This window comes from Saccharopolyspora kobensis (assembly GCF_900108315.1).
Lineage (GTDB): Bacteria > Actinomycetota > Actinomycetes > Mycobacteriales > Pseudonocardiaceae > Saccharopolyspora > Saccharopolyspora kobensis.
The window spans coordinates 336,113-392,847 of record NZ_FNVB01000003.1; the positions used below are offsets into that span (position 1 = coordinate 336,113).

Annotated in this window: 52 protein-coding genes (2 of these 52 running past the window's edge); 26 read left to right on the forward strand and 26 right to left on the reverse strand. The window is 71.7% G+C overall.

Annotated features, from left to right (window positions below; genetic code table 11):
- The 3 genes from C4T78_RS10095 to C4T78_RS10105 form a co-directional block, all read left to right on the forward strand.
- Positions 1–828, forward strand: partial view of an FAD-binding and (Fe-S)-binding domain-containing protein gene (locus C4T78_RS10095; protein WP_093355505.1) — the final stretch only. 2,076 nt of this gene lie to the left of the window's left edge; the window shows 828 of its 2,904 coding nt (coding positions 2,077–2,904); the start codon falls outside the window, past its left edge; its stop codon occupies positions 826–828.
- Entirely contained in the window at positions 828–1,574 is a 747-nt protein-coding gene (locus C4T78_RS10100) for a fumarylacetoacetate hydrolase family protein (protein ID WP_093355508.1), read from the forward strand. The genes C4T78_RS10095 and C4T78_RS10100 overlap by 1 nt, the downstream gene beginning before the upstream one ends.
- 174 nt (positions 1,575–1,748) lie before the next feature.
- A complete protein-coding gene (locus tag C4T78_RS10105; RefSeq protein WP_093355510.1) occupies positions 1,749–3,035 on the forward strand; it encodes an SLC13 family permease in 1,287 nt (428 codons plus the stop codon).
- A 4-nt stretch (positions 3,036–3,039) separates the two neighbouring features.
- Here C4T78_RS10105 and C4T78_RS10110 read toward each other — a convergent pair whose 3' ends face one another.
- Complete coding sequence (locus tag C4T78_RS10110) at positions 3,040–3,984, reverse strand: GlxA family transcriptional regulator (RefSeq protein ID WP_093355512.1); 945 nt, start codon at positions 3,982–3,984, stop codon at positions 3,040–3,042.
- Between the two features lie 95 nt (positions 3,985–4,079).
- Between C4T78_RS10110 and C4T78_RS10115 the strand changes: the two genes are divergently transcribed.
- Together C4T78_RS10115 and C4T78_RS10120 are read left to right on the forward strand one after the other, a co-directional pair.
- Positions 4,080–4,718, forward strand: coding sequence for an HD domain-containing protein (locus C4T78_RS10115; protein ID WP_093355514.1), 639 nt, complete (start codon positions 4,080–4,082; stop codon positions 4,716–4,718).
- A gap of 219 nt (positions 4,719–4,937) precedes the next feature.
- Positions 4,938–5,135, forward strand: a complete 198-nt coding sequence (locus C4T78_RS10120) for a hypothetical protein (protein ID WP_093355517.1) — start codon at positions 4,938–4,940, stop codon at positions 5,133–5,135.
- 68 nt (positions 5,136–5,203) lie between these two features.
- Here the strand turns inward: C4T78_RS10120 and C4T78_RS10125 are convergent, their stop codons facing one another.
- Entirely contained in the window at positions 5,204–5,806 is a 603-nt protein-coding gene (locus C4T78_RS10125; RefSeq protein ID WP_093355519.1) for a bifunctional 4-hydroxy-2-oxoglutarate aldolase/2-dehydro-3-deoxy-phosphogluconate aldolase, read from the reverse strand.
- Positions 5,807–6,042: 236 nt separating this feature from the next.
- Between C4T78_RS10125 and C4T78_RS10130 the strand changes: the two genes are divergently transcribed.
- Together C4T78_RS10130 and C4T78_RS10135 are read left to right on the forward strand one after the other, a co-directional pair.
- Positions 6,043–8,325, forward strand: coding sequence for a molybdopterin cofactor-binding domain-containing protein (locus tag C4T78_RS10130; RefSeq protein ID WP_235863682.1), 2,283 nt, complete (start codon positions 6,043–6,045; stop codon positions 8,323–8,325).
- Between the two features lie 59 nt (positions 8,326–8,384).
- A complete protein-coding gene (locus C4T78_RS10135; protein ID WP_093355524.1) occupies positions 8,385–8,861 on the forward strand; it encodes a (2Fe-2S)-binding protein in 477 nt (158 codons plus the stop codon).
- A 54-nt stretch (positions 8,862–8,915) separates the two neighbouring features.
- On the opposite strand, the gene C4T78_RS10140 is transcribed toward C4T78_RS10135, so the two are convergent.
- Both C4T78_RS10140 and wrbA read right to left on the reverse strand, forming a co-directional pair.
- A complete protein-coding gene (locus C4T78_RS10140; protein WP_093355526.1) occupies positions 8,916–9,890 on the reverse strand; it encodes a ring-cleaving dioxygenase in 975 nt (324 codons plus the stop codon).
- An 88-nt stretch (positions 9,891–9,978) separates the two neighbouring features.
- Entirely contained in the window at positions 9,979–10,590 is a 612-nt protein-coding gene (gene wrbA / locus C4T78_RS10145; RefSeq protein ID WP_093355527.1) for an NAD(P)H:quinone oxidoreductase, read from the reverse strand.
- Between the two features lie 207 nt (positions 10,591–10,797).
- Between wrbA and C4T78_RS10150 the strand changes: the two genes are divergently transcribed.
- Both C4T78_RS10150 and C4T78_RS10155 read left to right on the forward strand, forming a co-directional pair.
- Entirely contained in the window at positions 10,798–11,274 is a 477-nt protein-coding gene (locus C4T78_RS10150) for a carboxymuconolactone decarboxylase family protein (protein ID WP_093355530.1), read from the forward strand.
- A gap of 251 nt (positions 11,275–11,525) precedes the next feature.
- Positions 11,526–12,443 (forward strand): RNA polymerase sigma-70 factor, encoded by a 918-nt coding sequence (locus C4T78_RS10155; RefSeq protein ID WP_093355532.1) that lies wholly within the window; start codon positions 11,526–11,528, stop codon positions 12,441–12,443.
- 52 nt (positions 12,444–12,495) lie between these two features.
- On the opposite strand, the gene C4T78_RS10160 is transcribed toward C4T78_RS10155, so the two are convergent.
- Positions 12,496–13,449, reverse strand: coding sequence for a hypothetical protein (locus tag C4T78_RS10160; RefSeq protein WP_093355534.1), 954 nt, complete (start codon positions 13,447–13,449; stop codon positions 12,496–12,498).
- A 190-nt stretch (positions 13,450–13,639) separates the two neighbouring features.
- Entirely contained in the window at positions 13,640–14,410 is a 771-nt protein-coding gene (locus tag C4T78_RS10165; RefSeq protein WP_093355537.1) for a hypothetical protein, read from the reverse strand.
- A gap of 149 nt (positions 14,411–14,559) precedes the next feature.
- Here C4T78_RS10165 and C4T78_RS10170 point away from each other — a divergent pair, with 149 nt between their 5' ends.
- The 4 genes from C4T78_RS10170 to C4T78_RS10180 are packed head-to-tail and all read left to right on the forward strand — an operon-like array spanning position 14,560 to position 19,785.
- A complete protein-coding gene (locus C4T78_RS10170; RefSeq protein WP_143185933.1) occupies positions 14,560–15,828 on the forward strand; it encodes a hypothetical protein in 1,269 nt (422 codons plus the stop codon).
- Positions 15,825–16,916, forward strand: a complete 1,092-nt coding sequence (locus C4T78_RS10175) for a hypothetical protein (protein ID WP_093355542.1) — start codon at positions 15,825–15,827, stop codon at positions 16,914–16,916. Before C4T78_RS10170 ends, C4T78_RS10175 begins: the two co-directional genes overlap by 4 nt.
- Positions 16,913–18,490, forward strand: a complete 1,578-nt coding sequence (locus C4T78_RS36350; protein ID WP_177247688.1) for a tetratricopeptide repeat protein — start codon at positions 16,913–16,915, stop codon at positions 18,488–18,490. The genes C4T78_RS10175 and C4T78_RS36350 overlap by 4 nt, the downstream gene beginning before the upstream one ends.
- A complete protein-coding gene (locus tag C4T78_RS10180; RefSeq protein WP_177247689.1) occupies positions 18,484–19,785 on the forward strand; it encodes a CHAT domain-containing protein in 1,302 nt (433 codons plus the stop codon). The genes C4T78_RS36350 and C4T78_RS10180 overlap by 7 nt, the downstream gene beginning before the upstream one ends.
- Before the next feature lie 61 nt (positions 19,786–19,846).
- Here the strand turns inward: C4T78_RS10180 and C4T78_RS10185 are convergent, their stop codons facing one another.
- Positions 19,847–20,044 (reverse strand): hypothetical protein, encoded by a 198-nt coding sequence (locus C4T78_RS10185; RefSeq protein WP_093355546.1) that lies wholly within the window; start codon positions 20,042–20,044, stop codon positions 19,847–19,849.
- A gap of 379 nt (positions 20,045–20,423) precedes the next feature.
- Between C4T78_RS10185 and C4T78_RS10190 the strand changes: the two genes are divergently transcribed.
- Positions 20,424–21,596: an MFS transporter gene (locus C4T78_RS10190; protein WP_093355549.1), complete on the forward strand. Its 1,173-nt coding sequence runs from the start codon at positions 20,424–20,426 to the stop codon at positions 21,594–21,596.
- Positions 21,597–21,722: 126 nt separating this feature from the next.
- On the opposite strand, the gene C4T78_RS10195 is transcribed toward C4T78_RS10190, so the two are convergent.
- A complete protein-coding gene (locus C4T78_RS10195; protein WP_093355550.1) occupies positions 21,723–22,505 on the reverse strand; it encodes a DUF8832 domain-containing protein in 783 nt (260 codons plus the stop codon).
- Between the two features lie 198 nt (positions 22,506–22,703).
- Here C4T78_RS10195 and C4T78_RS10200 point away from each other — a divergent pair, with 198 nt between their 5' ends.
- Positions 22,704–23,210, forward strand: a complete 507-nt coding sequence (locus C4T78_RS10200; RefSeq protein ID WP_093355553.1) for a carboxymuconolactone decarboxylase family protein — start codon at positions 22,704–22,706, stop codon at positions 23,208–23,210.
- A 201-nt stretch (positions 23,211–23,411) separates the two neighbouring features.
- Here the strand turns inward: C4T78_RS10200 and C4T78_RS10205 are convergent, their stop codons facing one another.
- On the reverse strand, positions 23,412–23,861 hold the full coding sequence (locus tag C4T78_RS10205; protein WP_093355847.1) for a winged helix-turn-helix transcriptional regulator: 450 nt from the start codon (positions 23,859–23,861) through the stop codon (positions 23,412–23,414).
- 145 nt (positions 23,862–24,006) lie between these two features.
- Here C4T78_RS10205 and C4T78_RS10210 point away from each other — a divergent pair, with 145 nt between their 5' ends.
- On the forward strand, positions 24,007–25,404 hold the full coding sequence (locus C4T78_RS10210; protein ID WP_235863683.1) for an FAD-dependent monooxygenase: 1,398 nt from the start codon (positions 24,007–24,009) through the stop codon (positions 25,402–25,404).
- A 117-nt stretch (positions 25,405–25,521) separates the two neighbouring features.
- Here the strand turns inward: C4T78_RS10210 and C4T78_RS10215 are convergent, their stop codons facing one another.
- From C4T78_RS10215 to C4T78_RS10235, 5 genes are all read right to left on the reverse strand, one after another.
- Entirely contained in the window at positions 25,522–25,815 is a 294-nt protein-coding gene (locus C4T78_RS10215) for a hypothetical protein (RefSeq protein WP_093355555.1), read from the reverse strand.
- Positions 25,816–26,068: 253 nt separating this feature from the next.
- Positions 26,069–26,629, reverse strand: coding sequence for an NADPH-dependent FMN reductase (locus C4T78_RS10220; protein ID WP_093355852.1), 561 nt, complete (start codon positions 26,627–26,629; stop codon positions 26,069–26,071).
- A gap of 47 nt (positions 26,630–26,676) precedes the next feature.
- Positions 26,677–27,456: a creatininase family protein gene (locus C4T78_RS10225; protein WP_235863684.1), complete on the reverse strand. Its 780-nt coding sequence runs from the start codon at positions 27,454–27,456 to the stop codon at positions 26,677–26,679.
- The gene (locus tag C4T78_RS10230; RefSeq protein WP_093355557.1) at positions 27,453–27,869 is read right to left on the reverse strand and encodes a RidA family protein; all 417 of its coding nucleotides are present in this window, start codon (positions 27,867–27,869) and stop codon (positions 27,453–27,455) included. Before C4T78_RS10230 ends, C4T78_RS10225 begins: the two co-directional genes overlap by 4 nt.
- Positions 27,866–29,236, reverse strand: coding sequence for a purine-cytosine permease family protein (locus C4T78_RS10235; RefSeq protein ID WP_093355559.1), 1,371 nt, complete (start codon positions 29,234–29,236; stop codon positions 27,866–27,868). Before C4T78_RS10235 ends, C4T78_RS10230 begins: the two co-directional genes overlap by 4 nt.
- A 197-nt stretch (positions 29,237–29,433) precedes the next feature.
- Here C4T78_RS10235 and C4T78_RS10240 point away from each other — a divergent pair, with 197 nt between their 5' ends.
- A complete protein-coding gene (locus C4T78_RS10240) occupies positions 29,434–30,600 on the forward strand; it encodes an LLM class flavin-dependent oxidoreductase (protein ID WP_218161649.1) in 1,167 nt (388 codons plus the stop codon).
- 7 nt (positions 30,601–30,607) lie between these two features.
- Here C4T78_RS10240 and C4T78_RS10245 read toward each other — a convergent pair whose 3' ends face one another.
- Positions 30,608–31,174 carry a helix-turn-helix domain-containing protein gene (locus C4T78_RS10245; protein ID WP_177247691.1) on the reverse strand — a complete coding sequence of 189 codons (567 nt, stop codon included), beginning with the start codon at positions 31,172–31,174 and terminating at the stop codon, positions 30,608–30,610.
- Positions 31,175–31,211: 37 nt separating this feature from the next.
- Between C4T78_RS10245 and C4T78_RS10250 the strand changes: the two genes are divergently transcribed.
- Together C4T78_RS10250 and C4T78_RS10255 are read left to right on the forward strand one after the other, a co-directional pair.
- Entirely contained in the window at positions 31,212–33,515 is a 2,304-nt protein-coding gene (locus tag C4T78_RS10250) for a thiamine pyrophosphate-binding protein (protein ID WP_093355564.1), read from the forward strand.
- Between the two features lie 236 nt (positions 33,516–33,751).
- Entirely contained in the window at positions 33,752–34,717 is a 966-nt protein-coding gene (locus C4T78_RS10255; RefSeq protein WP_093355567.1) for a DMT family transporter, read from the forward strand.
- Between the two features lie 15 nt (positions 34,718–34,732).
- On the opposite strand, the gene C4T78_RS10260 is transcribed toward C4T78_RS10255, so the two are convergent.
- Positions 34,733–35,176 carry an allene oxide cyclase barrel-like domain-containing protein gene (locus C4T78_RS10260; protein WP_235863685.1) on the reverse strand — a complete coding sequence of 148 codons (444 nt, stop codon included), beginning with the start codon at positions 35,174–35,176 and terminating at the stop codon, positions 34,733–34,735.
- A 201-nt stretch (positions 35,177–35,377) separates the two neighbouring features.
- Here C4T78_RS10260 and C4T78_RS10265 point away from each other — a divergent pair, with 201 nt between their 5' ends.
- The gene (locus C4T78_RS10265) at positions 35,378–36,238 is read left to right on the forward strand and encodes an alpha/beta hydrolase (protein ID WP_093355573.1); all 861 of its coding nucleotides are present in this window, start codon (positions 35,378–35,380) and stop codon (positions 36,236–36,238) included.
- Between the two features lie 118 nt (positions 36,239–36,356).
- Positions 36,357–37,328, forward strand: coding sequence for a cutinase family protein (locus C4T78_RS10270; protein ID WP_177247692.1), 972 nt, complete (start codon positions 36,357–36,359; stop codon positions 37,326–37,328).
- Positions 37,329–37,332: 4 nt separating this feature from the next.
- Here the strand turns inward: C4T78_RS10270 and C4T78_RS10275 are convergent, their stop codons facing one another.
- Entirely contained in the window at positions 37,333–38,178 is an 846-nt protein-coding gene (locus tag C4T78_RS10275; protein WP_093355578.1) for an NAD(P)H-binding protein, read from the reverse strand.
- An 80-nt stretch (positions 38,179–38,258) separates the two neighbouring features.
- Here C4T78_RS10275 and C4T78_RS10280 point away from each other — a divergent pair, with 80 nt between their 5' ends.
- Positions 38,259–39,194: an AraC family transcriptional regulator gene (locus C4T78_RS10280; RefSeq protein ID WP_093355581.1), complete on the forward strand. Its 936-nt coding sequence runs from the start codon at positions 38,259–38,261 to the stop codon at positions 39,192–39,194.
- An 82-nt stretch (positions 39,195–39,276) separates the two neighbouring features.
- On the opposite strand, the gene C4T78_RS10285 is transcribed toward C4T78_RS10280, so the two are convergent.
- On the reverse strand, positions 39,277–40,047 hold the full coding sequence (locus C4T78_RS10285; protein WP_093355585.1) for a GolD/DthD family dehydrogenase: 771 nt from the start codon (positions 40,045–40,047) through the stop codon (positions 39,277–39,279).
- A gap of 280 nt (positions 40,048–40,327) precedes the next feature.
- On the opposite strand from C4T78_RS10285, the gene C4T78_RS10290 reads away from it, so the two are divergent.
- Both C4T78_RS10290 and C4T78_RS10295 read left to right on the forward strand, forming a co-directional pair.
- A complete protein-coding gene (locus tag C4T78_RS10290) occupies positions 40,328–42,097 on the forward strand; it encodes an FUSC family protein (protein ID WP_093355588.1) in 1,770 nt (589 codons plus the stop codon).
- 77 nt (positions 42,098–42,174) lie between these two features.
- Positions 42,175–43,029, forward strand: a complete 855-nt coding sequence (locus tag C4T78_RS10295; RefSeq protein ID WP_093355861.1) for an LLM class F420-dependent oxidoreductase — start codon at positions 42,175–42,177, stop codon at positions 43,027–43,029.
- Between the two features lie 48 nt (positions 43,030–43,077).
- Here C4T78_RS10295 and C4T78_RS10300 read toward each other — a convergent pair whose 3' ends face one another.
- On the reverse strand, positions 43,078–44,208 hold the full coding sequence (locus tag C4T78_RS10300) for an aromatic ring-hydroxylating oxygenase subunit alpha (protein WP_093355590.1): 1,131 nt from the start codon (positions 44,206–44,208) through the stop codon (positions 43,078–43,080).
- Between the two features lie 698 nt (positions 44,209–44,906).
- Between C4T78_RS10300 and C4T78_RS10305 the strand changes: the two genes are divergently transcribed.
- On the forward strand, positions 44,907–46,679 hold the full coding sequence (locus tag C4T78_RS10305; protein ID WP_093355593.1) for a BCCT family transporter: 1,773 nt from the start codon (positions 44,907–44,909) through the stop codon (positions 46,677–46,679).
- Between the two features lie 95 nt (positions 46,680–46,774).
- On the opposite strand, the gene purU is transcribed toward C4T78_RS10305, so the two are convergent.
- Complete coding sequence (gene purU / locus C4T78_RS10310; RefSeq protein WP_093355596.1) at positions 46,775–47,623, reverse strand: formyltetrahydrofolate deformylase; 849 nt, start codon at positions 47,621–47,623, stop codon at positions 46,775–46,777.
- A 362-nt stretch (positions 47,624–47,985) separates the two neighbouring features.
- On the opposite strand from purU, the gene C4T78_RS10315 reads away from it, so the two are divergent.
- Positions 47,986–48,651 (forward strand): GntR family transcriptional regulator, encoded by a 666-nt coding sequence (locus tag C4T78_RS10315; RefSeq protein ID WP_093355598.1) that lies wholly within the window; start codon positions 47,986–47,988, stop codon positions 48,649–48,651.
- A gap of 20 nt (positions 48,652–48,671) precedes the next feature.
- Here the strand turns inward: C4T78_RS10315 and folP are convergent, their stop codons facing one another.
- The 6 genes from folP to C4T78_RS10345 form a co-directional block, all read right to left on the reverse strand.
- Complete coding sequence (folP, locus tag C4T78_RS10320; RefSeq protein WP_093355601.1) at positions 48,672–49,547, reverse strand: dihydropteroate synthase; 876 nt, start codon at positions 49,545–49,547, stop codon at positions 48,672–48,674.
- A complete protein-coding gene (locus C4T78_RS10325; protein ID WP_093355603.1) occupies positions 49,544–50,422 on the reverse strand; it encodes a bifunctional 5,10-methylenetetrahydrofolate dehydrogenase/5,10-methenyltetrahydrofolate cyclohydrolase in 879 nt (292 codons plus the stop codon). Before C4T78_RS10325 ends, folP begins: the two co-directional genes overlap by 4 nt.
- Positions 50,419–51,039 carry a cyclodeaminase/cyclohydrolase family protein gene (locus C4T78_RS10330; protein WP_093355606.1) on the reverse strand — a complete coding sequence of 207 codons (621 nt, stop codon included), beginning with the start codon at positions 51,037–51,039 and terminating at the stop codon, positions 50,419–50,421. Before C4T78_RS10330 ends, C4T78_RS10325 begins: the two co-directional genes overlap by 4 nt.
- A gap of 85 nt (positions 51,040–51,124) precedes the next feature.
- Entirely contained in the window at positions 51,125–53,599 is a 2,475-nt protein-coding gene (locus tag C4T78_RS10335) for a GcvT family protein (RefSeq protein ID WP_093355608.1), read from the reverse strand.
- Positions 53,600–53,686: 87 nt separating this feature from the next.
- Positions 53,687–54,271 carry a sarcosine oxidase subunit gamma gene (locus C4T78_RS10340; protein WP_093355611.1) on the reverse strand — a complete coding sequence of 195 codons (585 nt, stop codon included), beginning with the start codon at positions 54,269–54,271 and terminating at the stop codon, positions 53,687–53,689.
- Positions 54,264–56,735, reverse strand: the 3' portion of a protein-coding gene (locus C4T78_RS10345) for a sarcosine oxidase subunit delta (protein WP_093355614.1). Its footprint extends 735 nt past the window's final position; the window shows 2,472 of its 3,207 coding nt (coding positions 736–3,207); its start codon lies off the right edge, out of view; its stop codon occupies positions 54,264–54,266. Before C4T78_RS10345 ends, C4T78_RS10340 begins: the two co-directional genes overlap by 8 nt.

Consider the following 56,735-nt stretch of genomic DNA (forward strand, 5'->3'; position numbering starts at 1 on the left):
CGCGCACTCGGCATCACCGCAGCCCGGCCGCTGCCGGTGTTCCACCGGGACAACCTGCTGCGCTGGTTCCGGCGGAAGCCCGCTGCCGGTGGACCGCTCGGCGCGGTCACCTGGCTCGCGGACTCCTTCACCACCTACACCGAACCGCACATCGGCCGGGCGGGCATCGAGCTGCTGGAGCGGGCCGGGTGGCGGGTCGAGCTGGCGGGCGGCGGTTGCTGCGGCCGGTCGAGCATGTCCAAGGGAATGCTGGAGGACGCCGAGGAGAAGGCCGCCGCGCTGGTCTCCTCGCTGCACCGGGACACCACGCCGGATTCGCCGATCGTCGGCTGCGAGCCGTCGTGCGTGCTGATGCTGCGCGAGGAGCACACCGCGCTGCTGCCCGGTGCCGCATCGGTGGCCGACCGGGTCAAGCAGGTCGAGGAGCTGCTCGTCGAAGCGATCGACGCCGGGCGGCTGGTGCTGCGCGCGGATTCCCGGTTCGCCGGGCGGCGCATCGTCTTCCACGGCCACTGCCACCAGAAGGCGGAGGTCGGCACCGCGGCCACGATGGCGCTGCTGCGCCGGATCCCGGGGGCGCAGGTCGTGGAGATCGACGCGGGCTGCTGCGGGATGGCGGGCTCGTTCGGCTTCGAGTCGGAGCACTACGACACCTCCATGACCGTCGGCGGCGACCGGCTCTTCCCCGCGCTGGCAGCGGAATCCGAGGAGACGATCGTGGCCGCGACGGGGGTTTCGTGCCGCCAGCAGATCTTCCACGGCGCGGGCCGCACCGCCTGGCACCCGGTGGAACTCGTGCGCGAGGCGCTGGCCGGACCGGAGGCGTGATGCGATTGGTCCGCTACCGCCTCGGCGGGCAGACCCGCCGCGGTGCTGTCGTCGGGGAGCTGGTGCACGAGCTCTCCGACGGCGTCCCGGGACGAGTCGCCGGGACGCTGGGCGACGTTCAGCTGCTCGCGCCGTGCGAGCCGCGCGTGATCGTCTGCGCGGGCAGCAACTACGCCGACCAGATCGCCGAGAAGGGCAGGCCCTGGCCCGACCGGCCGTCGCTGTTCCTCAAGGCTCCCAACGCGATCGTCGGCCCGGGCGCCGAAATCCTCCGGCCGGTCGAGGTGCGGCGCCTGGAGTACGAGGGCGAGCTGGCCGTGGTCGTCGGCCGCACCGCTCGTGGTGTCCGAGCCGACCGGGCCGCGGACTTCGTGCTCGGCTACACCTGCGCGAACGACGTCACCGCGCACGACTGGCGGGCCGACGGGCAGTGGACCCGGGCCAAGAGCGCGGACACGTTCTGCCCGCTGGGCCCCTGGATCGAGACGGAGCCGCCCGATCCGCCGGCGATGCGGATCACCACCCGGCGGCGCGGGGAGGTCGTCCAGCGGGGATCGGTGGCGGACATGGTGTTCGGGATCGGTGAGCTGCTGGCGTTCGTCACCCGCTGGATCACCCTCGAACCCGGCGACGTGCTGCTCACCGGCAGTCCCGCCGGGGTGGGACCGATGGCGCCCGGAGACGACGTCGAGGTCGAGATCTCAGGTATCGGCACGTTGCGCAACGTGGTGGCCGAGCGGCCCTGACCGCCGGCAGCGAGCACGAGGAGGTGAGGCCCCCGGACGACTTCCCAGCGGGCCTGGTCACCCGCGCGAAGCGGTCGAAGTGCGCACCGGCAAGCGGCGCGATCCGCGCCGCCCCAACGAGATCCGCCAATCCAACACACCCCCTGCGAGCACCGTCAGCCTCGAGGAGTGTCGATGTCCCCACAGGTAATCTCGATCATCGGCCTGGTGCTGATCTTCGCCCTGGCCACCCTGCGCTCGGTGAACATGGGAGCGGTCGCGTTCCTGGGCGCCTTCCTGCTCGGCACGTTCGTCTTCGGCCAGTCCAGCGATGACCTGTTCGCCGGGTTCCCCGGCGATCTGTTCGTCACGCTGGTCGGCGTCACCCTGCTGTTCGCCATCGCCAAGGCCAACGGCACGGTCGACTGGCTCATCCACAGCGGAGTCCGGGCCGTGCGCGGGCGGATAGCGCTGATCCCGTGGGTGATGTTCGTGATCACCGGCCTGCTGACGATGGTCGGCGCGGTGGTCCCCGGCGCGGTGGCCATGATGGCGCCGATCGGGCTGAACTTCGCCACCCGCTACCGGATCAACCCGCTGCTGATGGGCCTGCTCATCATCAACGGCGCGAGCGCGGGCGGCTTCTCCCCGATCAGCATCTTCGGCAGCATCACCAACGGCGTCGTGGAGCGCAGCGGGCTGCCGGGCGATCCGGTGCTGCTGTGGATCAGCTCGATGCTGTTCAACCTGCTGCTCAGCGTCGCGGTGTTCTACCTGTTCGGCGGCAGGAAGCTGCTGGGCAGGCGGGTCGGCACCGAGCCCGGGCAGCCCGGCGAGACCGCCGGCGGCACGACCACTGCGACGACCACCCGCACGAGCACCACGTTGGACGGGCAGCGGATCACGACGCTGACCGGGCTCGGCGCGCTCGCGATCGGCGCGCTGGCGCTCGAGTTCGACGTGGGCCTGCTGTCGCTGAGCATCGCCACGGTCATCGTCCTGCTGTGGCCGGAGGTCACCAAGAAGTGCGTGGCCGAGGTCGCCTGGCCGACGGTGCTGCTGGTCTGCGGCGTGGTGACCTACGTGAGCCTGATGGAGAGCGTGGGGACGATCGAGTTCCTGGGCAACGGGGTCGTCGGCATCGGCGTTCCGCTGCTGGCCGCGTTCGTCATCTGCCTCATCGGCGGCGGCGTGTCCGCGTTCGCCTCGACCACCGGCATCCTCGGCGCGCTGATCCCGCTCGCGGTGCCGTTCCTGCAGACCGGTCAGGTCGGCGCGGTCGGGCTGATCATCGCGCTGGCGATCTCCTCGTCGGTGGTGGACTCCTCGCCGTTCTCCACCAGCGGCGCGCTGGTCGTCGCCAACGCCCCGGAGGAGCAGCGCGACGCCACGTTCAAGGGCCTGATGGCCTGGGGCATGAGCATGATCGCGGTGGCCCCGGTGCTGACCTGCGCGATCTTCGTCCTGCCGGGCTGGCTCTGACGGTTCACCGCGTGCTGGCGAACCGCCTGCGGTAGTGGGTCGGGGTGGTGCCGAGATGGCGGGCGAAGGCGCGGCGCAGGGATTCGTCGGTGCCCAGCCCGCTGCGGCTCGCCGCCGAGGTGACGCTGTGCCCGTCGAGGAGCAGCTGCTGGGCCCGGTCCAGGCGGACGCGCTCGACCCAGCGGGCGGGCGTGGTGCCGAGCTCGGCGTTGAACAGGCGGGTCAGGTGCCGGGTGCTCACGGCCGCGGCGGCGGCCATGGCCGGCAGGCTGTGATCGGCGGCCGGGTCGGCGACCACGGACGCGAGCACCTCGCGCAGCAGCTCGTTGCGCGCCCGCGGCGTGGAGATGGCCGTGGAGAACTGCGACTGCCCGCCGGGGCGTTGCATGAACACGACCATCTCCCGCGCCACGGCTCGCGCCACCTCCGGCCCGTGATCGTCCTCCACCAGCGACAGCGCCAGATCGATTCCCGCGCTGATGCCCGCGGAGGTGAGGTAGCGGCCATCGCGGATGTGGATGGCATCCGGTTCCACCCGCAGCCGCGGGTAGCGGCGTGCCAGCGCCGCGGCGTGCCGCCAGTGCGTGGTCGCCCGGCGTCCGTCGAGCAGCCCCAGCTCGGCGAGGACGAAGGCACCGGTGCAGACCGACGCGACGCGTCGTGCCCGCACGGCGAGCGCGCGCACCGCCTCCAGCAGGTCGTCGTCGGGCGGCTGCTCGACTAGCCGGTCCCCTCCGGCGACGACGACCGTGTCGACCGGTCCGGCATCGGCCGCCGCGATCGCCCCGGCCAGCACCGGCCCCGAGGAGGTGGCCACCTGCCCGCCGCGCGGTGACACCAGCAGCAGCTCGCAGGGGTGACCGAGGCGGCCTGCCTGGTGCAGCACCTCGGACGGACCGCTGACGTCGAGCGCGGTCACCCCGTCGAACACCACGACCGCGACCCTCATGTCCGGATCCGTGGTTTTCCTGGCTTGGAGGACATGGCATCAGGGTAACCGTCCGGGCGAAGCTGGATCCGTCGCCGGACGAGGAGGAGCGGAAGATGGCGGAAACGATCGCGGGCGTGGAGATCCCGGACAGCCGGCTGGCCCGGGAGGCCACCGAGCTGGTGCGCGAGGCCGCACCCGGGCTGCTGTTCGACCACTCCAGGCGGGTGTACGTCTGGGGCGCGCTGCGCGGGCGCGAGCAGGGACTGCGGTTCGATGCCGAGCTGCTCTACGTGGGCGCCATGTTCCACGACCTGGGCCTGACCGAGCGCTACCGCCGCACCGACCAGCGCTTCGAGATCGACGGCGCCGACGAGGCCCGCGAGTTCCTGCGCGCGCACGGCATCACCGGCGAGCCCGCCGAGCGGGTGTGGACGGCCATCGCCCTGCACACCACGCCGGAGATCCCGCTGCACATGGCACCGGAGATCGCGCTGGTGACCCGCGGTGTCGAACTGGACGTGCTGGGCATCGGCTACCACGCCGTCACCGAGGAGCAGCGCGCCGCCGTGGTCGCGGCGCATCCCCGGCCGGACTTCAAGAACCGGATCCTCGCCGCGTTCACCGAAGGCATCGCCGACCGCCCGGAGACGACCTTCGGCAACGTCAAGGCCGACGTCCTCGCCCACTGCGTCCCCGGCTTCGTGCGCGGCGACTTCGTCGAGGTGATCAAGAACTCCGCCTGGCCGGAGTGACCATCCGAAGTGGACGGCCAAGGTTCATCCGATCCGTTGACCCGAGGGCTCCGGAAGCCGCGTTCCAGCTGTTCAGAAGCCGATACGGAGCGTGATGCCGGCGGCGGGCCGAACCACGTGACGGCAGCGTGACGGGGTGGTGACGGGCGCTGTGGCGTACTCGGCGGCAGCGGTTCGTGCCGCTGTTTGCAATGACGTGAACGCGAACTAGGGGGAACCATGTTCGAACACCTCTCGGTGGAGCTGCTGCCGGAGCGCAAGGCACTGGGCGGCGGCTGGTGGAACGGCTTCGGCGACATCGACCAGAACATCGACCTGGATCAGGACGTCGACGTCGACGTCGACAACAGCTCCTGCTACGGCGATGTCGACGTGACCGCCTTCAACAACGCCAGCATCGACCAGAACGCTCGCTGACCGACGTCTGGACTCCTGGCCGCCCACCGCAGCTGCGCGCGGTGGGCGGCCAGTTCGCGCTCCGACGCCTACGAACCGGCCAGGACGGCCAGGGCGTCGAGCTGAGCGGGGTCTTCGAGGGCTGATCCGACCGCGACCACGCGGGCTCCCGCGGCGAGGAAGTCACCGGCGTTGGCGGCGTTGATCCCGCCGGTCGCGACGAACGCGACGTCCGGGAACGGGCCGTGCTGAGCCGTGATCCACGCCGGACCGAGCTGAGCCGCGGGGAACGCTTTGAGCCAGCGGTGACCGTTGCGCACGGCACTGGTGATCTCGCTCGCGGTCGCCACTCCGGGCAGGTGCGCGAGCCCGCGCCGCGCGGCGGCGTCGGCGATTTCCGGGTCGTAGCCGGGCGAAACGGTGAACGCGGCACCGGCCGAAGCCACCTCGTCGACCTGCTCGGGAGCGATGACGGTTCCCGCGCCGACCGGGCGCCCCGCTTCGCGGCCCGCGGCGATCGCAGCGCGCAGCGCGGGCATGTGCCCGGCGGTCATGACCGGCACTTCGACCAGCTCGATGCCCACCTCCCAGGCCCGGAGGCACAGCTCGACGGTCCGCTCCGGCGGGTATCCGCGCAGGATCGCCATCACCGGAATGCGGGAGTACCGCTGGAAGAACTCCGCAGCCGTCATCGCGCGCCCTCCGCCCGTCGCCGTTTCCGGCCGCCATGCTACGTCGCCCGAACCGCCGCTCCCGCGAGCAGGCGGCGATCGCCTCGCACCCTGGTGGGTCTCGCCGGAGGGGTGTACAAGATCTGAACAGTTAGCGGCGAGTGGTTCGGTCCACGCTCGGCTCGCGTGAATTCTGATCCGGCGACGCGACGGGAGACGGCATGTCACAGCCAGGGACGGGAGCCCCAGCGGGAGGCATGGGCCGGCGGAAGTTCCTCGGCTACCTGATCGGCGGCACCGGGCTGGTCGCCGCCGCGAACGCGGGCCTGCTCGGCTCGCCGGGAGAGGCGAACGCGCTCACCGCGCCGGTGCCCGCGGATCTGCTGGACCTCAACGACGTGCTCACCGAGGCCGCGCTGCCGACCTCGCAGCTGATCAAGGTCGAGGTGCACGAGGACGGCACGGCGTCCTTCGAGTTACCGCGCGCCGAAGTCGGCCAGGGCATCACCACCTCCATCGCGATGATCATCGCCGAGGAGCTGGAGCTGCCGCTGGAGAAGGTGCGCGTCACGCTGGCGCCCGCGCGGCCGGAGCTGCTGTTCAACCAGCTCACCGGCGGGTCGAACACCATCTTCGCGATGTACACGCCGGTCCGGGTGGCCGCCGCGCTGGCCAAGCAGGCGCTGCTGGAGGCCGCCGCCGCGCTGCTCGGCGACACCATCGGCGGCCTCACCGCCAAGGCCGGTGAGATCATCGGCAGCACCGGCCGGGTGCTGCCCTACGGCGAACTCGTGCCGAAGGCCGCGGTGCCGACGACCACCGCGCGCGAGGTGGAGCTCAAGCCGGAGTCGGAGTTCCGCGTGGTCGGCACCCCGCAGAACCGCAAGGACGCCTACGCCGCGGTGACCGGGCAGAAGCAGTTCGCGATGGACCTGGAGGTCGAGGGCGCGCTGCCGGCGATGGTCTGCCGCCCGCCGACGATCGGCGGCAGCGCCGCGAAGGTGCTGAACTCCGCCGAGGTCAAGGCCATGAACGGGGTCACGCACGTCGAGATCGTGCCCAGCGGTGTCGCCGTGCGGGCGCACACCTTCGGCCAGTGCATCGACGCCGTCCGCGCGCTGCGGGTGGAGTGGAAGCCCGGCACGGCCGAGGGCGCCTCGGACGACTCGATCCGGGCGGAGATCAAGGCGGCGGAGCTGCCGATGGTGGTGCCGCAGCTTCCGGTGCTGGCCGAGACGATGGACTTCGACTTCACCTTCTACTTCCGCAGCGGTTCACCGCTGGAGCCCAACTCCGCCGTCGCCGACGTGCGCGAGGACCGCGCCACCATCTGGGCCTCGGCGAAGTCGCCGATCGCGGCCAAGCAGGAGATCGCCGCGACGCTGGGCATCCCGAGCGGCAAGGTGACGTTCAACGTCGTCGAGGGCGGCGGTTCCTTCGGCCGCAAGCTCTTCTTCGACGGCGCGCTGGAGGCGGCGATCGTCTCGCGCGCGTGCCGGGCGCCGGTCCGGCTGATGTGGCACCGCGCCGACGAGCCGCGGCACGGGCGGTCGCACCCGATGGTGACGGCCCGGATCCGCGTCGCCCACCTCGGCGACCAGGTGCTCGGCTTCGAGCACCGGCACACCGGGGTGGCCGTCGACTTCACCCACGGGCTCGGCGAGGCGATCACCGCCACCGCCGGGAAGCTGCCGATCGCGGGCAACCTCAGCCTGGCCGAGACGATCTTCGAGACCACCCAGTTCATGCCCTACGACTTCGGCGTCATCAACCAGAAGCTGATGGAGACCGGCGCGCACGACCGGTTCCCGACCAGCGCGGTCCGCAACGTCTACTCCCCCGACGTCCGCGCCGCCAACGAGCTGGTCGTCGACCAGATCGCGAAGAAGCTGGGCAAGGACCCCTACGAGTTCCGGTTGGCCTACCTGCGCAAGGAGCGGGTCAAGCGGGTGCTGCAGAAGGTCGCCGAAGCCGGCGAGTGGGGCAGGCCGATGCCGCCCGGCACGGCCCAGGGCATCGCGATCCACGAGGAGTACAAGGGCGCGTCGGCCTGCCTGGTGGAGATCGACTGCCGCCCGGAGACGGTCAACCGCCAGGTGCGCGACGCGGTGACCGGCCCGCTGGTCACCAAGGTCACCTTCGCCATCGACCCCGGCCTGGTCATCAACCCCAGGGGCGTCGAAGCGCAGATGCAGGGCGGCATCAGCGACGGCATCGCGCTGGCGCTGACCAACTCCAGCCACCTCGCCGACGGCCACTTCCTGGAAGCCAGCTGGGACAACTCCGCTTACACGCGGCAGTGGAACACCCCGCGCGAGATGCAGGTCTTCGTGCTGCCGAGCGACAACCCGCCCGGTGGCGCCGGCGAGGCCGGAGTCGCCTCCGCGTTCGCCGCGACGGCCTGCGCCTACACCCGCGCGGTCGGCAAGCTGCCGCAGTACTTCCCGATCAACCACCACGACCCGCTGCACTTCGAGCCGAAGTCGTTCATCCCGCCGGTGCCCGCCTCGCCGACCGACGGCCTGGACCACACCTACTGAGCCCGGTCAGCACGCACCCCGGGGACGAATCCCCCATCCAGTCCAGGAGGTTCCGGCTGATGCCCACCCACACCTTCAAGGTCAACGGCGAGACGGTCACGGTCGAGGCCGACGACCGCGAGCGGCTGCTCTGGGTCCTGCGCGACCTGCTCGGCATCCGCGGTCCCAAGTACGGCTGCGGCATCAACGTCTGCAAGGCGTGCACGTCGCACATCAACGGCAAGGCGTTCAACCCCTGCGCGGTCCCGGTCGGCGAGCTGTCCGCCGACGACGAGGTGACCACCATCGAGGGCCTGCCGGCCACGGTCGGCCGCGAGCTGCACCCGATGCAGGAGGCGTGGCTCGAGCACGACGTCGCGCAGTGCGGCTACTGCCAGCCCGGTCAGATCATGGCGGCGGTGGCCAAGGTGAACCAGGCCCGCCGGGAGGGGCGCGAGATCGACGACGCGCTACTGGACGAGATCCGCAACGTCTGCCGGTGCGGCACCTACTACCGGATCCGCGAGGCGATCAAGGCCGGCGCCGAGCGGATGTGACGACGGCGCGGACTTCCCCACCCGGCCCCTCGTCGGGCGGGGAAGTCCTGCGGCTCAGCGGTTTCCGGCGAGCTCGGGGTTGTTCTCGGCGGGCAGCTCCAGCGCGGGCAGCGCTGCCCGGATCTGCTCGCGGTCGGGCTCCAGCCACGGTGGCAGCTTCAGCGCGCGGCCCAGCTCCAGCAGCGGTTCGTCCACGCCGAACCCGGGCTCGTCGGTGGCGATCTCCTGCAGCACGCCGCCGGGTTCGCGGAAGTAGATCGAGCGGAAGTACTGGCGGTCCAGGATGGACGTGACGTCGTAGCCCTTGTCCTCCAGCTCGTCGTGCCAGTCCTGCTGGGTGGTGTCGTCGGGAACGCGCCAGGCCACGTGGTGCACCGTGCCGCCGGCGACCACGCCGCGCGGGGCGTCCGGCTCGACCCGGACGTCGACCAGCGCGCCCGGGCCGCCGTCACCCGCGGCGAAGCGCGAGCGGTTGCCGTCCTGGTGCAGGAATCGCAGTCCCAGGTCGTCGACGAGCGTCTCGGCCGTGTCCGCTTCCCGCGCGACGGTCATCGTCACCGAGTGCAGGCCCCGGATGGCGTGCTCGCCCGGAACCAGCGCGGTGTCCCACGGATCCCGCGGATCGCCCTGCGGGTGCGCCACCAGTGCGATGCCCAGCCCGTCGGGGTCCCGGAAGGAGAGCCGGTCCTCCTCGTCGGAGGTGGTGATCCGGCTGGTCGGCACACCGGCGGCCGCGAGGTGCTGCTGCCACCAGCCGATCGAGTTCGCCGGGACCGAGAACGCGGTCGTCGTCGCCTGACCGGCGCCCCGGCGGCCGTCCTCGACGCCGTCCCACGGGAAGAAGGTCATCAGCGTGCCGGGCCGGCCCTCGGCGTCGCCGTAGTACAGGTGGTAGGTGCCCGTGTCGTCGAAGTTCACCGTCGTCTTGACCAGGCGCAGCCCCAGGGTGCGCAGGTAGAAGTCGGCGTTGCGCTGCGGGTTCCCGCCGATGGCCGTGACGTGGTGCAAGCCGGTTGTGCTGATCGACATGACCGCCTCCTGCGGTTGACGGGACAGTGCTGCGCGCGGGCTCCGGCCGGGCATCCGGTCGCGCCACCGAATGCCCGGCCGGAGTCGGTCAGGCGCGGCCGTTCTTGAGCGCCTGAGCCACGCTCACCACGCGGCGGGCCTGCACGGCCGCAGCCGCGCGCGTGGTGTCGTCCACCTTGTTGGCGCCCTGCGCGTCGACGTGGCTGGTGCCGTACGGGTTGCCGTCGGCGAACTTCGCGCCGTCGGTGTAGCCCGGCGCCACCACGATGCCGCCGAAGTGGTGGAAGGTGTTGTACAGCGCCAGCAGCGTCGACTCCTGACCGCCGTGCGTGGTCGAGGTCGAGGTGAACCCGCTGTAGACCTTGTCCGCCAGCAGGCCCTGCGCCCACTGGCCGCCCAGCGTGTCGATGAACTGCTTGAGCTGCGAGGAGATGTTGCCGAACCGGGTCGGCGAGCCGAACAGCACGGCGTCGGCCCACACCACGTCGTCGGGGGTGGCCTCCGGCACCGAGCTGGTGGCGTCCACGTTGGCCCGCCACGCCGGGTTGCTGTCGATCGCCGCCTCCGGCGCCAGCTCGGCGACGCGGCGCAGCCGGACCTCCGCGCCCGCGGCCTCCGCTTCGGCGGCCAGCGTGTTCGCGATCTCGGTGCCGGTACCCGTCGACGAGTAGTAGATGATGCTCAGCTTCACGTTGCCCACGGCTGATGACTCCTGTTCGCGAGGGCGGGCGGCGAAACACCCCCACCAAAATCTCTTACGCGAAAGACACTACCCCGAACTCCTCTTCCGCGCAAGATTCCTCCGCCACAGAGTCGACTGAGACGTGAGTCACCCGCGTCGATGTCACGGGGCGCCGGGCAATTCCGTCTCGGGTGGTGACAGCACTTCGACACCGAGGAGCACACCGTGGACGCACGACTGGACTACCGGGCGGCGGGACCGATCACCGGGAAGGTCGTCAAGTACGTCATGTCGGCAGGCCAGGCGCTGAAGGAGTCACCGCTGCCCGCGGAGACCAAGCAGCTGGTGGCGCTGCGGGTCAGCCAGATCAACGGCTGCGCCGTCTGCATCGACATGCACACCAAGGACGCCACCGCGGAAGGCATGAGCGCGGTGCGGCTGAACCTGGTCTCGGCGTGGCGGGAGGCCACGGTCTTCACCGAGGCCGAGCGCGCCGCGCTGGAGCTGGCCGAGGAGGCCACCCGGGTCGCGGACGCGGCCGGTGGCGTCGGCGACGAGGTGTGGGCGCGCGCCGCCGAGCACTACGACGAGGAGCAGCTGGCCGCCCTGGTCATCCTGGTCTCCTTCATGAACATGGTGAACCGGTTCAACATCATCACCCAGCAGCCGGCCGGTTCCTACGAACCGGGCCAGTTCGGCTGATCCCTGCGGGAGTTCGCCGGCCTGCCCCGCGGTTTCAATGGAGTCGGACACCCGATCTCCATTGAAACCGCGGAAGTTCTCCACACACGCCGGTGTGTCGGCGCGCGACACGCCGACGGAGTGCAATTTCAATTGAAATCGACGGTCTGATTTCCATTGAAATTGCGGAAGTTCGGCCGCGCCGGCGGCGGGGCCTGGGGGTCTTCGGCGTCGTGGGCGATGATCCAGCCGTACCGAGGAACGGAGTCGTCGTGGACAAGATCGCGGAGTTCGAGGAGCTGCGGCCGCTGCTCTTCTCGATCGCCTACCGGATCCTGGGCAGCGTGGGCGAGGCGGAGGACGCCGTGCAGGAGACGTGGCTGCGCTTCGACGGCTCGTCGACCCGGCCCGCCTCGACCAAGGCGTTCCTGTCGGCGACGGTCACCCGGATCTCCATCGACGTGCTGCGCTCCGCGCGGGTGCGTCGGGAGGAGTACGTCGGGCCGTGGTTCCCGGAGCCGCTGCTCAGCGATCCGTACCAGGATCCCGACCGGTCGGCGGAGCTGGCCGATTCGGTGTCCATGGCGGCGTTGCTGCTGCTGGAACGGCTCAGCCCGCTGGAGCGGGCGGTGTTCGTGCTGCGGGAGGTGTTCGCCTTCGGGTTCGACGAGATCGCCGAAGCGGTCGGGCGGTCGGAGGCGGCGTGCCGGCAGCTGGTGGTGCGGGCCCGGCGGCACATGCAGGACGGCAGGCCCCGGTTCGCCGCGGACCGCCGCCAGCGGCAGGAGCTGGCGACGCGGTTCTTCGGCGCGCTGCGCAACGGCGACGTGGGCGAGCTGCGGGAGCTGCTGGCCGCCGACGTGCAGCTGATCGGCGACGGCGGCGGCAAGGCCCCGCAGCTGGCCACCACCATCGTCGGCGCGGCCAAGGTGGCCCGGCTGCTGGGCGCGAACTTCCCCCGGTTGTTCCGGATCGACGTGACCTTCGAGCAGCGCGAGATCAACGGCCAGCCCGGCGCCGTCTTCCGCGACCGGGCCGGGAAGGTGCTCAACGCCGTGGTGCTGGACGTGCTCGACGGCAGGATCCAGACGATCCGCGGCGTGCTCAACCCGGACAAGCTGGACCACATCGGACCGGTCGCCGACGCCTGGGCGCTCAACCGGGAACTGCGGCAGGGCCGTCGGGGCTGACCGCGGATGCCCGTGAGCGCTCCTCGCCGGGAGAGCTCACGGGCTCCGGTGGTCAGTTGCGCTTCTGCGCGGCGATCTCCTGGAGCCGGGCGAAGGCCGCGGACCGGCGCGGTTCTTCGGGCCGCACGAACGGTTCCGTCTCCTCCATGATCTGCGGGTCGCCCAGGCGCGCGACGCGGTCGTGGTCGATCCGGCGGTACGGCTGCACGAGCTGCAACCCGGCCGGGCGGCCGAGCTCGCAGACCTCGATGAACACCGCGCCCTCTTCGTCGGCGTCGTCCGGGAAGTCGCCGCCCCAGACCAGCGCGGCGCAGTGCACCGTCGAGTTCAGCGACGCGAACTGCTCGCGGCCGAAGTCCAGCCCGCCGCCGACGGTGGGGTTCTGCTCGTCGTCGACCAGTCGCCACATGTCCCGCGCGCCGTCCACGCCCTGCACCGCGGCGAACGGGGTCATGATGATCGCTTCCGGCTCGACGTCCTGGATGCCGACCTCGATCGTGTCGAGCATGAACTTCTTGGTCTCCGGGCCGAGATGGGGGTACTCGACCGGTTTGCGGTCCGCCGACACCAGCGGTTCCCGCTCGTCGTCGAGCAGCATCGGGTTGCCGATCAGCACGACCTCGTCGACGCGCCGCTCGTAGCGCTGGCACATCAGCACGCCGAACGAGCGGCCCAGCTGGTAGCCCTCGACGAACACCGCCTCGGTCCGGCCGCCGTCACCGGTGAAGTAGCCGTCGTAGATCAGCGTCACGCAGTGGGCGTCCTCGTCGAGGTCGCGGAGCTTCTCGCGGCCGAGGGCCACGCTCTGCTCGTGCGTCCACGGTTCGTCGTCGTCGCCGATGAGCTTCAGGATGTGCTTCGAGCCGTCCTCGCCGAGGATCAGCGCGAGCGGGACGAAACCGTCCGCGTCGAACTTCGCGTAGTCCATGCCGAGATCGACGGCCTCGAAGAGGAAGGCGATCGACCCGTCGTCGTGGCCGTCGAGCGTGGGGCAGCCGGCAGGCATGCGGTCACCTCCTGCCTTCGCGCGCGCGTAATCGGGTTCGCACCGCGCAGCTGCGGGCTTCGTTGATCAACATGCCGGTCACGCTAGCAACACCGGGCGACGTCGCAGGGCGTTTTCCGCTGAGAGCTCCCCGGTTCCCGGACCGTCCGCAGCAGACAGTCGCAACCGGACACCGCTGCCTCGCTGCGGTTCAGGCGTTGGCCCGGACCGACAGCACGACTTCGGACTCGTCGTGCGGGAGGTAGATCACGTCGATCACCATGCCCGGCTGGGTCTTCGGCAGGAACTCGGGCGCCAGCGCCTTCTCCTGCACGACGTCGAAGGCGGTTCCGTCGGCGCGGGTCACCCGCAGCTCGATGCGGATCACCGCGCGGTCGCGCTGGATCTCCCCCGTCGGCTGCGCGGACAGCACCACGGCGCGCCCCCGCACGCCGCGCTCGGCGATGTCCAGCTGGTGCGCGGTCATCTCTCCCGTGGCGACCCGGATCCGGTTGAAAGCGGCCTGCAGCTCCGCCTGCGAGGCATCGGTGGCGAGCACGACCTTGCCATCGGCCGATTCCGGCAGGTACCGCACCGGCATCTTGACACCGGCCCGGACCGCGCCGGCCTCGTGGACCGGGACGATCTGGCGGGCCGAAGCGCGGAAGGTCGTGCCGTCCTCGGTGTCGACGTCCAGCTCGAACTCCAGCTGCGGCTGGTCGTTGACCCGCAGCCCCGTCGGGCGGACCGCCACCACGGTGCCGATGCCGATCGGCGCGCCCCGGAACTGCTTCGCCCTCACCCCGCCGCTCAGCGAGCGGTCCACCGAGAACAGCATCGGGACGACGGTCACCAGCATGATCGGCCCGGTGATGCCGGGGCCCACCAGCTCGCCCGTCGTGCTCAGCGACACGATCCACTTCGCCGTGAGACCGACGCCGAGCGCCAGCACTCCCCACTTGACGATCTTGAGGATGCCCATGTCAGCAACCCTTCCGCTCCAGCGACTCGGACGACGACGAGTCTGCTGCGGCACCGCCGCCTACCGATCACAGCAATGCGCGCGGAGGAGGCGCGGATCACGCCACCCGCCCGGCCTCGAAGATGAAAAATCTTCACTAGACTGACCGGGTGAGCACACACGCGACGGCGGCGGGACCAGCGGTTTCGATGCCTCGCGACCGGGTCGTCGCCGCCGCGTGGGCCGAACTGGGCCCGGGCGTGGCAGCGCTGAGCAACGCCAGCGGGCGGCCGCTGGCCCGCACCGTGAAGCTCATCCTCGATCCGCTGGTCCTGCGCCCCGCCCAGAACCCGCACCTCGGCGGCGGCCGGATCGAGCAGGCCGACATCGCCGAGCTGCGGCAGCGCATCCTCGACGCGGCTGCCGACCTGACCGCCACGGCCGACTGGTTCGCCGCGTTGAAGCGCGCGCGCCGCGCCGCCCGCATCACCGGTGGAAACCCGCAGGACCTCTACTTCCAGCGCTGCTTCGAACTGGCCCGCACGCACGGCGCTCCCGGCGCCGACGCCGGGCAGGTCGCGCTGGAGGTGGTCCAGGAGATCCGCGACGCGACCGGGGACATGACCGTCGCGCAGCTGCGCCGCCACATGACCGACCAGGCCGACGCGCTGACCGCCCTGCTGGCGGCCGCGTGGCGCGAGGTGCCGAGCCCGGAGCCCGGCGCGCCCGCCCCCGTCGAGGGCTTCCTCGACAGCTGCGGCGAGGGCGACGCCGACGGCGATGCGTTCGACCAGCTCCTGGAGGCCGCTGCGGGCACCCGGGCGTCCGCCGGGCTCGCCGTGCGCGGAGCCGCCCGGGACCACGGGCTGACCGACCTGCCGCTGCCCGAACCACCGCGCCTGGGCGACAACGCGTCGAAGAACCGGCTCCCCAAGCCCTTCGACCGCTCCGTCTTCGAGCGGCTGTTCGCGGCGTTCACCAGCAGTTTCCACCGCGAGAGCATGGATTCCGTGCCCGGCCTGGTCCGCGCCGAGATCGCCCGCTCCGCGCTCCCCTGGCAGCTGGGCGAGGAGCGGAGCCGCCTCACCGTGCTGCTCGGCCGCGAGGCCAGCGGCGGACTCACCGGCGGGCCGCAGCCGACCGCCGCGCACCGGCGGCTGGGCTCGCGCTGGGAGCGGGAGGCCTACGTGCGGCGGGTGCTGCGGCTGCCCGGCGCGGCCAGCGGCGTGCCCGAGGACCTGCGCTCCGACGTCGTCACCGTGCGCCAGGCCTACCTGCGCAGGCTGTGGGTGCGGGTGCACGGCCGCGAGCTGCGCGGGGAACGGCTGGAGCCGCACGAGGTGTGGGACCTGCTCGACGGGGTGCTGCGGTCGGTCATCATGGACCACCGGCAGCGGCTGAAGCAGTCGCTCACCCGGGAGACGGCGGGGGCGGCATGATCCGGATCGAGATCAGCGGCGACCGGGCGCGGCTCACCGGCGCGGAGACCACCGGCTGGCCGGAACCGGCCACGACCGGGCTCGTCGAGGCGCGCGGCGCGCTGCTGAGCTGGGACGTCACCTCCAGCACCGCGTTCCCGCACGCGCACGTGCACGACCGGGACGCGGCTGCCGGTTGGCTCTGGGAGATCTACGGCGACGACATCGCCGACGCCGTGCTCGCCAACACCCCGGCGCAGGTCGCGCTGCCTCCGGATGAGCCCGGGCTGTTGCCCGCCGCGCTCCGGCTCGCCCGGCTGAACTGGGCGGCGGCGTGGTGGCCGGCGTCCGCGCAGGCGGCGATTCCCGCGCTGTCCCGGGAGCTGCTCGCGGCGGAAACGGCGGTGGCCACCGCAGCGCTGGAGCACCTGCTCGACGACGAGGACTGCGTCGAGCGAGCACTCGACGCGGCGTCGCTGACCGCGGTGGAAGCGCTCGCTGAGCACGCCGAGTTCGCGGCCGGTGCGATCGAGCTGGCCGAGGAGCTGCGCTCGCTCGCCGAGGACTACGGCGTCGAGCTCGACGCCGCACGGGTCTCCGGTCAGGTCGGCTGGGCGCTGGCCGCCGGTGGCACCCACCAGGCCGCCGCCACCGGAACCAGCGCGCTGAACTGGTCGGATGTCCCCGCGCAGACGCTCGACGCGATGGGCGGCGCCGGGTGGACGATCGGCCGCCGGGACGGCGAGACGGTGCTGTCGGTGTCCGTTCCGGCCGCTCCGGCGGTCGAGTTCCCGCACCACGAGCCACCGCTCACGCCCGTCCTGCTCGCCCGCTTCGGCCCGGCCCGGCTGGGCGTCGAAGTTCCCCTGCGGCGGGTGGAGAACCGGTTCACCGGTGAGGCGGTGCTGCCGGTGACCGCGCTCCTGCTGCCCACCGCCGAACGAACGCTGTCGGTGCGCGACACGCGGATCACCGCGGAGCCGACCGCTGTCCTCGCCCCGGCGGAAGAGGTCCGCGCCGCCGTGATCGACCACGCGCGGAGCAGGCTCGCGGATGCCACCGCTTCGCTGGCCGAGCGGGCCGCCGCGCGCGCCGGGGGCATCTCGTGAGCGGACCGGTTCTCCAGGGCCCGCTGCCGACCGGAGAACGCTGGAAGTCCGTTCGCGACAACAACAACGAGGGCGCGCAGCTCCTGCGCGCCGGGCAGATCGCGCGGAGCGCCGAGCTCTTCGAGCAGGCCATCGCACTCACCCGCGTCGCGGACGTCGACGCCGAGGGCCTCGACCTGCGCTGCCGCGCCCTGTCGAACCTCGCCGCGGCCCGCGAGCTGAGCGGCGATCTCGGCGGCGCGATCACCGAGATCGAAGAGGCGATCAGCACCGGTCAGCGGGTGCTGGCCGAGATCGGCGACCTCCGCGGCACCCGGTCCGCGGTGCTGAGCGGACATCTCGCCCGGGCGCAAACGCTCATCCTGCTCGGCCGACTGGACGAAGCGCTCGAATCCGCCGACCGGGCCACCGCGCTGCTCTCCGGCGCCGACGGCGACCTGCTCCGGTTCACCCTGCACAACGTGCGCTGCGGCATCTTCCTCGAAGCCGGGCGACTGCCCGAGGCCGACCAGGAGGGCGAACGCGCCCTCGAAGTCGCCCTGGCCAGCCACCCGGAGCTGTCGGCCTCGGTCTACCCGAACCTCGCCGGAATCGCCCAGCTGACCGATGATGACGCCACCGCGCAGGACTACCTCGCGCTGGCCGAGCAGATCAACCGGCTGGCCGGGGACGCGACGAGCCGCCAGCACGCCGTGGAGAACCTGGCCCGGGCATCCTTGCAGGCCGGGCGGTTGGAAGAGGCGCGGCGCGGTTTCGGGACGGCCGAAGCGCTGGCCGTCGAGGCCGGCCTGCCGATCCGGGCCGCGGCCAGCCGCTGCGGGATCGCCGCGGTGCGGCTGCACAGCGGACAGCCGGATGAAGCGGCGGAAGCTCTGCGGGACGCGATCACCCGATTCCCGGCCGAGGGCGCGCATCTGGAGCGGCTCCAGGCCTGGGGTGTCCTCGGCGACGCCGAATCGGCGCGGATGGACTTCGCCGCCGCCGAGGACGCCTACACCAACGCCCGCGAGCACGCTCTGACCGCGCAAGACCGGTGCCGCATCGACGTCCGCCGCGCGGAGATGCACGCGGAATGGGCGTCGGCGGCGCCCGCGGACCGGGCGGCGCTGCTGGCCCGGGCGCTGGACCTCGCGGTCGCCGCGCACCTGGCCACCGAGGCGCTGCGCGAGACGTTCCCGCCGGGTCCCGCGCGGGAGAGGTGGGTCGGCTCCGTCGCCGCACCGGCCCGGGGGCTCGCGTTCCGGCTGGCCGCGTTGCTCGGCGACACCCGGCTGCTGCTGGCGCTGACGGAGAACGCTTCAGCCGCGGTCGCCTTCCACGCCCCCACGACCACCGCGGTCTCCCCGTGGGTGGCCGAGTTCGAGCCGCCCGCACCCACCGGTTCCGAGATCGAGCTGCCCGCCGCGGCATCCGGGCTGCTCACCGGTTCGACGCAGCTGCCCGTGCGGTTCCAGCCGCCACCGCGAGTGCTCTCCTGCCCGGGCGCGGAGGTGCTGCTCGCGGAGTGGTTCGAACGCGCCGAGCAGCGGTACGGCATCCGCGTCCGGTCCGAGGAGGTCGTGGCGGGATGGTGAACCGGCGAGCGGCCCCGGACGGCACCGAAGTGCTGGCCGGGCTGGCGACCGCCACCCGACCGGTCGCGCGACTGACCTATGTGGACGCCGACGAGCTCTACCTGAGCTGGGTGTGGGACCACGCCCCGGCGCATCCCAGGATGGTCGTGCTGCCACGGGCGCTCATCGCCCCCGCGCTGGAACAGCTCCGCGCCGCCCTGCCCTCGCCGCTGCCGTCCGAAACCGGCCTCCAAGCGCTCGAAAGGGCTCTCGGCGGCGGTGACTTCACCGACCCGGCACGCGAGCAGCGCCTCGCCACCGCGCTGACCTCGTGCGTCATCCCGCAGCGGCTCGGTCTGGAGCTCAACGCGCTGGAGGCTCGCGGATTCCGCCCGCACCTGCGCGTTCAGCCCTCGCCGTCCATCGCGCAGCTGCCGTGGGAGTTGCTGGGCACTTCGGGCACCGACCGCTTGACCGACATGGTCGACGTCTCCACGCTGCTGCCCGCATCGCTGCGCAACGCGACCGGAAGAGCGGTCTCGGCGTGGGATCCGCGCGGCGCGGTGGTCGCGGCGCTCGATCCCGCGGTACCGGGCTTCGCCGAAACCTCCGAGCTGGGCAGCGTGCTCGGCCCCGTCGCGCCGGGATCGCCGCTCGCCGAGATGGTCGCGGCGCTCGGCGACCGGGTGCGGCCAGGAGGAAGAGCCTTCCGCCGCAACGACTTCGGTCGCGACCGGCTGGCGGCCGAGCTGGTCGGGGCGTCGCGTTTCCTCTACGTCGGCCACGTGACCGCTTCGACGCACGCCCTCGATTCCCGGATGCACCTCTCCGACGGAGCCGGAACCACCGGTCACGCCGAGCCGGTGAACGGGCACCGCCCGCTCACCGCGGCCGACGTCGTCCTCGGCCACGGGTCGGCGAAACCGCTGCGCGCGCCCAACCGGGTCGCGCTCGTCGCGTGCGAGTCCGGCGGTGACCTGCGCTTCGCCGAGCCGACCGGCCTGGTCGCCGCGTTCGCGCACCGCGGCGCGGAGTACGTCACCGCGACGCGCTGGACCCTGCCCACCGAAGCCGGTCTGCGGCGCTACGTCCCCGGGCTCGGTGATCGCGCGGAGGGCGTGCTGGCCGAGGCGATCCTGGCGGTGAACGCCGCGCACGAGTCGCCGGACCCGGTCGCCGCGCTCAACGCGTGGCAGCGCGCGCAAGCCCACCGGTGGATCGAGACCGGTGATCCCCGCTGCACACCGCTGATCTGGGCGGCCTTCCACACCGCCTGGTCACCGCCACCGCCCGAAGACCACCTCCAGCGACGCTGACGCGTCTCGGCCGCCCACCGCGCGCAGCTGCGGTGGGCGGCCGAGAACGTCCGGGTACCGGTCAGTGAGCGTCCTGGTCGATGCTGGCGTTGTTGAAGGCGGTCACATCGACATCGCCGAAGCAGGAGTCGTTGTCGACGTCGACATCGACGTTCTGGTCCAGGAAGACATTCTGGTCGATGTCGCCGAAGCCGCCCCACCAGCCGCCGCCCAGCGCCTTGCGCTCCGGCAGCAGCTCCACCGAGACGTGTTCGAACATGGTTCCCCCTAGTTCGCGTTCACGAGAAATTCCAACCAGCGGCTCCAACCGCCGCCCCCGAGTACGCCAGAGCACCGTCACCATCCCGTCACAGCACCGTCACACCCGCCCGCCGACCACCCGCCGAAGCCCGTCGGCACACTCCGTGTTCACCTCACCACCAGGTGAAACACGGGTTTGAAGACGACCGGGTAGGCGAACCGGATGAACCCGGAGACGCCTCGCGCACGCAGCGCAGCCGTTCGGGCGCGAAAAGTCAACGTTGCGCTGGAGAAGTGACTCCGGTGAGCTGATGACCCCGTTGATCCGGGGAACGTTCCAGGTAGAAAGGCCTCCCGTGTCCGTTGCAGCCCACCCTGCCCAGAAACGCGTTCTCGCCGTGCTGGTGACCGCGCAGATACTCAGCGGCGCCGGGCTCGCCGCGGGTATCACCGTGGGAGCGCTGCTGGCGCAGGACATGCTCGCCAGCACCAGCTTGTCCGGGCTGCCCAGCGCGTTGTTCACCATCGGTTCGGCCGCCACCGCCGTCATCGTCGGGCGGGTCTCGCAGCGATTAGGCCGCCGCGTCGGGCTCTCGGTCGGCTACGCCGCGGGAGCAGCGGGGAGCTCGGGCGTCGTCATCGCCGCCGCCACCGGCAACGTGGTCCTGCTGTTCATCTCGCTGTTCGTCTACGGCGCGGGCAGCGCCACCAACCTCCAGGCCCGCTATGCCGGGGCCGATCTCGCCGCCCCGCAGCAGCGGGGCCGGGCGGTGAGCACCGTTCTGGTGGCCACCACCGTCGGGGCCGTCGCCGGGCCGAACCTGGTCACCGCGACCGGCGGGCTCGCCGCCTCGCTGGGGCTACCGCGGCTGGCCGGTCCGTTCCTCCTCGCGTCGGTCGCCTATGCGGCGGCTGCGGCCGTGCTGTGGGTCATGCTCCGCCCCGACCCGCTGACCACCGCCCGCGCCCTCGCCGCGCAAGCACCGCAGCCCCAGGAGGAATCCCCGGTTCCGGCGACGTCTCATCGCGCGCACCTGCTGCTCGGCGCGTCGGTCATGGTGCTCACCCAGGTCGTCATGGTCGCCATCATGACCATGACGCCGGTGCACATGCAGCACCACGGCCACGACGTCAGCGCGGCGGGCCTGGTCATCGCCGTGCACATCGCCGGGATGTACCTGCCCTCCCCGTTCAGCGGGCTGCTCGTCGACCGCTTCGGCCGGCTGGCGGTCGCCGCCGCGTCCGGGATCACGCTCCTCGGCGCCGGGCTGGTGGCGGCCCTGGCACCGCCGCAGTCCACCTGGCTGCTCGCGCTCGCACTCGGGCTGCTCGGGCTCGGCTGGAACTTCGGCCTGATCAGCGGGACCACGATCATCACCGACGCCGTTCCGCTGGCCACCCGCGCCAAGGTCCAGGGAAGGATCGACGTCTCGATCGCGCTGTCCGGGGCCGGTGGCGGCATGGCCTCCGGCGTGATCGTCGCGGCCAGCAGCTACTCGGTGCTCGCGGTCATCGGCGGCGTCCTCGCGCTGGCGATCATCCCCGCCGTCGCCCGCACCGCCCGCGCCTGACCGGGCCGCTTTCAGCGATTCCACTGTGGAGCCGAGCCGGTTCCGGACTCGTGCCCCGGGCGGTGAGCCGGTCAGGTCACCGCCCGGGGCGGCCACATCGCTGCCCGTCCGGGTTCGGCATCGCCGTCACGCGACGACGGTGAACTGCGCGGTGCGGACCTTCCCGGCGTGCTTGAAGTCGAGGAACAGCCGGTAGGTTCCCGGGCCGGGCACCGCCGCGTGGAAGCCGATCTCCGGCCCCGGGCCGGTCGCCTCCTCCGGGTGGACGTGCAGGTACGCGAGGTCGCCGAGCCGGAGAGCGACCAGGTGCCCGTAGGCGCCGAGGTACGGCTCCAGGTCGGTGACCGGGACGCCGTCGCGGTGCACGGTCAGCGCGAGCCGGTGGGCTTGGCCCGCCTGGAGTTCGCCGTCGAGCACGACCTCGTATCCGTCGACCTCCGACACCGCGGCCACGTCCGGTACGGGGCGCGGCTGGAAGTCTCCGGCGACCGCCAGGTCCGCGCCGAGCGTGAGCCCGGCCGCGCCGTCGGGCTGGAAGTCGATGAAGACGCGGTACTGCCCCGCCTCCGCCAGCTCCAGCGGCACCGTCCAGGTCCCGTCGCCGCTCTCGACCGGGTGCAGGTGCCAGAAACCGGTGAGGTCGCGGCGGACCGCGATGAGGTGGATCCGCTTCCCGTGCACCTCGGCCAGCGAGGTCACCGCCGCCCCGTCCGGCCCGAGGATGCGGAACCGGTAGTCGGCGGTACCGCCCGCGTCCAGCCGCGCGGTCTCCGGGGCGAAGGTGTAGCCGTCCTTGCTGATCTGCAGCCCTTCCGGAGCACCTCCGTCCCCGTGGTGACCAGCGTGCCCGTGGTGACCGGCGGCGTGGCCGCGGTGGGCGTGGTGATCGGTGTGCGTCGTCTCGTTCATCGCCATCTCCTCTCGATACCCCCAGGGGGTATGTGTTCGATGCCGAGAACTATGCCAAGCCGCGAACCCCGGCGCAACGTGATCCACGGCATACCCCCAGGGGGCATCTGACGCAGGCAGAAGGTTGCGCAGCATACCCCCAGGGGGTATATGTATCTGCCTGAACGCACCCGAGAGCACTTGGAACGAGGACGCGTGATGCGACGACTGACAGCACTGGAACCGATCGACGCCCCCGCCGCTTCGCGCGAGCAGCTGGAGGAGATCGTCGCCCGGCACGGTTCTGCGGGCGAGATGATCCGCACGATGGCGCACTCGCCCGCTCTGCTGCAGGGCTACCTCTCGTTCTCGCGGGCGGTGAAGCGCACGAAGCTGCCGCGCGCGCTCAGCGAGAAGATCTCCCTGGCGGTGCAGGAATGGCTCGGCTGCGAAACCTGCTCGAACGCGCACGCCGAAGCCGCGAAGGCGATCGGCCTGTCCGACGCCGACATCGCACTGGCCCGGCAGGCGACCGCCACCGACCCGCGCGAAGCGGCGCTGCTCACCTTCGCGCTCAAGGTGCTCGCGGAACCGGCGGCGATCAGCGACGAGGAGATCTCCGACCTCGCCGCGCACGGCTGGCGCGAGCGCACGATCGCCGACGTCATCGCGCTCGTCGTCCTGAACCAGCTCACGGGCACCTTCAACCTCGTCGCCGGGATCTAGCCCGGATGCGGGCACCACTCGGTGCGGCGTCTGCCGGGCGGTGCCCAACGCACTTGAAAGTGCCTTTTGTAGGCCCTCTTTCACTCACCCATGATGGTGTCACGCACTACTGGTGAGGTGAGGAAGATGGTTGAGCAGGCGGCGCGTTCCAAGGGGTCGCAGGAGCGAACCACGAGGATGCGGCGGGCGGTGCACCCGGCACTACGGACCGATGAGCGCCACCGGCACCTCAGCCTGCCGACGCGCTGACGCCGCCTTGGCTCGGCCGACTCCGGTCAGCTCGCTGGCGGCCCGGTGGCCGGCGATCTCGCTGTGGTGGGTGACGGCCCACTCGGCCATCGCCCGCACCGCCTCGATCAGCGACCGGCCCAGGTCCGTCAGCTCGTACTCCACTCGGGGCGGGACCTCGGCGTACGCGGTCCGGGTGATCAGGCCGTCGCGCTCCAGGTTCTTGAGCGTCTGGGTCAGCATCCGCTGGGAGATCCCCGGGATGCTCGCCTGCAAGTCGGAGTAGCGCAGCGCACCGGCGCCCAGGGTGCTGATGGTCAACACCGTCCACTTGTCGCCGATGCGGTCGAGCACCTCGCGGACGAAGGCGCTGTCCTCCGGCCATGCCTGGCACGGACCACTGATCTGCCGCGCTGACGCCATCCCGATCACCTCTCATCCAGGTGCAACCGCACTACCAGTATGTAGCGCCCGCGCGGCGACCACGCACGCATCCACGACTCCGGTCCGCTCGCGGATCACCGGAGCGCGCTCCAAAACCACCTCGATTCAATGGAGAGTGATCACCTTGAACGCACCCGACACCGTCGTGGTCGGCGCGGGCCCGGTCGGGCTGTGGACGGCGGCGGAGCTGGCCCTGGGCGGCGGGCGACCGCTGGTCCTGGAACGGGCCGAGCAGCGCAGCCCGCACTCGAAGGCGTTGGCCGTCCACCCGCGCACGATCGAGGTGCTGGCGATGCGCGGGCAGGAACAGGCCTTCCTCGACGGCGGGCTGCCCGTGCCGGACGGGCACTTCGGCATGCTGCCTGCTCGCCTGGACTTCCGAGGGCTGGCCACGCCGTTCCCGTTCCTGCTGGCGCACCCGCAGCTGCGCACCGAGGAACTGCTCGAAGAGCACGCCCTGGCCCTCGGGGCGGTGATCCGGCGCGGGCACCGGGTGTCCGGGCTGAGCCAGGACGAACAGGGCGTGACGCTTCAAGTCAGCGGGCCGGACGGCGAGTACGAGATCACCGCGGACCACGTGGTCGGGGCGGACGGCGCGGGAAGCACCGTGCGCCAGGCGGCGGGCATCGACTTCCCCGGCACCGACTCGACCGTCTTCGGCTTCCTCGGCGACGTCGAACTGGTCGACCCGCCGGAGCGGCCGGGCTTCTGGCACAACGAACACGGCGCGCTGATCGTGGCCCCGATCCCCGGCGGGTGCTACCGCGTCACCGGGTACGCCCCGTCAGCCCTCACCTCAACCCTGGAGTCCCTGCGGGAGGCGGTGAAGCGGATCGCGGGCACGGACTTCGGCCTGCACTCCCCGGTGTGGCTGTCCCGCTTCGGCAACGCCACCCGGCTCGCGGCGGAGTACCGGAAGGGCCGGGTGTTCCTGGCGGGCGACGCCGCGCACATGCACTTCCCGGCGGGCGGCGTCGGGCTGAACGTGGGTCTGCAGGACGCGATGAACCTGGGCTGGAAGCTGGCCGCGGTCCAGCGGGGCTGGGCGGACGCGGCCCTGCTGGACACCTACCACCTGGAACGCCATCCCGTCGGCGTGGCACTGGGCGAGCACACCAAGGCCCAGACCGCATTGATCACCGCCACCACCGAGGAGGGCCGGGCCCTGCGTCGGTTCATGGCGGACCTGCTGCGCACCCATCCCGACGTGGCGACCGCGCTGGCCAACGCGGTGACCGCACTGGACGTGCGCTATCCGGGCACCCATCCCCTGGCAGGCCAGCGCTTCCCGGCCACTCGCGAGCAGCTGCACCTGTTGCGCGAGGGCCGCCCGGTGCTGCTGGCCCAGGAAGCCACCCCGGACTTCGAGGACCTGGCCACGAGCGCGGATCTCCGCCTGCACGAGACCGAGCTGCCCTGGCCCACGGCCGCCGTGGTGATGCGCCCGGACGGGCACGTGTGGGCCGCCGGGGACACTGCTGGCGAATTGGCCGACGCCATGGCGGAACTGCCCCTGTCCTGACACAGCGCGGCCCCCGGGAAAAGCTCTCCCGGGGGCCGCCGCACCATCATCCGCTCATGGCCGGGGACATGAGCAACCGGCAATACCGCAGTCGGCCATCAAGGCCCCAGGGCCGCGCTAGTCGATGTAGACGCTGGCCCCGAACTCGAAGACACCTCTCCGGCCAGGTTCGACGATCCCAACGACCTCGCCGTTGCACTGCTGTCCGGAGTAGACGTAGGCAGGCGCGTCGGTCCGGTTGTCGACCGACACCGGAATGACATCGCTGCCGTAGCAACCACTGGGGTTCTCGTAGGACTGGAACCCGATGCGCAGAACCCCGCTCGCCGCGTGAGCCGGGACGGCCAAGGACAAGGCGAGCGCCCCAGCGGTGGCCAGAGTGCCGATCAGAGCAGGGACGTGGTGGCGCACGACGACCTCCGAAAGCGGTGAGCAGATCACGTTCTGTTGCCGGAAATCACGGTATGGCGTGATCAGGTGAGGTACCGCACGGCTTCGTGCCGACTACCCGATGCGGCGATCCGCAGGAGGTGGTCTCACTCGCCGGGAGAGGGAACACGTCCCCAATCGGCGAAAGCCGCGGGGAGGGAGGTGGAAAGCCCGATCAGAGCGGATGTGCGCTCCGATCGGTGCTTTTCACCTCTCAGCTGGTCGTGGGCGCTGGTCAGGAGGCCAGGCGGTCCGGGAGGCGGCGGTGGGCGAACTCGACGACCTGGTGGGCCACCGCTCTGAGCTGGTCCGCGGGCTGGCCGGTCGGGGTTCCGGTGTCGTCGAAGCACGGGAGCGCCGAGTTCATCGCCACTCCCAGGGGCGTCGGCCAGCCGCGCAGGGCGTGCGTGATGGCGCGCAGCTGGGCCAGCGTCGAGATCGCCGCCTGCCAGCCCGCCGCCGTGGCGATGCAGCCGACCGCTCGTCCGTCGAGGTACGGGCGGACGTCGGTGCGCAGGTCCTCGGTGTAGTCGAGGGCGTTCTTGATCATCCCGGATACCGCGCCGTGGTAGCCGGGCGAGGCGATGATCACGCCGTCCGCCCGGCGGAGCGCCTCGACCAGCCGCGTTGCCGCGCTGGTGCGGTCGGGCTCCTCCGGCCGGTACATCGGCAGGTCGAGGTCGGTCGCGGCGCACACCAGCGTCCGCGCCCCGAGTTCCGCGGCCGCCTCCAGCGCGTAGCGCAACGCGCGTTCGCTGGAGGAGCCCGTTCTGGTCGTGCCGCCGATCCCGACGATCAGCGGGCCACCGGCGGTCGGTTCGCAGTGCTGCACGGCTGCTCTCCTCACGAGAAGTCGGCGAAGTCGAAGCGGGCCACTTCGGCGAGCTGGTCGCCCAGCGCCGCCACCAGCGCCGAGAAGCCCCGCTCACCGGCTTCGGCGCTCGCGCGGGTCGGGTCGCCGAGGTAACCGTCGGGGCCGAAGTCGTCGGAGAGCCAGCCGAAGGCGACGCTGCCGCCGAACCGGACGTGCTCGTTGTCGTTGAGGCGCCGGGGAATCCGGGGGCGCGCGGCGGAGAGGTCGACCAGTTCCGGGCGCAGGTGCAGCACCAGCGAGGTCTCCATCGCGCCGCCGTGGATGCCCAGGCCGAGTTCCGCTCCGGCGAAGGACTCGTCGCGCTCGACGGGCACGAAGGTGTTGGTGGCGAAGGTCATCAGCCCGTGCCGCAGCCGGATGTCGCGCAGCGCGGTCTGGATCTCGGAGATGTTGCCGCCATGTCCGTTGACGAAGACCAGCCGCCGGACTCCGGTGGCCGCCACCGATCGGCCGATGTCGTCGAGCACCGCGGCGAACGTCGCGGTCGACAGCGACAGCGTGCCCGGCGCCCAGACGTGCTCGACGGACCGGCCGAACGCCAGCGCGGGCAGCAACCACAGGTCGAGCTCCGCACCGCGCTGCTCCACCACTGCGCGCGCCGCCGCTTCGGCCACCAGCGCGTCGGTGTTCAGCGGCAGGTGCGGGCCGTGCTGCTCGATCGCGCCCACCGGCAGCACCGCCACCGACGACGAGCGGACGGCACCCACGTCGGCGGCGCTCAACTCGGCGAACTCGCGGGACACGATCACGATTCCTCCTTCTTGTGCGCCACGACGCGGATCTCCACCCGCATCTGCGGGGTGGCCAGCGCCGGGTAGATCAGCAGCGAGGCGTAGGAGCGCTCGTCGAGCAGCCCCGGCGCGTGCTCGGCGAACCACTCGTCGCGGGCGCGCATGTACTCGGCGCGCTCGGCCGGGTCGGCGACGAACTGGTCCAGCTGCACGATGTCGTCGGGTTCGGCACCCGCATCGGCCAGCAGCGCGCGGATCCGGTCCAGCGTCGTCCGGGTCTGCCCGGCGATGCCGACGACGGTCCGGCCTTCGTCGTCGATCACGCCGTCGATCCCGCTGAGGAAGACGAACTCCCCGGCAGCGGCACCGCGGCTCCACGGTTGTTCGGCCGCTCCGTAGAAGAGCGGCCCGAGTCCGCGCTTTGCGCTCATCGCACCTCCCGGCGGCGGGTGAGGAAGTAGTAGGCCGCCGCGGCCACCGCGCCGCCGACCCAGTAGGTGATGTCGCCGAGCTGCGGGACCGCGGCGGCTACCGGCCCGGTGAACAGGCTCTGGTGCATGAACGGGATCGAGACGGCCACACCGATCAGGAACGCCGGCAGCCCGGCGCCGACCCGGCGCGTGCGGTCGTAGAAGACGTCGACGTCCACGTCGTCGCGGCGGTGCACCAGGAAGTCGACCAGCGTGACGCCCAGCCACGGCCCGATCCAGTAGCCCACCAGGAACAGGAAGTTCTGGAAGTTGCCGAACACCGCCCCCTCGGTGTGCCCGGCCCACCAGCCCAGCGCCGCGCCCAGGATCCCGGTCAGCAGCGCCGAAACCCAGCGGCGCAGCGGGATGTCGGCCATCAGCAGGGCGAGCGAACCGGAGTAGATGTCGAGCACGCTGCCCGCGACCGTCGAGGCCAGCAGCGCCACCAGGGCGAGCACCGCGAGACCGTTCGGGATGAGCTGGGTGACCAGGTCGGTCGGGCTGTCCGGCGAGATGGCGGTGCCGATCGCGGCGCCGAGCAGGTGCATCCACAGCCCCGCGATGGCCGCGCCCCCGAACGCCGCCCACCGCAGCCTGCGACGACTGGTCCCGCGGGGCAGGTAGCGGGTGTAGTCCGAGGCGCCGATCGCCCAGCCGAAGGTGCGGGAGGAGCAGATCGCCACCGTCATGAGCATCGCCCCGCTGAGCGTGTTGGTCCCCGGATCGCCGCCTGCGCCGAGGTCGCCGCGCGCGATCCCGTACCCGGTGATGATCAGGAACAGCACCGCCATCACGACCACCAGCGCCCGTTCCACGCGGTGCACGAAGTCGTGGCCGATGATGGCGATCACGATCTGCACCAGCGCCACCACGACCAGCGCGGCCAGGAACGGGATGCCGAGCAGCTCGCGGACGATGTAGGTGCCGAGCACGGTGTTCACCGCGAAGTAGCCGAACCCGGTCAGGAACAGCAGCGCGACCGGCAGGAAGTTGCCGAAGTAACCGAACGGGCCGCGCGACTGCACCATCTGCGGCGCGCCTGCCTGCGGGCCCATGGTGGCCGCGACGCCCAGCAGCAGACTGCCGATCAGCGTGCCGATGACCAGCGCGAGCGCGGCCTGGGCGAAGCTCAGGCCGAGGAAGGCCGTCGGGATCGCCCCGACCGCCAGCGCCGAGTACTGCAGGTTTCCGGCGAACCACAGGGTGAACGCCGACAGCGGTGTGCCGTGCCGTTCGCCGTCGAGGACCGGTTCGATGCCCTTCTGCTCGACGGCCACCCGGCGCGACGATCCGGGCGGGGTGGTGGCTCTGGCGGGGTCTTCGACCATGACGGCCTCCCTGGAACGCGCCGATGCGCGCGGAGGGCGCGTGATCGGCGACGAAATGTTGATGCAGCCAACATTCGGACCGATCGTGCACCTGCGGTTCCAGCAAGTCAAGAACGGAAATCCGCGCTTGACTCGGCACGGATATCCGCCACACTGAGCCAACAAATGTTGATGCTACTTACATTTTGGAGGTCGCCTTGCGCTACGGGGTGTTCTTCTTCGGCTCGGTCGAGATGCCCGACGTGCTGGCCGGTAACCCGCTGCCCGCCGGGCAGCGCCGCGCGACGCGGCAGCAGGTGTGGCAGGCGACCCAGCACCTGGTCGACCTCGGCGTGCGCGCCGAGGAGCTCGGCTTCGACAGCTACTGGCTGGCCGAGCACCACTTCCAGCACGAGGGCTACGAGATCGTGCCCAACTCGCTGATGCTGCAGTCGCACCTGGTCGCCAAGACCCGCAGCATCCAGGTCGGCGCGATGTTCAACATCGTCCCCCAGTGGCACCCGCTGCGGCTGGCCGAGGACTTCAGCACGCTGCTCAACCTCTCCGGAGGCCGCGCGGTGCTCGGCGTCGGGCGCGGCACCGTCCCCCGCGAGCTGCGCAGCCTCGGCATGCACCAGGCCGACATGGGCTACCTGGAATCGGGGGCCAAGCGCGACGAGGTCGACGCGCACAACCGCAAGGTCTTCGCCGAGTACATGGAGGTCGTGCGCACCGCGCTCGACAACGAGACCTTCTCCTACAAGGGCGAGTTCTTCGAACTGCCGCCCGCCGGCACGCACGGCCCGGACGGCTCGGTGGACACCCTCACCCTGCTGCCCGGCCCGCTGCACGAGGTGGAGATCTGGCAGGCCGTCACCAGCCCGCCGACCCTCGGCTACGCCGCCGAGGTCGGCCACGGCTGCGTCTGGTGGAACCAGTACCACGGGTTCGTCCGCGACCAGTGGGAGCGCTACGCCGAGCTCTACCAGCAGCACCACGACATCGCGCTCTCCAGCGGAGCCAAGCGGATCCTCGTGCTGCCGGTGCACATCGCCGACGACCACGAAACCGCCTGGCGCGTCGGCGGTGCCGGCCACGACGAGTTCTGGAACCTGCTGGCACCGTTCGGCTGGAGCCGCGGCTACCGCGGGGACGACGGGAAACCCGCTGCTCCCGGGCTGGTGCCGACGCTCCAGCAGTCGACGGAGCAGAAGATGTGGGCGGTCGGCACCCCGGAGGAGGTCGCCGAAACCGTGCAGCACCACAAGGACTCGCTCGGCCTGGAGCACCTGGTGGTCTTCCCGCACTTCCCCGGACACACCTACGCGATGGCCGAGGAGCAGATGCAGCGCTTCCGCGAGCAGGTCGTACCGCTGCTGCGCTGACCCGCGCTCAGCGGTCGGTGACCATCACCAGCACCCGGACCTGCTCGTCGCCGAGCACCCGCCACCGGTGCGGCGTGCTGCCCGGGTAGGTCGCCACGTCGGCGGGACCGAGCTCCTCCCGCCTGCCACCGGCGAAGTCCAGCTCGATGCGCCCGGACACCACGTACAGCATCTCGTGGCCGACGTGCTCGAAGTAGTCGCCGAACTCCACCGGGCCGCCGGTGTACTCGATCGGCTGCACCGGCCAGTCGGCGCGGCTCAGCGAGCGGACCGTGGTGCCGTCGGGCACGTCCGCCCGCGGCACCGCGACGCCTTCGCCCGCGCGCAGCACGCCGATCTCCTGCTCGGTGCGGGTGGCCAGCAGCGCCGACACCGTGGTGCCCAGCGCCACCGCGATGCGCTGCAGCGTGTTCACGCTGGCAGTGGTCAGCCCGCGTTCGAACTGGCTCAAGAACGCGTGCGAAAGCCCGGCGCGCTCGCCTAGTTTCTTCAAGGTGAGCCCGCGCCCCCGGCGCAGCTCCCGAACCCGCGCACCGACCGAGTCGCCCCAGTCGTCCGAAGCCGTTCTCCCCACGAGGCCACTGTAATCGATCCAGCACGGAGGGAATCCCATGGCGAGCCCGGTGACCGATCCGCACCGCACCGACCACGACGTCCTGCGCGAGGTCGCCGACCGCGTGCTGTGGTTGTCCACCGCGATGATCCACCACGCCAACCGGGTCCGGCCCAATCCCTCCGGGCTCAAGGTCGGCGGGCACCAGGCGTCCTCGGCCTCGATGGTGTCGATCATGACCTCGCTGTGGTTCCGCCACCTGCGGCCGCAGGACCGGGTCTCGGTGAAACCGCACGCCTCGCCGGTGCTGCACGCCATCAACCACCTGCTGGGCGAGCTCGATGCCGCCTATCTGCCGAGGCTGCGGGAGTTCGGCGGGCTGCAGAGCTACCCGAGCCGCACCAAGGACCCCGATCCCGTCGACTACTCCACCGGTTCGGTCGGCATCGGCGCCACCGCGCCCGTCTGGGGCGCCATCGCGCGCCGCTGCGTCGAGGGCGGCACCGGCCGCCAGTACTCGCTGATCGGCGATGCCGAGCTCGACGAAGGAGCCGTCTGGGAAGCGGTGCTGGACCCGGTGACCGCCGAGCTCGGCGAGCTCGTCTGGATCGTCGACCTCAACCGCCAGTCGCTGGACCGCGTGGTGCCCCACATCGCCGCCGGGAAGCTGCAGGGCATGTTCACCGCGGCAGGCTGGCAGGTCATCACCCTCAAGTACGGGCAGCGCCTCGAAGAACTGCTCGACCGGCCCGGCGGCGTGCACCTGCGCGCCCGCATCGACGCGATGAGCAATCCCGAGTACCAGCGGCTGCTGCGCTGCGACGCCGCCGAACTGCGGCGCAGGCTGCCCGGTGACGGGCCGGATGCCGGCGCCGTCGCCGATTTTCTCACCACAGTGGACGATGTCGGGCTCGTCGAGGCGTTCGGCAACCTCGGCGGCCACGACCTCGGCGCGCTCGACGAGGCCTTCGCGGCGATCGACGACACCCGCCCGACCGTGCTGTTCGCCTACACCGTCAAGGGCCACGGCCTGCCCACCCGGGGGCATCCGCAGAACCACTCCTCGCTGCTCAACGACGAGCAGATGCGCGAACTCGCCGAGGCGCTCGGCACCGATCTCGACGACCCGTGGCGGCCCTTCCCGGCAGGCAGCGCCGCGCACGAGCTCTGCGCCGCGACCGCGCAACGCCTGCACCGCCCGGAGCCGCCGCGCGCCCGGCCGCCCGCGGTCCCGGCCGACTTCGGCCGGACGCCCACCGGCACCGCCACCACGCAAGCGGCGCTGGGCAGGGCGCTGCTCGACCTCACCCGCCAGGCACCGGACGTCGCCCAGCACGTCGTCACCGTCAGCCCCGACGTCAGCTCCACGACGAACCTCGGCGCCTGGGTCAACAAGGTCGGCGTCTGGTCGCCGGTGGAGCGCACCAACTGGTTCGCCGACGACGGGGAGACCATCCTGCACTGGCAGGAGCACCCGACCGGCAGGCACATCGAGCTGGGCATCGCCGAGGTCAACCTGGCCGGGCTGCTCGGCGAGCTCGGCGCGACGTGGAGCCGCTGGGGGCGGCCGCTGCTGCCGATCGGCGTGGTGTACGACCCGTTCGTCGAACGCGCGCTGGAACCGTGGTCCTACGGCATCTACGCCGGTGGGCAGTCCATCCTGGTCGGCACGCCCTCCGGCGTGTCGCTGGCGCCGGAGGGCGGGGCGCACCAGTCGATCAAGACGCCGTCGATCGGGATCGAGCAGCCCGGGTGCACCAGCTACGAACCGGCATTCGCCATCGACACCGAGTGGACGCTGCTGGCCGCGCTGAGCCGCCTCGGCAGACCCGACGGAAGCTCCGCCTACCTCCGGCTGTCCACCCGGCCGGTCGACCAGGGGCTCGCGGCGGTCCCGGACGACGGCGCGGCCCGCGAGCGCCGCAGGCGCCAGGTGGTGGCCGGTGGCTACCCGCTGCGGCGCGTCGAGCGCCCCGAGGTCACGATCGCCGCGATGGGCGCCGTCGTCCCCGAAGCCCTCGCCGCCGCAACCCGGCTGGACCACCTCGGCGTTCCCGCCGACGTCGTCTGCGTGACCAGCCCCGATCTGCTCCACCGCGCCGTCCGCGCCCGCCAGGGCCACGAGGTCGCCGAATCCTGGATCCTCGACCAGCTCTTCCCCGCGCACCGGGCCGCACCGCTGGTCACCGTCCTCGACGGGCACCCGCACGCGCTGTCCTTCCTGGCCACCGTCAACCAGGTCCGCACCACGTCCCTCGGCGTGACGTCATTCGGCCAGTCCGGCTCGCTCGACGACGTCTACCGCCACCACGGCCTGGACTCCGACACCATCATCCGGGCGGCCCTCGACCTCACCACCTGAGCGCCGACCGGGAGAGGAAGGGCCCGGTTCTCCGAGCAGGTTCGACAGGGTTCGCGGTCCCTGATCGCCGCCTCCGAAGGCGGCTTCCCCCGCATCGGTCGCGTTGCCCCGCTCCTCCTGCGGGGCCGGGGAAGCGCGTCCAGTCTGCGCCGGTCGCGGAGCGCGACGGCCGGAACCCGCCAGCTCATCAGCCGTCCCGGAGCTTGGCTGGTGGGTATCAGTCGTGAGGAGTCGGCATGTTCAGAGCTCCGGGAGTGGCGAAGGCCGGGATCGCGGTCCAGTTCGCCCTGCTGGCCGTGGCGTGGGGATCGAGCTTCCTGCTCATCAAGATCGGCCTGGACGAGCTGTCCCCGGCGCAAGTGGTGCTGGCCCGGATGCTCTTCGGCGCGCTGGCCCTCGGCGCGCTCGTGGCGATCACCCGTCGGCCGGTGCCGCGGGACCCGCGTGCGTGGGGCCATCTCGCGGTCGTCGCGATCCTGCTGTGCGTGGTGCCGTTCGCGCTGTTCGCCTGGGCGGAGCAGCGGATCTCGTCAGGCCTCGCGAGCATCCTCAACGCCACCACGCCCCTGATCACCATGCTCTTCGCCACCGCGATGGTCGCGGGCGAGCGGATGAACCGGAACCGCACCTCCGGGCTCGTCCTCGGGTTCGCGGGCGTGGTGGTGATCATCGGTCCCTGGCGCGGACTCGGCGAGCACGACGACCTCCTCCCCCAGCTGGCCTGCCTGGGTGCCACCGCTTGCTACGGGCTCGCCTTCGCCTACCTGCGCCGCTTCGTCTCCGGCCGCGGACATTCCGCTCCCGCGCTGGCCTTCGTCCAAGTGCTCATCGGGGCGGTGATCATGGTGGTCGCGGCTCCCTGGGCGGCGAGCGAGCCGGTCGACCGGCTGAGCGGGGCGGTCGTCGTCAGCATGGTCGTCCTCGGCGCCTTCGGCACCGGGATGGCCTACGTGTGGAACAACAACATCGTCGCCGCCTGGGGCGCGGCCAACGCCGCCGCGGTCACCTACCTCTCGCCCGTCGTGGGTGTGCTCCTCGGAGTCGTGCTGATGGGCGAACCCCTCACCTGGAACCAACCGGTCGGCGCAGCGCTCGTCCTGCTCGGGATCATGGCGGCGCACGGGCGGCTCGGCGGAATCGGCCGGCGCGGAACTCCCGCGACCAGCGGTGGCAGCCGCGCCGCGCCCGCCCACCACCGCTGACCTGGCTCGGAGCGCTCAGAACGCGATCGTGATGCGGTACTTCTCGTCGGGTGTCTGGATGTCGGTGGCGTGCAGCTCACCGCGGGCGGTGCGGTAGGCGCCGGTGCCCCCGGTGATGGCCATCAACGCGTCCTCGCCCCGAACTCCGAGCGCCTGGGCGGTCAGCTGCCCGTCGGGCAGCCGGAGCGTGAGCGTGCAGTTGGTGGTGATCCGCGCACCGTCGACGTGCGTCACCTGGCAGGAGCCGCCGTCGTCGCCGACCGGCCGACCGGCCTGGTGCAACTGGTCGGAGAACACGTACTCGTCGCCGAGGCTCACCCCGGGATCGCCGACGTCGGTGCGGGCGAACTGGTCGTTGATCACGTCGAGGTGGAGCACCGTCGTTCGCGCCGGTGGCGGAGCGGCCGCCGACGTCTCCGGGGCCGCGCCCCGGGCCGACCACAGCAGTCCGATCGCCACGAGGCCACCAGCGAGCGCGAAAGCCTTCTGCACACCCAATGTTTCCGCCTTCCTGCCCGGTGCCGTGCGGTTCACGGCGGACCGCGAACGATCGTGGAACTTCGACCGTGCTGGAGGTCAAGCCCCCGGTGGAGTTGCCGGGAGCCGATCATTTGACGAGGCTTGCGCGAGAACTCCACGCGATCAGGCGGAAGGTGTCCGATGACCGAGGCTCACGACGACCGCTCGCTGCCGGCGGCAGCCCACTCCGAGGGGACCTCGCCCTCGGGCCAGTACTGGCAGAGCTGGACCGTCGAGCAGCCCGGCGGAGTCGTCGTGCTGGTGCACGGCCTGCACGAGCACAGCGGCCGCTACCGGCACGTCGCGGCGCGGCTCAACGCGGCGGGCTACGCGGTCTACGCGCTGGACCACCCCGGGCACGGCCGGTCGCCGGGCACGCGCGGCAACATCGGCGGCATGGCCGCCGCCGTGACCGGCGTCGGCCTGCTGGCCCGGCTGGCCGCTGACCGGCACAGCGGCGTGCCGGTGTTCGTCTACGGGCACAGCATGGGCGGGCTGATCTCGCTGCAGTACCTCACCGGCACACCGCTGCAGCGGATCCGCGGCGCGGTGATCTCCGCACCCGCGCTCGACGCCGGACCGGTGTCCGCAGTGGAGCGGATCGTCGCACCGCTGCTGTCGAAGCTGCTGCCCGACCTCGGCGTGCGGACCATCGACGCCGACACCATCAGCCGCGATCCCGCCGTGGTGCGGGACTTCCGCACCGATCCGCTCAACCACAACGGGAAGATGCGCGCGCGGACGGCGGTCGAGATCATGCGGACCGCCGAGGCCATGCCGCAGCGCCTGCCGTCGCTGACCATGCCGCTGCTGGTGCTGCACGGCGGCGCCGACCGGCTGATGCCGCCCGCCGCCAGCGAGCTGGTGCGCGACCGCGCCGGATCGGCCGACCTGACGTTCCGGATCCACGAAGGCCTGCACCACGAATCGCACAACGAGCCGGAGCAGGAGCAGGTGCTCGACGAGATCGTCGCGTGGCTCGACGCGCTCCGGGCCGGTTGAAGCACCGCGGCGAGAACAAGCCAATCCGGGCGATCTCCGTTGACGCGCGATCACCACCGGGCGAGCATGCTCACGCGTTCCCGGAATGCGCGCTGGCGCGCGAACGGAGAGGTGCCGCATGCGATTCGCGAAGAAGGCGTTGCTCGCGCTGTCCGGCGCCGTGCTGGTCGCCGCCGGGTTGAGCGGCGCGGAGATCGCGACGGCGGCCCCGCCGCAGTCGGCCGGGTGCGGCGACCTGTACGTCCTGACCGACGGCCGCGGTCGCGGGCTCACCGGCCGGACCTGGGACGACGCCGGTACGACGGTGCCCGCCGGCGCCCGGATGGAGAAGTTCCTGTACGACGACGGAATCGTCCCGGGCGTGCACCCGCACAGCCTGGACAACACGCGGCGGGTGGCCGCCCCGGCGCTGGAGCGCAAGGTCGTCGACTTCCACCGCGCCTGCCCGGGTTCCCGGATCACCCTCGTCGGCTACTCCTTCGGCGCGCTCATCTCCGGCGACGCCGCCGAACTGCTGGCCGCGCGGAACGAGGTGCCGGACCAGCTGATCAGCGCCGTGCTGATCGCCGATCCGCGGCGCCACGTCACGAACACCACCGCGCAGGGCCCGTCCGGCGGCATCATGTCGGTCGCCCCGGACGGGCCGGGCATGCACACGCCCGGCCCGCGCGAGTTCGGCGACATCGAGGTGGCGAGCATCTGCCGGGAGGACGACGTGGTCTGCCACGCCGCGAACCCCGTCTCCAACGCGGTGGCGTTCAACGGCCAGCTGCAACGACTTCCCACCGCGCACGGTGCGTACGGTGCCCCGGGCCAGAACTTCTGGGCCAGGCCGGCCGATTTCGCCGGTGTCGGCGACCTGCTGCTGCCGCCCTCCGCACCGATCGCCTGGGGACCGCCCGCGTTCCCGGCTCCGATGCCGCGGGAGGTCCTCAACGACAACCCGACCTACCAGCGCGTGATGGACGGTCTGACGGAGTCGGGCGATGCTCTGGCCTGGGCCGAGGTGCTGAACTCCTTCGGCCTGCCCGGCGACGAGATCGTGCACGGGTTCTGGAAGGCCCTGCAAGAAGCGGGCGCCGGGTACTGAGGCGTCAGACCGACCACCCGCCCGCAGCGGCCGTGGATCGGGCGAATTCGGCGAAGGTGCGCGGCTCGCGGCCGAGAGCGCGCTGCACGCCGTCGGATACGTGGGCGTCGGTGCCGTTGCGGAGCGGTTCGAGGACGTCGGCGAAGCCCGCCGCCTCCGGGGCCGGGATGCCCTGGGCGACCTGTTCGGCGACGAAGTCCTCGACGGACAGCGGCACGTAGCGGATCTCGCGACCGGCGGCGGTGGAGATCGCGGCGACCGCCTCGGCCAAGGTCAGCGCCTCGGGACCGGACAGCTCGTAGATCTGGCCGGAGTGGCCCGCCTCGGTCAGCGCCGCGACCACGACCGCCGCGATGTCCTCGGCGTCGACGAAGCTGACCGCCCCGTCACCTCCGGGCAACCGCAACTCGCCGGCCGCGACGGCCTCGGCGAAGAAGCCCTCGCTGAAGTTCTGCGCGAACCAGCCCGGACGGCTGATCGTCCACTCCAGACCGCTCTCCCGCACGGCGGCCTCGCTGTCGAGCAGGGCGTCCCGGACGCCGCCCGGATCGTTGGCGTAGTCCGGGTCGTCGATCCCACGCCCGGAGGCGAGCACGAGCCGCCGCACCCCGTGCCGCACCGCCCGCTCGACGAACGGGCGGACGAACCGCGTGCCGTCCACCTGGACGAGGTAGGCGGCCCGGACTCCCTCCAGAGCCGAATCCCAGGTCCGGCCGTCGGCCCAGTCGAAGGTGTGCTCGCCGCCGCGCGATGCGGCGCGCACCGGCAGTCCCGCGGCGCGCAGCCGCGCGGCGACTCGGCTGCCGGACTTGCCGGTCGCCCCGGTGACGAGAATCGGGTTTTCAGACATGGCTTCAGCCAATCAGCCTGAATCGAGACGATCCATGGCTGATGAGCTCCGCTCGATGTCCGGGCGTCTACGCTGGAGGTGTGGACGCCGTGTCAGAGCTGTTGGCCGAAGTGCGGGCGCGTGGCGCCGTCTTCCGGCAGGCGATCGTCCGGCCGCCGTGGGCGCTGCGGATGTCCAGCGGTGCGTCGCTGACGCTGGCCACGATGCTGCACAGTCCCGCGTGGATCGTCCCCGACCAGCGCGAACCGGTGCGCATCGAAGCCGGCGACATCGCCGTGATCCGCGGTGACGTGCCCTACGCGGTGGCCGACGATCCCGCGACCAGCCCGTCGGCGGTGGTGACCGAGGCCGACTACTGCTCGGCGACCGAGGGCGTGGAGCACGCGGCGGCCCGGACCTGCGGAACACCTGCCGCCGGGGCAGCCGTGCTGCTCAGCGGCGCGTTCGAGCGCCAGGGCGAGCTCAGCGCGCAGCTGCTCCAGGCACTGCCAGCGGTGCTGGTGGTGCCCGCCGAGGAGCGTCTCTTCCCGTCGCCGGAGCAGGTCGCCGAGGAGATCGCCCGGGACCGGCCCGGCCAGCAGCTGGTGCTGGACCGGCTCATGGATCTGATGCTGGTCTCCGCGCTGCGCAGCTGGTTCGACAACCCGGACGCCGATGCGCCGGCCTGGTGCCGCGCGCTGGACGATCCGGTGGTGGGCACCGCGCTGCGGCTGCTGCACGACTCGCCCGCACACCCGTGGACCGTGGCGGAGCTGGCGGCGAAGGCTGGCGTGTCGCGGGCGGCGCTGGCCCGGCGGTTCACCGCCCTGATCGGCGAACCACCGATGGCCTACCTGACGAGCTGGCGGATCGCGCTGGCCGCCGACCTGCTGCGCAAGACCGACCGCACGGTGGACGCGATCGCGCGGAAAGTGGGTTACTCCAACGCTTTCGCGCTGAGCGTGGCGTTCAAGCGGCTGCGCGGCACACGGCCCAGCGACCACCGGAAACGGGACGCCGAGCAGCGGACGGGATGACGCCGGTCGCAGGCACCGCGCCCGCAGGACGAGCCGGACCCGCCGCATCCCGGTCCGGTGCGGCGGGTCCGGTTCGCAGTCCTCAGCGCGCGGTGTAGCCGCCGTCGACCAGCAGATCGGCCCCGTTGATCATCGCCGAGGAGTCGGAGGCCAGGAAGACAGCGGTGGCCGCGATCTCCTCGGGGAGGGCGAAGCGGCCGGTGGGGATGACCGCCTTCAGCGCATCGCCCTTGGGCCCCTCCCAGGCCTTGCGGCCGAGCTCGGTGAGCACCACCGTGGGCGAGATCGAGTTGACCGTGACCCCGCGACCGGCCCACTCCGCGGCCAGCACCTTGGTCAGGCCGATCACGCCGAACTTGGAGGCGCAGTAGGCGGCGTGCTGGTCCAGCGCGACGCTGCCTGCCTGCGAGGCGAGGTTGATGATCCGCCCCCTGCCCGCCGCGAGCATGTGCTTGCCCACCGCCTGCGAGACCAGGAACGTGCCGGTCAGGTTGACCGCCAGCGTCTTGTCCCACGCCTGCTGCCCCAGCTCCTCGGCAGGTGCCAGCAGCGCAACGCCCGCGCTGTTCACCAGGACGTCGACACGGCCGAAAGCGTCGATCACGGCTGCCACCGCCGCCTCGACCGAAGCCGCGTCGGAGACGTCGCAGGCGAATCCCCGCGCACCGCCGCCGATGCGGTCGGCCTGCGCCCGCGCCGCCTCTTCCTGCAGGTCGAGGATGGCGACCCGGGCGCCCTTCGCGGCGTAGGCGGCCGCGATCGCGCCGCCGATGCCCGACGCCCCTCCCGTGATGACCGCGACCTTGTCCGCGAGCCCGAAGTCCAGGTCCACGTCCGCAGGTTCCATCGTCATTGGCGTTCTCCTCACACCGTTGCTCCAGTTGGAGCAGAACCTACCCAACGCGGCCCGGCGGACGAGCCGCTCGGGTGCTCCGTCTGCGGTAGTCACCGTGCGTCCCGCGTCGACCCGGCAGGGTGACGGCTGGTGGCCGGGCACCTCGTGCTTCCCGACCAGCTGCCTGGCCCGGACCGGCTGGGCGGCGGCGCCGGTCCGAGCGCGGCGCGGTGGTGCTCGGGCTGCCCAGCGGTCATGATCTCCGGACCGCACACCCGCGTTCGGAGCGAGGAGGCAGATGAGCACCACCAACGGCGCACCGGCCCCGGCGAAGGGCAGTCCGATGCTGCTCGTCCTGTTCGCGGTGGTGCTGGCGCCGACGTTCCTCATCGGCTACGCGGTCGGTGCCGGCTCGGCTTCCGTCGTGGGCGGGTTCGTCGCCATGTACTCGCTCATCGCCTTCCTCGGCGGGCCGCTGCGCGCTGATCTCCGCCTGGCCGCGGCCCTGAGCCCGCTGCTGCTGTTCGCGGCGATCGTGCCGCGGCTGCTCGGCGAGGTCTCCCGGCCCGCCGCGATCGGCGTGATCGTGGTGATCGTCTTCGTCGCGGCGCTGCTGCCGCTGCGCGGACCGCGCTTCGTCACCGTCGGGCTCGGACTGGGCATGGTCACGCTGTTCGCCTACGGCATGGCGCTGATCGGTCCCGCCGGCCCCTGGCAGGTCGTCATCGCCGCCGTGACCGGCGTGGCGACGGCCGTCGTGCTGCGCGTCCTGCTCGGGATCGGCGATCCGTCCAAGGCGACCCGCGAGAAGATCGCCGACGTCCTCGACGCCGACGTCCCCGCGCTGACCACGGCCTTCGACACGTGGCTGGCCGACGGTCGCCGCCGCTGGCTCGGCATCGCGCTCGGCGCCGCCTCCCACTACCGCCTGGCCCTGCACTCGGCCGAGGCGGTCCAGCGCGCCCAGCAGGCGGAAGCCGCGGACGGCGAACTCGTCGCGCTGCGCACCCGCGCCCACGAGCTCGCCGAGCGGCTGCGCACCAAGAAGCCCGGCCCCGCACCGCAGGCCGGGGCCGGCGAGGTGACGATCGGGTTCGGCACCGAGGCCTCGGCCGCTCTCGATGCCGTCGAACGGGCCATCACCGAGCGGGACACCTCGCGGGTGTCGCCGGCCGACCGGTTGCGGACGTCCGTGCTGCGGCCGAGCGTGCGGCTGCGCTCGATCCAGGTCCGGCACGCGGTGCGCACGGCCTTCGGGCTGCTGCTGATCCTGGTGATCACCTCGTACCTGCCCGCAGGCGATCCGCTGGTGGCGACCGCGCTGCTGACCACCTTCGGCATCCTGCAGGCGAGCTGGCGGGAAACGCTGAACAAGGCACGTCCGCGCGTCATCGGGCTGGTCGGTGGCGCGGCGCTGGCCGTCGTGATCATCCTGGTGGTGCCCGCGCCGTACCTGCCCGTGGTCGCCCTGACGGCGCTCGTCGTCGCGCTGTGGAACATGATGTCCCGGCCCGCGGTGGCCTACACGTTCATGGTGGTCGTGACGGTCGGCTTCAACACCTCGCTGCGGCACACCGATCCGGTCCACACCCTGGTCGAGTACGCGGTGCTGACGCTCATCGCGGCGCTCATCGGCGTCCTCGTCGGCTTCGCCGTCGTTCCCGGCCTGCGCCCGGAACCGCTGCGGCAGCGGATCGTCGCAGCGCGCGCGAAGACCGAGCAGGCGCTGCGGGCGATGACCGGGCCGGACCGGGCCGAAGCGCTCGCGCTGCACCGGGCCGCGGCGCAAGCCCGCGCCGAACTCACCCCCGACCGCGAACAACTCGACGACGACCAGCTCGCCGAGCTCGACCGCTTCCGGGCCGCCCTGCGCGACCTCTCGATGCTCGGCACCACCGCGGCCCTCGGCCGGACCTCCGACACCGAGCGGCTCAGAGCCGCACTCGACGAAGCTCCCGCACCGGCCGACGGCGAAACGCCTGCCGGGCTGGAGTCGATCGTGGCCGGACTGGCCGATCAGGTCCGGACATCCGAAGCCCAGCTCCTGGCCGCGCTCCCCGACCGCTGACGGTCAGCCGTTCCGCCACGAAGTGAAACGTGTTCTAATCGTGGTCCGGAAGCGGAGCAGGGATCGGAGGAATGCCGGTGCGATACGGCGTCGTGCTGTTCACCAGTGATCGCGGCATCTCGCCCGCCGAGGCCGCGCGGACCGCGGAAGAGGCCGGGTTCCACTCGTTCGCCGTCCCCGAGCACACCCACATCCCCGTGCGGCGGGACGCCGCGCACCCGGGCACGGGCACCGAGGAACTGCCCGACGACCGCTACCAGCGCACGCTCGACCCGTGGGTCGCGCTGGCGACCGCGGCTTCGGTGACGCGGCGGATCACGCTGTCCACCGCAGTCGCGCTGCCCACCGAGCACGATCCCATCACGCTGGCCAAGACGATCGCGACGCTCGACCACCTCTCCGGCGGGCGCGTCGCGCTGGGCACCGGCTTCGGCTGGAACACCGACGAACTGGCCGACCACGGCATCCCGGGCGGCCGGCGCAAGACCGCGCTGCGCGAGTACCTCGGCGCCATGCGCGCGCTGTGGACGCAGGACGAAGCGAGCTACGACGGCGAGTTCGTCAGCTTCGGCCCGAGCTGGGCCTGGCCGAAACCGGTGCGCTCGGGGCACATCCCGGTGCTGCTCGGCGCGGGCGGCACGGAGCGCAACTTCGCCTGGGCGGTGCAGCACACCGACGGGTGGATCACCACGCCGCGCGAACGCGACGTCGAGGAGCGGGTGCGGCGCTTGCGGGAGCTCTGGGAGGAAGCGGGCCGGGACGGCGAGCCCCGAGTGATCGCGCTGGCGGGCAAGCCCGACGCGGAAGCGCTGACCGCGTGGGCCGCCTGCGGCGTGACCGAGGTCCTGTTCGGACTGCCCGACGCGCCCGCCGAAGTGGTCACCTCCTACATCACCCGGCTGGCCGACCGGATCGGCATCGCGGCGGCGTAGGCGGGGCGTCCGGCCACCGCGCTGAAGTCCCCGCCCGGAACGCCCGGGTCAGGAGTCGCTCTCGCCGATCTGCTCCCGGACCCACTCGTGGAACGCCGCGATGTGGTGCTCGCTGGGCACGAAGACGCCACCGCGGGCGTAAGCCCGGGAGTCCATCGACAGCTGGCAGCGTTCGCACGCCTCGAAGTCCTGCCGGTTGACCCGGTCGAACAGCTCCACGGAGTGGGACAGGTCGCGACCCGATTCGACGACTTCCGGCAGGTACAGCCAGTCGCACTCGATCAGCGTCCGGTCCGGTGCCACCGGGAACATCCGGTGCAGGATCACGTGGTCCGGCACCAGGTTGACGAACACCTGGGGCCGCACGGTGATCGCGTAGTAGCGGCGGTCCTGGTGCTCGCCGATACCGGGCAGCCGGTCGAGACCGGCGCTGCCGTCCACGGTGAAGCCCTCGACGTCCGATCCGAACTCCGCGCCGTGCCCGACGTAGTACTGCGCGGCGAAGCCGTCGGCGAACTCCGGCAGCACCTCGGTCAGCTCCGGGTGGATCGTCGCGCAGTGGTAGCACTCCATGAAGTTCTCGATGATCTGCTTCCAGTTCGCCTTGACGTCGTAGCCGATCCGCGCGCCCAGGCTCAGCGCGGCGATGTCGTAGGCCTCGATCTCCCCCGCGTCACCGAGCCGCTGCCCGACGTCGGCGATCACGGTGTCCTCGAAGGACGGCGGCTCGTCGGCCAGACACACCCAGGCGTAGCCCAGCCACTCGCGCAGGTGCACCCGCTTGAGCCCGAACTCGGTCCGGTCCACGTCGGGCATGCTGGTCAGGTTCGGCGCGGCGACCAGCTTGCCGTCCAGGGCGTAGGTCCAGGCGTGGTAGGGGCACTGGAAGGAGCGCTTCACCTGTCCCGACTCCTCGGTGCACAGCTGCGCGCCGCGGTGCCGGCACACGTTGAGGAAGGCGTTCAGCTCGCCGCCGCGGCCCCGGGCGACGAGCACGCTCTCCCGCCCGACCTGCACGGTGCGGAACTCACCCGGCTGGTCCAGGTCATCGCTGCGCACCGCGCAGAACCAGTGCGCCTCGAAGATGCGGGACTGCTCCAGGGCGAAGATCGCCGGATCGGTGTAGAAGTGGCCGGCCGGGGTGGCCAGCAGGCTCTGCGTCGGTCCGGTCTTCGTCATGGCGACCTCACTCCGTGGTAGGGCACCCCGTCCTGCTCCGGGGTCGGTGGGTGGGGAACACGTGCCCGATCCGCACGAGCGCCCGCTGCGGTATCAGCGGAGCGCCCGGCGCGGTGCACCGCTGCGGAGTCCTCGGGGATCGAGCGGAACCGGCGAGGACGTGGTGGGTGCGCGATGAGCACACCGTTCCTCCTCGAGGAACACACGATGAACACGGCCGGATCCGCTGTCAAGGACGTTCGCCGGTGCGGCCAGCGGCGCGTGCGGGCATCGCCGCACTGCGGTCGGCGAAAGGCCCTCGCGACGAGCAGGCAAAACCCCGGTCGCGCGTCGTGCTGAAGTACACAATGGACGATCTCCGTCAGCGGAATCCGCTTTCCCCGCGAGCCGCGTGTCCTTCTATGTGCAACACTTCGGCCGCTCCCCTCCGGGATGATCCGGATGATCCTGCTGCGATGGGCACTTCCGCATCCGCACGCCGCGCGGACGAAGGGTGGCTTCCTTGACACCGGGTCGCGCCCACGGCATCGTCTACCGCATTCCCAACGCCGCCAGGCCTTCCGCGCCCGGCCGTGCGTCCGGCCGCTGATCGCCGCCGAAATACCCCGGACAACCCGGTTCCGCTGTCCTCGCCGCGCCGGCGCGCTCCCTCTTCAACGCGATCGAGAGGAGGCGACGTCCCCTGGACGTCGATCCGCATGACTCCGCGAACCCCCACCACCACTGCTGATCCTTCCCCTCGGCCCCGGGTCGACCACGTCGTGTTCGGCGTTTCCGCTTTCCTCGCCCTGGCTTTCGTCGTCTTGGGACTGTGGCGCACCGACCTGCTTAGCAGCATGTCCTCGACCGCGCTCGACTGGCTGATCACCAACGGCGGCTGGGCTTTCGTCCTCGTCGCAAGCGGATTGGTGGTCTTCGCGCTGTGGCTGGCCGCCAGCCGGTACGGGCGGATCCCGCTCGGCGCGGACGACGAATCCCCTGAGTTCAAGACGATTTCCTGGGTGGCGATGATGTTCAGCGCCGGGATGGGCATCGGCCTGATGTTCTACGGCGTCAGCGAGCCGCTGGCCCACTTCGCCGCGCCACCACCGGGAACCGTGCCGGCCGGCAGCGACGCGGCGGTGGAGACCGCGATGGCCACCTCGCTGTTCCACTGGACGCTGCACCCGTGGGCGATCTACGCCGTCGTGGGGCTCGCGATCGCCTACAGCGGCTTCCGCCGCGGGCGCAGCCAGTTGATCAGCTCCGTGTTCGCACCGCTGCTGGGCGAGCGGAAATCCGCCGGTCCGCTGGGAAAGCTGATCGACGTGCTCGCCATCTTCGCGACGCTGTTCGGTTCGGCCGCCTCGCTGGGTCTCGGCACCCTGCAGATCGGCAGCGGCCTCCGCGCCAGCGGGTGGTTGCCCGACTCACCCGGAGTCGGCGTTCTGGTGGCGGTGATCGGGTTGCTGACGGTCGCATTCGTCGCCTCCGCGGTATCGGGAGTGGCCAAGGGGATCCAGTGGCTGTCCAACACCAACATGGTGCTCGCCGCCGTGCTGGCGGTGTTCCTGCTCGCGGTGGGCCCGACCGTGTTCATCCTCGGCCTGGTGCCCTCGTCGATCGGGAGCTACTTCCGCGACCTGGCCGAGATGACCGCCCGCACCGGCGCCACCGGCGGCGATGCCATGCACGAGTGGCTCTCCTCGTGGACGATCTTCTACTGGGCGTGGTGGATCTCCTGGACTCCCTTCGTCGGCATGTTCATCGCGCGGATCAGCCGCGGCCGCACCATCCGCCAGTTCGTCTGCGGCGCCGTGCTCGTGCCCGCCACCGTCAGCGTGGTCTGGTTCGCCGTCTTCGGCGGCGCGGCGATCGACGTCCGGCGCCACGACGCCGGTCCGGCCGCCGCAGGCACCGCGGAGGCGCAGTTGTTCGACGTGCTCGCGCACTTCCCGTGGAGCGCGGCCACCGGCGTCCTGGTCATGGTTCTCGTGGCGATCTTCTTCGTCTCCGGTGCCGACGCGGCGTCGGTGGTGATGGGCACGTTGTCGCAGCGCGGGTCGATCGAACCGCGCAGCTCCGTCGTCGTGTTCTGGGGTGTGGCGACAGGAGCCGTCGCCGCCGTCCTGCTGATCGTGGGCGGGGGCGGTGACGACGCGCTCGCCGGGCTGCAGAACCTGACGATCATCGTGGCGGCCCCGTTCACCGCGGTCATCGTCGTGCTGTGCGTGGCGCTGGCGAAGGACCTGCGCAGCGACCCGCTGATCCTGCGGTCCGAGAAGGGCGCCGAGATGATCGAAGCCGCGGTGCGCACCGGAGATGACCGATACGACGGCGATTTCCAGCTCCAGGTCTGCAGCGCGGAGCCGAACACCACTGAGCCGCAAGGGGAATCCGAGAACGGGCCGGACACCGAAGGCGTTGCGCACCGGACGCTCGACGCCGACCCCGCCCGACCGGAGGTGTCGGAGCGAACCGGCAGTCTCTGAAACGGCACCCGGAAGGGCACCCCGCCGCTCGGCGAGGTGCCCTTCCGCTCTGCTGCGGTGATGTCATGCCGTGCTCGGGCGGGCAGAGCGGATCGTCACGGGAAGACGACCGTGCTGTGTCCGTTGAGCAGCACTCGGCGCTCGCAGTGCCAGCGCACCGCGCGGGAAAGCGCCAGCGCCTCCGCGTCGCGCCCCACGGTCTGCAGCGCGCGGGGGTCGTGCGTGTGGTCGATCCGGATGACCTCCTGCTCGATGATCGGCCCCTCGTCCAGGTCCGAGGTGACGTAGTGCGCGGTGGCCCCGACCAGCTTCACGCCGCGGTCGTAGGCCTGGTGGTAGGGCTTGGCGCCCTTGAACCCGGGCAGGAACGAGTGGTGGATGTTGATCGCGCGGCCGTACAGCGCCTTGCTGGTCTCGTCGGACAGGATCTGCATGTACCGCGCGAGCACGACCAGGTCGACCTCGTGCTCGTCGACGAGCTGCAGCAGGCGCGCCTCGGCGGCCTCCTTGGTCTCCGGGGTGACCGGGACGTGCACGAACGGCAGGCCCGCGGATTCGGCCATCGGGCGCAGGTCCTGGTGGTTGGACACCACCGCGACGATGTCGGCGCCGAGGCTGCCCGCCCGCCACCGGTAGATCAGGTCGTTCAGGCAGTGGCCGAGCTTCGAGACCATGACCAGGATGCGGGCGTTGGTGCGCGGGCTGAACTCGTAGGTCATCTGGAAGTCGGCGGCCACCGGCTCGAACTCGCGCACCAGCTCCGCCAGGTCGGTGCCGGCCGGTGCGGTGACCTGGGTGCGCATGAACAGCCGGTCGCGCACCGGGTCGTCGAACTGCCGGTGCTCGTCGATGTCGCAGTCGCGCTCGAAGAGGAACCCGCTCACCGCGCGCACGATCCCCGTGCGGTTCGGGCAGCTCAAAGTCAGGGTGAAGGTGTCGGTCACGACGATCTCCTCAGCACTCCAGGATGTTGGGAGCCGGCCCACCGCGGGCGGGTCTCCTCGCACTCGTCCTTCATGTCCGCGCCGGTTCCGGCATGGTCTTGATCGCCTTGTGACGGCGTTGCGCTCGATGTCGATCCCGGCGGCGTCGCGCACTTGTTCCGGCGTCCCGTCGAGGATCTCGGCGGGGCCGTCGAGCAGTGCGACCGCTCTCGCCCTGGTGCTGACGAGGTGGTCATCCGCGGCTCCTGGGTCGCATCAACGCTCCCTCAGATATTGAACTAATATATCAATGTCGGGCAAGGAATGTTTCAAAGAAGTGCCGAATCGCCGGTCCGCCGGGCGCCGGCCCCTAAGATGAGCCCGTGACCACTGCCCCGCAAGGACTCGAGACGCCGCCCACCTCGCTGGCCGAACGCGCCTACGCCGCGATCCAGGATCAGCTGATCATGCTGGACATCCCGCCGCTGGCACCGATCGACGACCTGGCGCTGAGCGAGTCCCTCGGCATCGGCCGCACCCCCGTCCGCGAAGCGCTCAAGCGCCTGGAGGTCGATCGCCTGGTCATCTCCTACCCGCGCCGCGGCACCTTCGCCACCGGCGTGGACATCACCGACCTCGCCTACATCTCCGAGATCCGCGTCCAGCTGGAGCCGCTGGCCGCCCGCCGGGCGGCCGAGAACGCCCCGAAGGTCATGCGCACCAAGCTGACCGAGCTCGCCGACACCATCCAGCACGAGGACGTGATGGTGCTGTCCCGCCACGAGCTGATGCGGTGGGACCTGCACGTGCACCGCTCGATCTACCGCGCGGCGGGCAACCCCCACCTCGAGGACACGCTGGTGCGCTACAACAACCTCGCCACCCGGATCTTCTGCGTGTTCCTGGAGCGCATCACCCACTTCGACCGGCACGTCGAGGAGCACGTGGGCCTGCTGCAGGCCGTGGCCGCCGGCGAGGGCCGCAAGGCCGAGAAGATCGCCAGGGACCACGTGACCGGCTTCGAGAAGGCGATCCGGGCGATCATCTGACCGCCCGGACCACCCGCCGCTCACCACTCCTCGGTCGCCGCGAGCACGCCGAGCGCGTCGACCGTGGCGGCCACGTCGTGGACCCGGAGCACCTTCGCGCCGCGCTGCGCGGCCAGCACCGCGGCGGTGACCGAAGCCGCTTCCCGCTGTTCCACCGGTCTTCCGGTGATCTGCCCCAGCATCGCTTTGCGCGACAGACCGGCCATGACCGGTGCCAGCTCGGCGAACGCACCGAGCGACCGCAGCAGCGCCAGGTTGTGCTCCAAGGTCTTGCCGAAGCCGAAGCCCGGATCGACCACCAGGCGCTCGCGCGGAATGCCCGCGCTCACGCAGGTTTCGATCCGCTCTCGCAGGAAGTCCGCCACTTCGGCCAGCACGTCGCGGTAGTTCGGGTCGTCCTGCATCAGGTGGGGCGGCCGAAGCATGTGCGACAGGCAGACCGGCACGCCCAGCTCGACCGCCGTCCCGACCGCACCGGGATAGCGCAGCGCGCGCACGTCGTTGATCAACGTCGCACCGGCGGCGACGGCGGCTCTCATCACCTCCGGGCGGGAGGTGTCGACGGACAGCGGGGTGTCCGAGATGTGCGCCAGCCGCTCGACGACCGGCACGACGCGGTCGAGCTCTTCGGCGGCGCTCGGCGGGTGCGAACCCGGCCTGGTCGACTCGCCGCCGATGTCGAGGATGTCCGCGCCCTCCTCGATCAAGCGGATGCCGTGCCGGACGGCGGCGTCGCCGTCCCGGTGCGCACCGCCGTCGGAGAACGAATCCGGCGTGACGTTGAGGATTCCGCACACGAGCCTGCGCGGTCCGCGCAGCATCCGCAGCAGACGTCCCGCAGCAGCACCGGATTCGGGATCGGCCAGGCCGGTGTTGGTGCGTTGCGGCTCGGTCATGCGCTGCTCCGCCAGGCCGATTCGACGGTGTGCCGCAGCAGCAGGGCCGTGGTCACCGGCCCGACGCCGCCGGGCACCGGGGTCAGCCCGGCCGCCAGGCCGGTCACCTCGATCTCGTCCACGTCACCGACCAGGCCACCGTCAGCGGTCGGGTTGGTGCCGACGTCGATCACGACCGCGCCCGGGCCCACGTGCTCGGCACCGATCAGGCCGATCCTGCCCACCGCGACGACGAGCACGTCGGCCGGGTGCGTGTGCGCGGCGAGGTCCCGCGTGTGGCGGTGGCACACGGTCACCGTCGCATCGCGCCGCAGCAGCAGCTGGGCCACCGGCTTGCCGACGACGTTGGACCGGCCGACGACGACGGCGCGCCGGCCGGGCAGCGCGATCCCGTGGTGGTCCAGCAGCTCCAGGACCGCTGCGGCGGTCGCCGGCACGAAAGCGGGCAGCCCGGCGCTGAGCCTGCCCAACGATACGGGGTTGGCGCCGTCCACGTCCTTCTCGGGCGCGATCGAGGCGGCGAGGTCCTCGACGGTCGCCCCGCTGGGCAGCGGTGTCTGCAGCATGATCCCGTGGACCGAGGCGTCCGCGCTCAGCCCGGCGAGTTCGCCGCGGATCCGCTCCGGCGTCGCCTCCGCGCCCAGATCGACGACGTCGCACCGGATTCCGGTCTTGGCCGCGGCCTTGGCGATCGAGCGCACGTACCACGCCGTGGACTCGTCGTCGGTGGCCACGACGACGGCCAAGCGCGGCGGGGTACCGGCCTCGGTGAGCTCCGCCGCCGTCCTGGTGACCCCGGCGCGGATCTCCCTGGCGAGCCCGGCACCGCTGAGCACGGCCGTCGTCGGTCCGCTGGACACGAGCTGCCCGGTCATCGCGCGATCACCTCCCGCACCGCGGCGGTGACCTTGTCGGCGCGGGCGGCGATGTCGTCCACGCCTGCGATCGCCGCGGTCAGCTCCGAGCGGTCCGCGGCACCGGTGATCCCGGCGAGGTTGACCTCGACGTTCACCCGGGCCGTGGTCGCTGCGGCGCGAGCGGCATCCGCAGCGGCCGCGACGTCGCTGATGACGTTGCGGTTCCCGATCGGGAGTAGCTGCTCGGCGAGTCCCACGACCTGCTCGGCGACCGCGACCACCTTCGCGGGTACCCGGCCGGCCTCGACCAGCGCGCCCGCGATCGCGTGCGAGCGCGCGGCCTTCTCCTCGTCGGAGGAGCGCGGCAAGCCGTAGGCCTTCCCGACGGCTCCGAAAGCGGAAGCGTCCTCTCCCGCCAGCGTCAGCGCGTGTTCGCGGAGCTCGTCGGAGGCTTCCCGCACCGCGTTGACCGCCGAAGCGTGCTGTGCGTACTTCTCCCCGTCGCTGTAGCGGGCGACCATTCCGATCAGCGCGGCGGCCTGGGCGGCGTGCACCCCGGCGCTCGCGCCACCTCCCGGTGCGGGCACCCGGGCTGCGAGAGAGTTCAGGAACGTTTCGAGGGATTCCAAGCGCATGGCATCGGTCTTCCTGCTCGGCGGGCCAGGCCCGCAGGTGGGAGGGGTGCGCGGTACCGCGAGGACCGCGCACCCCGGCTGGCGGTCAGCGGCGGATGCGGGTCATCTCCGGGTCGACCAGCGGTTCGGCGGTCACGGTGGCACGCACCTTCCGGTCGAAGTACTGGATCTCCACCGAGGTCCCCACCACCGCCGACGCCGGGAGCCAGGCGTAGGCGATCGGCTTGCCGATCGTGTGGCCGAACGCCGCCGACGTGACGTAGCCCGCGGGTTCGCCGTCGAGGAAGACCGGCTCGTGGCCCAGCACCACGCTCCGGCCGTCGTCGACGGTCAGGCAGGCGAGGCGGCGGGTGACGGATTCCTCGCTCAGCCCGGCGATCGCGTCGTGACCGACGTAGTCCGACTTCTTCTTGTTCACGGCGAATCCGAGCCCCGCCTCGTACGGGTTGTGCTCGGTCGTCATGTCGGCGCCCCAGGACCGGTACCCCTTCTCCAGCCGGAGGCTGTTGAACGCGGCACGGCCCGCGGCGATCACGCCGAGCGGCTGCCCGGCTTCCCACAGCGCGTCCCAGAGCCGCTGGCCGTACTCGGCGCTGGTGTAGATCTCCCAGCCGAGCTCGCCCACGTAGGACAACCGCATCGCGGTGACCGGGATGCCGGCGATGTGCGCCCGCTTGAGGCGGAAGTACTTCAGCGCTTCGTGGGAGAAGTCCTCACCGGACAGCGGCTGCACCAGGTCGCGGGCCAGCGGGCCCCACACGCCGATGCAGCACGTCCCGCCGGTGATGTCGCGAATTCGCACGCTGCCGTCGGCCGGTGCTTCTCGGCGGAAGTGGTCCAGGTCGAGGTTGCTGTTGGCACCGACCTGGAACAGCTCGGTGCCGAGCCTGGCCACGGTGACGTCGGACCGGATGCCGCCTGCGCGGTCGAGGACCAGCGCGTAGGTCACCGAGCCCACGGACTTGTCCATCTTGCCGGTGGTCGACCGCTGCAGGAACTCGACCGCTCCCGGCCCGCTGACCTCGATGCGCTTGAGCGAGGTCATGTCGTACATGGCCACCGCGGTGCGGGTCTTCCAGGCCTCGGCGGCGGCGATCGGCGAGTGGAACATCGCCGACCACGCGTCGCGTGACGGCGGCTGCCACTCCGGCGGCAGCTCCTTCACCAGCCGCGCGTTCGCCTCGTACCAGTGCGGCCGTTCCCAGGCGTGCGATTCCAGGAAGAACGCGCCCAGCTCCTTCTGCCGCGCGTGGAACGGGCTCACCCGCAGGTCCCGGGGCGAGAGCTTCGGCTGCAGCGGGTGCAGCACGTCGTAGACCTCGACGAAGTTGCGCTGCGCGGTTTCGCTGACGTAGGCGTCGGTGGTCTCGATCTCGTCGAACCGGTTGACGTCGCAGCCGTGCAGTTCGAGTTCGCTGCGGCCCTCGGTCAGCAGTTGCGCGACGGCGCGGGCCACGCCCGCGGAGTGCGTCACCCACACCGCTTCGGCGACCCAGAAACCGGCCACGTCCGGGGATTCGCCGACCAGCGGCCCGCCGTCGGGGGTGAAGGACATGATGCCGTTGAACCCGGCGTCGATCTTCGCCTCGCGCAGCGACGGGAGCAGCGCCCTGCTGTGCTCCCAGGACGGGGCGAAGTCCTCCTCGGTGAACGGCAGCATCGACGGCATCGCGGCCTCGGTGACGTCGTCGTCGAGCTCGGGCAGCTCGGTGAGCTGCGCGGGCATCGGGCGGTGCGCGTAGCTGCCGATGCCGAGCCGGTCGTTGTGCTCGCGGAAGTACAGGTCGCGGTCCTGGTGGCGCAGGATCGGCAGTCGCGCCTCGATCAGGTCGTCGTTGCGCCCGACGAGCTCGGCGACCTGACCGGTTCGGGCGTACTGGTGCGCCAGCGGCAGCAGCGGCACCTTCATGCCGACCAGCTCGCCGAGCGCCTTGCCCCAGAACCCGGCGCAGGAGACCACCAGATCAGCGCTGATCTCCTCGCCGCTTCCGGTGCGCACCCCGGTGACGCGGCCGCCCTGCTGGAGGACCTCGACGACCCGCGTCGACCCGCGGAACACCGCACCGCGGGACTCCGCGCGGCGGATCAGCGCGGTGACCGCCCGGGGGGCCTTCGCGAGGCCGTCCGTGGGCGTGTGGAAACCGCCCAGCACCTGATCGCGGTCGAGCAGCGGGTGCAGTTCGGCGCACCGCTCCGGCCCGACGACCTCGCCCGGAACGCCCCAGGAAGTGGCCCAGCCCTGCCTGCGGTGCAGGTCGGCGAGCCGTTCCGGGGTGGTCGCGATCTCGAGGCCGCCGACCTGGTTGAAGCACCAGGCGCCGTCGACGTCGAGGCTCTTGAACTTCTCCACCGTGTAGGTGGCCAGCTTGGTCATCGTCTGCGAACCGTTGGTCTGGAAGACCAGACCGGGTGCGTGCGAGGTCGAGCCGCCGGCGAGCGGCAGCGGCCCCTGGTCGAGGACGGTGATGTCGGCCCAGCCGCGCTGGGTGAGCTCGTCGGCCAGGTTGGCACCGACGATCCCGGCTCCGATGATGACGACGCGTGGGTTGGTGGTGCTCATGACGGAGTCTCCTAACTGGACGGTCCGCGGTGACCGCCGGGAGGGCGCCTGCGGGGATTCGGGGCCGGTCGCGGCCGGCCCGGGCGGTCAGCGGAATTCCTGGGCCGCGTCGAGCAACCAGTCCGCCAGGTGGCCCGCGAACGACGGCCGGACGAAGAGCCGGAAGTCGTCGCTGCCGAGGGCGACGATCAGCACCCCGGCCTGCCCGACGGTGGTCTGCGCGCACCTGCCGCGGGGAAGGGCGGCGGGCCGGAGGTCGATCGAGCACCCGAAGGAGAGCAGCTCGCGCGCCAGCTCACCGCCCAACCGGATCGCGGTCCTCTGCGCGGACACGTCCACGGCCGCGCCGTCGTGCGCGGAGACCACCTTGGCGAGCGCGTCCTCCAGCTCGTGCGGGCGGGAGATCTTGCTCGTCACGAGCCATTCGTCCGGCCCGAGCCAGATGAGCTGGCCTTCCGGGGTGGCGGTCCAGGTGTTGGGCTGGACCGGCAGCGCCGCGCCCAGCGCCTGCTCCACCGCGGCCGCTCCCGGGCCGGTGGGGGCGATCCGCAGGTCCGCGGCCGCCACCGGTTCCTCGGGCTTGACCACCAGCCCGTCGACGGCCCAGGTCAGTTCGGCCAGCGCAGCGCGCCAGGCTTCCAGCGGGTGCGTGGTGCAGAGGGTTTCAGCCATCGCGGCGTACTCCTTCCGGGTCGACCAGCACGGTGGGCCCGATCTCGGCTTCGACGAGCGCGCCGTCCACCGGGACGTGCACGAGGTCGCCGATGCGGGCGCGGCCGTTCTTCACCAGCGCCAGGGCGAACGGCCGTCCCAGCTCGGCGCTGCGGTAGCTGGACGTGACGTGCCCGAGCATCGGGACCGGGGCTTCGGGCAGGGCCCCGTCCGCGCGGTGCTCCACGATCTGCGAGCCCTCGCGCAGCTTGGTGGTCCCGTCGGTGGGCAGCAGCGAGACGAACTGCTTGCGCAGCGGGTTGTGGTTCTCCGGCCGGGAGAACGAGCGCTTGCCGACGAAGTCGGCCTTCTTCTTCGACACCACCCAGTTCATGCCGAGGTCCTGCGGCGTGACGGTGCCGTCGGTGTCCTGCCCGATGATCGGGTAGCCCTTCTCCGCGCGCAGCACGTGCATCGTCTCGGTCCCGTACGGCGTGATGCCGAAGCGCTCCCCCGCGGCCAGCAGCCGCTTCCACAGCGAGAGCCCGTAGTGGGAGTTGACGTTGACCTCGTAGGCCAGCTCGCCGGAGAACGAGATCCTGGCGATGCGGACCGGGATCCCGTCGAGCGTGGTGTCCTTCCAGGACATGAACGGGAAGCCCTCGTTGGACACGTCCAGGTCCGGGAACACCCGGGCCAGCACCTCGCGCGAGCGCGGGCCGACGACCGGGAAGACCGCCCACTGCTCGGTGACCGAGGTCAGGTGCACGCGCAGCTCGGGCCACTCCGTCTGGAGCCACTCCTCCATCCAGTCCAGCACCGCGGCCGCACCGCCGGTCGTGGTGGTGACCAGGAAGCGGTTCTCCTCGGTCCGCAGCACCGTGCCGTCGTCGATGACCATGCCGTCGTTGCCGCACATGACGCCGTAGCGCACCCGGCCGACCTTGAGCGTGCTCATCATGTTCGTGTACAGCCGGTCGAGCAGCACGGCGGCGTCCGGGCCCTGGACGTCGATCTTGCCCAGCGTGGACCCGTCGAGGATGCCGACCGACGACCGCGTCGCGGCGCACTCCCGCAGCACGGCGGTCTCCATGTCCTCGCCGGGTTCCGGGTAGTACCGGGCGCGCTTCCACTGCCCGACGTCTTCGAACACCGCACCCGCGTCCACGTGCCAGGAGTGCACCGCGGTGATCCGCTCCGGGTCGAACAGGCTCCCGCGCTCCCGCCCGGCCAGCGCGGCGAAGGCGACCGGCGTGTACGGCGGGCGGAACGTGGTGGTGCCCAGCTCCTCGACCGGGCGGCCCAGCAGTTCCGCGGCGATGCCCGCGGCGATGACGCCCGAGGTCTTGCCCTGGTCGTGCGCGGTGCCGATCGTGGTGTAGCGCTTGATGTGCTCCAGCGAGCGCAGTCCGGCACCGACCGCGCGGCCGATGTCGGTCACCGTGGCGTCGCGCTGGACGTCGACGAACTGACGGTCCGGATCACCGCCGGTGCGCCAGATCACCTCCGTGGCCGTGCGAGCCGGGCTCTCCGCGACCACCGGCGCCTCGTCGCCCGCGCCCTCGCGCACCACGTCACCCAGGTCGAAGGTGCCGTTGGCCGCGCCGATCACGGTGATCCCGGGCAGGTTCCCGGCCGGCCGGAAGGCACCGAGCGATGCGTCGTAGGCCAGCGCGCCCCTGACGTGGCTGAACAGGTGCACTGCGGGGTTCCACCCGCCGCAGACCAGCAGCAGGTCGGCGGGAATCCGCACCGCACCGCCGGGGCTGCGCGCGGTCACCGCGCGAACGCGCTCCTCGCCTTCGGTTCCCGCGACCACAGTGGACGCGTGTACGGCGATTCCCCGCTCCGCGGCGCGGTTTCCCCACTCCTGCGGCGGGTTCGCCCGGGCGTCGAGCACCGTCACCGCCGCACCGGCCTCCGCGAGGTCGACCGCCGCGGCGTAGGCGGAGTCGTCGCTGGTGAAGACGACGACCTCGCGCCCCGCGAGCACGCCGTAGCGGTGCAGGTAGTCCCGCGCCGAAGAGGCGAGCATGATGCCCGGCCGGTCGTTGTCGTCGAAGACGATCGGCCGCTCGTGCGCCCCTGTCGCGACGACGACCTTCACCGCGCGGATCCGGTGCACCCGCTGGCGGCTGCGGGTCGCCGGCGCGGCGGCGCCGAGGTGGTCGGTTCGGCGTTCCAGCGCGAGCACGAACCCGTCGTCGTACTGGCCGAACGCCGTCGTGCGCTGCAGGTGCCGAACCTCCGGGTTCGCCGCCAGTTCGGCGACCACCTCGGCCGCGAACTCCAGCGCAGGGCGCCCGTCTATCCGCTCGGTGCCGGTCAGGCTGCCGCCCGGGGTGGGCCGGTCGTCGAGCAGGACGACGCTCTCGCCCGCGCGGGCGGCGCTGCGGGCGGCCAGCAGCCCGGCCGGGCCCGCCCCGATCACCAGCGTGTCGACGTGGGTGTGCTTGCGGTCGTAGCGCGCCGGGTCGGGAACTTC

Coding starts and splice junctions, on each gene's coding strand:
- C4T78_RS10135 (WP_093355524.1), top strand. CDS start 8,385: ATGCCCACCCACACCTTCAAGGTCAACGGCGAGACGGTCACGGTCGAG.
- C4T78_RS10105 (WP_093355510.1), top strand. CDS start 1,749: ATGTCCCCACAGGTAATCTCGATCATCGGCCTGGTGCTGATCTTCGCC.
- C4T78_RS10265 (WP_093355573.1), top strand. CDS start 35,378: ATGACCGAGGCTCACGACGACCGCTCGCTGCCGGCGGCAGCCCACTCC.
- C4T78_RS10335 (WP_093355608.1), bottom strand. CDS start 53,599: ATGAGCACCACCAACCCACGCGTCGTCATCATCGGAGCCGGGATCGTC.
- C4T78_RS10230 (WP_093355557.1), bottom strand. CDS start 27,869: ATGAGCGCAAAGCGCGGACTCGGGCCGCTCTTCTACGGAGCGGCCGAA.
- folP (WP_093355601.1), bottom strand. CDS start 49,547: ATGACCGAGCCGCAACGCACCAACACCGGCCTGGCCGATCCCGAATCC.
- C4T78_RS10120 (WP_093355517.1), top strand. CDS start 4,938: ATGTTCGAACACCTCTCGGTGGAGCTGCTGCCGGAGCGCAAGGCACTG.
- C4T78_RS10285 (WP_093355585.1), bottom strand. CDS start 40,047: ATGACGATGGAACCTGCGGACGTGGACCTGGACTTCGGGCTCGCGGAC.
- C4T78_RS10200 (WP_093355553.1), top strand. CDS start 22,704: ATGCGACGACTGACAGCACTGGAACCGATCGACGCCCCCGCCGCTTCG.
- C4T78_RS10195 (WP_093355550.1), bottom strand. CDS start 22,505: ATGAACGAGACGACGCACACCGATCACCACGCCCACCGCGGCCACGCC.
- C4T78_RS10115 (WP_093355514.1), top strand. CDS start 4,080: ATGGCGGAAACGATCGCGGGCGTGGAGATCCCGGACAGCCGGCTGGCC.
- C4T78_RS10300 (WP_093355590.1), bottom strand. CDS start 44,208: ATGACGAAGACCGGACCGACGCAGAGCCTGCTGGCCACCCCGGCCGGC.
- C4T78_RS10110 (WP_093355512.1), bottom strand. CDS start 3,984: ATGAGGGTCGCGGTCGTGGTGTTCGACGGGGTGACCGCGCTCGACGTC.
- C4T78_RS10340 (WP_093355611.1), bottom strand. CDS start 54,271: ATGGCTGAAACCCTCTGCACCACGCACCCGCTGGAAGCCTGGCGCGCT.
- C4T78_RS10175 (WP_093355542.1), top strand. CDS start 15,825: ATGATCCGGATCGAGATCAGCGGCGACCGGGCGCGGCTCACCGGCGCG.
- C4T78_RS10130 (WP_235863682.1), top strand. CDS start 6,043: ATGGGCCGGCGGAAGTTCCTCGGCTACCTGATCGGCGGCACCGGGCTG.
- C4T78_RS10290 (WP_093355588.1), top strand. CDS start 40,328: ATGAGCACCACCAACGGCGCACCGGCCCCGGCGAAGGGCAGTCCGATG.
- C4T78_RS10100 (WP_093355508.1), top strand. CDS start 828: ATGCGATTGGTCCGCTACCGCCTCGGCGGGCAGACCCGCCGCGGTGCT.
- C4T78_RS10180 (WP_177247689.1), top strand. CDS start 18,484: ATGGTGAACCGGCGAGCGGCCCCGGACGGCACCGAAGTGCTGGCCGGG.
- C4T78_RS10330 (WP_093355606.1), bottom strand. CDS start 51,039: ATGCGCTTGGAATCCCTCGAAACGTTCCTGAACTCTCTCGCAGCCCGG.
- C4T78_RS10275 (WP_093355578.1), bottom strand. CDS start 38,178: ATGTCTGAAAACCCGATTCTCGTCACCGGGGCGACCGGCAAGTCCGGC.
- C4T78_RS10270 (WP_177247692.1), top strand. CDS start 36,357: ATGCGATTCGCGAAGAAGGCGTTGCTCGCGCTGTCCGGCGCCGTGCTG.
- C4T78_RS10160 (WP_093355534.1), bottom strand. CDS start 13,449: ATGCCTGCCGGCTGCCCCACGCTCGACGGCCACGACGACGGGTCGATC.
- C4T78_RS10140 (WP_093355526.1), bottom strand. CDS start 9,890: ATGTCGATCAGCACAACCGGCTTGCACCACGTCACGGCCATCGGCGGG.
- C4T78_RS10125 (WP_093355519.1), bottom strand. CDS start 5,806: ATGACGGCTGCGGAGTTCTTCCAGCGGTACTCCCGCATTCCGGTGATG.
- C4T78_RS10165 (WP_093355537.1), bottom strand. CDS start 14,410: ATGGGCATCCTCAAGATCGTCAAGTGGGGAGTGCTGGCGCTCGGCGTC.
- C4T78_RS10205 (WP_093355847.1), bottom strand. CDS start 23,861: ATGGCGTCAGCGCGGCAGATCAGTGGTCCGTGCCAGGCATGGCCGGAG.
- C4T78_RS10235 (WP_093355559.1), bottom strand. CDS start 29,236: ATGGTCGAAGACCCCGCCAGAGCCACCACCCCGCCCGGATCGTCGCGC.
- C4T78_RS10185 (WP_093355546.1), bottom strand. CDS start 20,044: ATGTTCGAACACGTCTCGGTGGAGCTGCTGCCGGAGCGCAAGGCGCTG.
- C4T78_RS10255 (WP_093355567.1), top strand. CDS start 33,752: ATGTTCAGAGCTCCGGGAGTGGCGAAGGCCGGGATCGCGGTCCAGTTC.
- C4T78_RS10325 (WP_093355603.1), bottom strand. CDS start 50,422: ATGACCGGGCAGCTCGTGTCCAGCGGACCGACGACGGCCGTGCTCAGC.
- C4T78_RS10250 (WP_093355564.1), top strand. CDS start 31,212: ATGGCGAGCCCGGTGACCGATCCGCACCGCACCGACCACGACGTCCTG.
- C4T78_RS10305 (WP_093355593.1), top strand. CDS start 44,907: ATGACTCCGCGAACCCCCACCACCACTGCTGATCCTTCCCCTCGGCCC.